62 protein-coding genes, 1 pseudogene and 1 riboswitch (2 of these 64 running past the window's edge) are annotated in these 57,333 nt (G+C 60.7%); of the genes and pseudogenes, 21 read left to right on the top strand and 42 right to left on the bottom strand.

The window, feature by feature from the left end:
- Positions 1–439, top strand: the 3' end of a protein-coding gene (gene disA, locus MTX36_RS14285) for a DNA integrity scanning diadenylate cyclase DisA (RefSeq protein ID WP_243620448.1). The gene continues 647 nt to the left of window position 1, outside the view; the window shows 439 of its 1,086 coding nt (coding positions 648–1,086); its start codon lies off the left edge, out of view; its stop codon occupies positions 437–439.
- 24 nt (positions 440–463) lie between these two features.
- On the opposite strand, the gene MTX36_RS14280 is transcribed toward disA, so the two are convergent.
- Both MTX36_RS14280 and MTX36_RS14275 read right to left on the bottom strand, forming a co-directional pair.
- Positions 464–1,201 carry a hypothetical protein gene (locus tag MTX36_RS14280; RefSeq protein WP_243620403.1) on the bottom strand — a complete coding sequence of 246 codons (738 nt, stop codon included), beginning with the start codon at positions 1,199–1,201 and terminating at the stop codon, positions 464–466.
- Positions 1,202–1,284: 83 nt separating this feature from the next.
- On the bottom strand, positions 1,285–1,911 hold the full coding sequence (locus tag MTX36_RS14275) for a carbonic anhydrase (protein ID WP_243620402.1): 627 nt from the start codon (positions 1,909–1,911) through the stop codon (positions 1,285–1,287).
- A gap of 207 nt (positions 1,912–2,118) precedes the next feature.
- Between MTX36_RS14275 and MTX36_RS30265 the strand changes: the two genes are divergently transcribed.
- The 7 genes from MTX36_RS30265 (at position 2,119) to MTX36_RS14240 (ending at position 9,651) form a co-directional block, all read left to right on the top strand.
- Entirely contained in the window at positions 2,119–2,622 is a 504-nt protein-coding gene (locus tag MTX36_RS30265) for an ABC transporter permease (protein WP_243620401.1), read from the top strand.
- Positions 2,623–2,652: 30 nt separating this feature from the next.
- A complete protein-coding gene (locus tag MTX36_RS14265) occupies positions 2,653–3,720 on the top strand; it encodes an MCE family protein (RefSeq protein WP_243620400.1) in 1,068 nt (355 codons plus the stop codon).
- Complete coding sequence (locus MTX36_RS14260) at positions 3,717–4,955, top strand: MlaD family protein (protein ID WP_243620399.1); 1,239 nt, start codon at positions 3,717–3,719, stop codon at positions 4,953–4,955. The genes MTX36_RS14265 and MTX36_RS14260 overlap by 4 nt, the downstream gene beginning before the upstream one ends.
- Entirely contained in the window at positions 4,952–5,440 is a 489-nt protein-coding gene (locus MTX36_RS14255) for a hypothetical protein (protein WP_243620398.1), read from the top strand. The genes MTX36_RS14260 and MTX36_RS14255 overlap by 4 nt, the downstream gene beginning before the upstream one ends.
- A gap of 89 nt (positions 5,441–5,529) precedes the next feature.
- Positions 5,530–6,411 (top strand): A/G-specific adenine glycosylase, encoded by an 882-nt coding sequence (locus MTX36_RS14250; RefSeq protein ID WP_243620447.1) that lies wholly within the window; start codon positions 5,530–5,532, stop codon positions 6,409–6,411.
- 366 nt (positions 6,412–6,777) lie between these two features.
- Positions 6,778–9,198: a LuxR C-terminal-related transcriptional regulator gene (locus MTX36_RS14245; RefSeq protein WP_243620397.1), complete on the top strand. Its 2,421-nt coding sequence runs from the start codon at positions 6,778–6,780 to the stop codon at positions 9,196–9,198.
- Positions 9,199–9,225: 27 nt separating this feature from the next.
- Positions 9,226–9,651, top strand: a complete 426-nt coding sequence (locus MTX36_RS14240) for an HIT family protein (protein WP_243620396.1) — start codon at positions 9,226–9,228, stop codon at positions 9,649–9,651.
- Here MTX36_RS14240 and MTX36_RS14235 read toward each other — a convergent pair.
- Positions 9,636–10,379 (bottom strand): alpha/beta fold hydrolase, encoded by a 744-nt coding sequence (locus MTX36_RS14235; protein WP_243620395.1) that lies wholly within the window; start codon positions 10,377–10,379, stop codon positions 9,636–9,638. The two genes, MTX36_RS14240 and MTX36_RS14235, sit on opposite strands and share 16 nt — an antisense overlap.
- Positions 10,380–10,423: 44 nt before the next feature.
- Between MTX36_RS14235 and MTX36_RS14230 the strand changes: the two genes are divergently transcribed.
- The 3 genes from MTX36_RS14230 to MTX36_RS14220 all read left to right on the top strand — a co-directional run bounded on the left by MTX36_RS14230 (position 10,424) and on the right by MTX36_RS14220 (position 11,888).
- Positions 10,424–10,732, top strand: a complete 309-nt coding sequence (locus tag MTX36_RS14230; RefSeq protein WP_094271024.1) for an antibiotic biosynthesis monooxygenase — start codon at positions 10,424–10,426, stop codon at positions 10,730–10,732.
- Between the two features lie 53 nt (positions 10,733–10,785).
- A riboswitch (cobalamin riboswitch) is annotated at positions 10,786–10,927 on the top strand.
- A 23-nt stretch (positions 10,928–10,950) separates the two neighbouring features.
- Complete coding sequence (locus tag MTX36_RS14225; RefSeq protein ID WP_243620394.1) at positions 10,951–11,145, top strand: CbtB domain-containing protein; 195 nt, start codon at positions 10,951–10,953, stop codon at positions 11,143–11,145.
- A complete protein-coding gene (locus tag MTX36_RS14220; protein ID WP_243620393.1) occupies positions 11,136–11,888 on the top strand; it encodes a CbtA family protein in 753 nt (250 codons plus the stop codon). The genes MTX36_RS14225 and MTX36_RS14220 overlap by 10 nt, the downstream gene beginning before the upstream one ends.
- Positions 11,889–11,949: 61 nt before the next feature.
- On the opposite strand, the gene MTX36_RS14215 is transcribed toward MTX36_RS14220, so the two are convergent.
- Entirely contained in the window at positions 11,950–13,791 is a 1,842-nt protein-coding gene (locus tag MTX36_RS14215) for an NAD(P)/FAD-dependent oxidoreductase (RefSeq protein ID WP_243620392.1), read from the bottom strand.
- Between the two features lie 98 nt (positions 13,792–13,889).
- Positions 13,890–14,345: a MarR family winged helix-turn-helix transcriptional regulator gene (locus MTX36_RS14210; protein ID WP_243620391.1), complete on the bottom strand. Its 456-nt coding sequence runs from the start codon at positions 14,343–14,345 to the stop codon at positions 13,890–13,892.
- 172 nt (positions 14,346–14,517) lie between these two features.
- Between MTX36_RS14210 and MTX36_RS14205 the strand changes: the two genes are divergently transcribed.
- A complete protein-coding gene (locus tag MTX36_RS14205) occupies positions 14,518–15,960 on the top strand; it encodes an MFS transporter (RefSeq protein ID WP_308198226.1) in 1,443 nt (480 codons plus the stop codon).
- Between the two features lie 39 nt (positions 15,961–15,999).
- Here MTX36_RS14205 and MTX36_RS14200 read toward each other — a convergent pair whose 3' ends face one another.
- Positions 16,000–17,145, bottom strand: a complete 1,146-nt coding sequence (locus MTX36_RS14200) for a hypothetical protein (RefSeq protein WP_243620390.1) — start codon at positions 17,143–17,145, stop codon at positions 16,000–16,002.
- Between the two features lie 205 nt (positions 17,146–17,350).
- On the opposite strand from MTX36_RS14200, the gene MTX36_RS14195 reads away from it, so the two are divergent.
- Both MTX36_RS14195 and MTX36_RS14190 read left to right on the top strand, forming a co-directional pair.
- Positions 17,351–18,130 carry an acetoin reductase gene (locus MTX36_RS14195; RefSeq protein ID WP_243620389.1) on the top strand — a complete coding sequence of 260 codons (780 nt, stop codon included), beginning with the start codon at positions 17,351–17,353 and terminating at the stop codon, positions 18,128–18,130.
- A gap of 37 nt (positions 18,131–18,167) precedes the next feature.
- On the top strand, positions 18,168–19,436 hold the full coding sequence (locus MTX36_RS14190; RefSeq protein ID WP_243620445.1) for a GAF domain-containing protein: 1,269 nt from the start codon (positions 18,168–18,170) through the stop codon (positions 19,434–19,436).
- Here the strand turns inward: MTX36_RS14190 and MTX36_RS14185 are convergent.
- From MTX36_RS14185 to MTX36_RS14170, 4 genes are all read right to left on the bottom strand, one after another.
- Complete coding sequence (locus tag MTX36_RS14185) at positions 19,415–20,059, bottom strand: DsbA family protein (protein WP_243620388.1); 645 nt, start codon at positions 20,057–20,059, stop codon at positions 19,415–19,417. The genes MTX36_RS14190 and MTX36_RS14185 overlap by 22 nt on opposite strands.
- Positions 20,060–20,157: 98 nt before the next feature.
- The gene (locus tag MTX36_RS14180) at positions 20,158–20,817 is read right to left on the bottom strand and encodes a DsbA family protein (RefSeq protein ID WP_243620387.1); all 660 of its coding nucleotides are present in this window, start codon (positions 20,815–20,817) and stop codon (positions 20,158–20,160) included.
- A gap of 56 nt (positions 20,818–20,873) precedes the next feature.
- On the bottom strand, positions 20,874–21,527 hold the full coding sequence (locus MTX36_RS14175; RefSeq protein ID WP_243620386.1) for a response regulator transcription factor: 654 nt from the start codon (positions 21,525–21,527) through the stop codon (positions 20,874–20,876).
- Between the two features lie 50 nt (positions 21,528–21,577).
- Positions 21,578–22,711: a sensor histidine kinase gene (locus MTX36_RS14170; RefSeq protein WP_243620385.1), complete on the bottom strand. Its 1,134-nt coding sequence runs from the start codon at positions 22,709–22,711 to the stop codon at positions 21,578–21,580.
- Between the two features lie 247 nt (positions 22,712–22,958).
- Between MTX36_RS14170 and MTX36_RS14165 the strand changes: the two genes are divergently transcribed.
- Together MTX36_RS14165 and MTX36_RS14160 are read left to right on the top strand one after the other, a co-directional pair.
- Positions 22,959–23,474, top strand: coding sequence for a DUF4352 domain-containing protein (locus MTX36_RS14165; protein ID WP_243620384.1), 516 nt, complete (start codon positions 22,959–22,961; stop codon positions 23,472–23,474).
- The gene (locus MTX36_RS14160) at positions 23,471–23,953 is read left to right on the top strand and encodes a hypothetical protein (RefSeq protein WP_243620383.1); all 483 of its coding nucleotides are present in this window, start codon (positions 23,471–23,473) and stop codon (positions 23,951–23,953) included. The genes MTX36_RS14165 and MTX36_RS14160 overlap by 4 nt, the downstream gene beginning before the upstream one ends.
- On the opposite strand, the gene MTX36_RS14155 is transcribed toward MTX36_RS14160, so the two are convergent.
- Both MTX36_RS14155 and MTX36_RS14150 read right to left on the bottom strand, forming a co-directional pair.
- On the bottom strand, positions 23,928–24,362 hold the full coding sequence (locus tag MTX36_RS14155; protein ID WP_094271014.1) for an OsmC family peroxiredoxin: 435 nt from the start codon (positions 24,360–24,362) through the stop codon (positions 23,928–23,930). The two genes, MTX36_RS14160 and MTX36_RS14155, sit on opposite strands and share 26 nt — an antisense overlap.
- A 64-nt stretch (positions 24,363–24,426) precedes the next feature.
- Positions 24,427–25,677 (bottom strand): TetR/AcrR family transcriptional regulator, encoded by a 1,251-nt coding sequence (locus tag MTX36_RS14150; protein WP_243620382.1) that lies wholly within the window; start codon positions 25,675–25,677, stop codon positions 24,427–24,429.
- Between the two features lie 207 nt (positions 25,678–25,884).
- Here MTX36_RS14150 and MTX36_RS14145 point away from each other — a divergent pair, with 207 nt between their 5' ends.
- Positions 25,885–26,661 (top strand): enoyl-CoA hydratase, encoded by a 777-nt coding sequence (locus tag MTX36_RS14145; RefSeq protein WP_243620381.1) that lies wholly within the window; start codon positions 25,885–25,887, stop codon positions 26,659–26,661.
- 20 nt (positions 26,662–26,681) lie between these two features.
- Positions 26,682–28,271 carry a fatty-acid--CoA ligase FadD5 gene (gene fadD5 / locus MTX36_RS14140; protein WP_243620380.1) on the top strand — a complete coding sequence of 530 codons (1,590 nt, stop codon included), beginning with the start codon at positions 26,682–26,684 and terminating at the stop codon, positions 28,269–28,271.
- 60 nt (positions 28,272–28,331) lie between these two features.
- Here fadD5 and MTX36_RS29875 read toward each other — a convergent pair whose 3' ends face one another.
- From MTX36_RS29875 to MTX36_RS14095, 10 genes are all read right to left on the bottom strand, one after another.
- Positions 28,332–28,457 (bottom strand): hypothetical protein, encoded by a 126-nt coding sequence (locus MTX36_RS29875; RefSeq protein WP_279394604.1) that lies wholly within the window; start codon positions 28,455–28,457, stop codon positions 28,332–28,334.
- Positions 28,458–28,483: 26 nt separating this feature from the next.
- Positions 28,484–28,894, bottom strand: coding sequence for a hypothetical protein (locus MTX36_RS14135; RefSeq protein WP_243620379.1), 411 nt, complete (start codon positions 28,892–28,894; stop codon positions 28,484–28,486).
- A gap of 325 nt (positions 28,895–29,219) precedes the next feature.
- Positions 29,220–29,696, bottom strand: coding sequence for a nucleoside deaminase (locus MTX36_RS14130; RefSeq protein ID WP_243620378.1), 477 nt, complete (start codon positions 29,694–29,696; stop codon positions 29,220–29,222).
- An 80-nt stretch (positions 29,697–29,776) separates the two neighbouring features.
- Entirely contained in the window at positions 29,777–32,320 is a 2,544-nt protein-coding gene (locus MTX36_RS14125; protein ID WP_243620377.1) for an ATP-dependent Clp protease ATP-binding subunit, read from the bottom strand.
- A 307-nt stretch (positions 32,321–32,627) separates the two neighbouring features.
- Positions 32,628–33,503 (bottom strand): triacylglycerol lipase, encoded by an 876-nt coding sequence (locus MTX36_RS14120; protein ID WP_243620376.1) that lies wholly within the window; start codon positions 33,501–33,503, stop codon positions 32,628–32,630.
- A 19-nt stretch (positions 33,504–33,522) separates the two neighbouring features.
- On the bottom strand, positions 33,523–34,425 hold the full coding sequence (locus tag MTX36_RS14115) for a triacylglycerol lipase (protein WP_243620444.1): 903 nt from the start codon (positions 34,423–34,425) through the stop codon (positions 33,523–33,525).
- Positions 34,426–34,586: 161 nt separating this feature from the next.
- Entirely contained in the window at positions 34,587–34,925 is a 339-nt protein-coding gene (locus tag MTX36_RS14110) for an Lsr2 family protein (RefSeq protein ID WP_243620375.1), read from the bottom strand.
- Between the two features lie 372 nt (positions 34,926–35,297).
- Positions 35,298–36,809, bottom strand: a complete 1,512-nt coding sequence (gene lysS / locus MTX36_RS14105; protein ID WP_243620374.1) for a lysine--tRNA ligase — start codon at positions 36,807–36,809, stop codon at positions 35,298–35,300.
- 11 nt (positions 36,810–36,820) lie between these two features.
- Positions 36,821–37,324 (bottom strand): anthrone oxygenase family protein, encoded by a 504-nt coding sequence (locus MTX36_RS14100; RefSeq protein ID WP_243620373.1) that lies wholly within the window; start codon positions 37,322–37,324, stop codon positions 36,821–36,823.
- Positions 37,321–38,154: an NAD(P)H-binding protein gene (locus tag MTX36_RS14095; protein WP_243620372.1), complete on the bottom strand. Its 834-nt coding sequence runs from the start codon at positions 38,152–38,154 to the stop codon at positions 37,321–37,323. Before MTX36_RS14095 ends, MTX36_RS14100 begins: the two co-directional genes overlap by 4 nt.
- An 80-nt stretch (positions 38,155–38,234) precedes the next feature.
- Between MTX36_RS14095 and MTX36_RS14090 the strand changes: the two genes are divergently transcribed.
- Entirely contained in the window at positions 38,235–39,179 is a 945-nt protein-coding gene (locus tag MTX36_RS14090) for an AraC family transcriptional regulator (protein ID WP_243620371.1), read from the top strand.
- On the opposite strand, the gene MTX36_RS14085 is transcribed toward MTX36_RS14090, so the two are convergent.
- From MTX36_RS14085 to dacB, 18 genes are all read right to left on the bottom strand, one after another.
- Positions 39,176–39,598 carry a rhodanese-like domain-containing protein gene (locus MTX36_RS14085; RefSeq protein ID WP_243620370.1) on the bottom strand — a complete coding sequence of 141 codons (423 nt, stop codon included), beginning with the start codon at positions 39,596–39,598 and terminating at the stop codon, positions 39,176–39,178. The two genes, MTX36_RS14090 and MTX36_RS14085, sit on opposite strands and share 4 nt — an antisense overlap.
- Before the next feature lie 2 nt (positions 39,599–39,600).
- Positions 39,601–40,113, bottom strand: coding sequence for a cysteine dioxygenase family protein (locus MTX36_RS14080; RefSeq protein WP_243620369.1), 513 nt, complete (start codon positions 40,111–40,113; stop codon positions 39,601–39,603).
- 263 nt (positions 40,114–40,376) lie between these two features.
- Entirely contained in the window at positions 40,377–41,192 is an 816-nt protein-coding gene (locus tag MTX36_RS14075) for a type III pantothenate kinase (protein WP_243620368.1), read from the bottom strand.
- Between the two features lie 2 nt (positions 41,193–41,194).
- Positions 41,195–41,641: an aspartate 1-decarboxylase gene (panD, locus tag MTX36_RS14070; protein ID WP_243620367.1), complete on the bottom strand. Its 447-nt coding sequence runs from the start codon at positions 41,639–41,641 to the stop codon at positions 41,195–41,197.
- 27 nt (positions 41,642–41,668) lie between these two features.
- A complete protein-coding gene (gene panC / locus MTX36_RS14065) occupies positions 41,669–42,601 on the bottom strand; it encodes a pantoate--beta-alanine ligase (protein ID WP_243620366.1) in 933 nt (310 codons plus the stop codon).
- Positions 42,594–43,535 (bottom strand): Rossmann-like and DUF2520 domain-containing protein, encoded by a 942-nt coding sequence (locus tag MTX36_RS14060; RefSeq protein ID WP_243620365.1) that lies wholly within the window; start codon positions 43,533–43,535, stop codon positions 42,594–42,596. The genes panC and MTX36_RS14060 overlap by 8 nt, the downstream gene beginning before the upstream one ends.
- 132 nt (positions 43,536–43,667) lie before the next feature.
- Complete coding sequence (locus tag MTX36_RS14055; RefSeq protein WP_243620364.1) at positions 43,668–44,768, bottom strand: DUF6779 domain-containing protein; 1,101 nt, start codon at positions 44,766–44,768, stop codon at positions 43,668–43,670.
- Between the two features lie 69 nt (positions 44,769–44,837).
- Positions 44,838–45,305, bottom strand: coding sequence for a DUF3180 domain-containing protein (locus MTX36_RS14050; protein ID WP_243620363.1), 468 nt, complete (start codon positions 45,303–45,305; stop codon positions 44,838–44,840).
- Positions 45,306–45,322: 17 nt separating this feature from the next.
- Entirely contained in the window at positions 45,323–45,826 is a 504-nt protein-coding gene (gene folK, locus MTX36_RS14045) for a 2-amino-4-hydroxy-6-hydroxymethyldihydropteridine diphosphokinase (RefSeq protein ID WP_243620362.1), read from the bottom strand.
- The gene (folB, locus tag MTX36_RS14040) at positions 45,823–46,188 is read right to left on the bottom strand and encodes a dihydroneopterin aldolase (RefSeq protein ID WP_094270990.1); all 366 of its coding nucleotides are present in this window, start codon (positions 46,186–46,188) and stop codon (positions 45,823–45,825) included. The genes folK and folB overlap by 4 nt, the downstream gene beginning before the upstream one ends.
- A gap of 1 nt (position 46,189) precedes the next feature.
- Positions 46,190–47,002: a dihydropteroate synthase gene (folP, locus tag MTX36_RS14035; protein WP_243620443.1), complete on the bottom strand. Its 813-nt coding sequence runs from the start codon at positions 47,000–47,002 to the stop codon at positions 46,190–46,192.
- 44 nt (positions 47,003–47,046) lie between these two features.
- Positions 47,047–47,664: a GTP cyclohydrolase I FolE gene (folE, locus tag MTX36_RS14030; protein WP_094270989.1), complete on the bottom strand. Its 618-nt coding sequence runs from the start codon at positions 47,662–47,664 to the stop codon at positions 47,047–47,049.
- Between the two features lie 59 nt (positions 47,665–47,723).
- On the bottom strand, positions 47,724–50,318 hold the full coding sequence (gene ftsH, locus MTX36_RS14025) for an ATP-dependent zinc metalloprotease FtsH (RefSeq protein WP_243620361.1): 2,595 nt from the start codon (positions 50,316–50,318) through the stop codon (positions 47,724–47,726).
- Positions 50,319–50,587: 269 nt separating this feature from the next.
- Positions 50,588–50,965, bottom strand: coding sequence for a PH domain-containing protein (locus tag MTX36_RS14020; RefSeq protein WP_094274731.1), 378 nt, complete (start codon positions 50,963–50,965; stop codon positions 50,588–50,590).
- 101 nt (positions 50,966–51,066) lie between these two features.
- Positions 51,067–51,621, bottom strand: coding sequence for a hypoxanthine phosphoribosyltransferase (hpt, locus tag MTX36_RS14015; protein ID WP_094270987.1), 555 nt, complete (start codon positions 51,619–51,621; stop codon positions 51,067–51,069).
- Positions 51,622–51,624: 3 nt separating this feature from the next.
- Positions 51,625–52,602: a tRNA lysidine(34) synthetase TilS gene (tilS, locus tag MTX36_RS14010; RefSeq protein ID WP_243620360.1), complete on the bottom strand. Its 978-nt coding sequence runs from the start codon at positions 52,600–52,602 to the stop codon at positions 51,625–51,627.
- Positions 52,603–53,670: a zinc-dependent metalloprotease gene (locus tag MTX36_RS14005; protein ID WP_243620442.1), complete on the bottom strand. Its 1,068-nt coding sequence runs from the start codon at positions 53,668–53,670 to the stop codon at positions 52,603–52,605.
- Entirely contained in the window at positions 53,670–55,079 is a 1,410-nt protein-coding gene (gene dacB / locus MTX36_RS14000; protein WP_243620359.1) for a D-alanyl-D-alanine carboxypeptidase/D-alanyl-D-alanine-endopeptidase, read from the bottom strand. Before dacB ends, MTX36_RS14005 begins: the two co-directional genes overlap by 1 nt.
- A 103-nt stretch (positions 55,080–55,182) precedes the next feature.
- Between dacB and MTX36_RS13995 the strand changes: the two genes are divergently transcribed.
- Positions 55,183–55,674, top strand: coding sequence for an inorganic diphosphatase (locus tag MTX36_RS13995; RefSeq protein WP_094270983.1), 492 nt, complete (start codon positions 55,183–55,185; stop codon positions 55,672–55,674).
- An 85-nt stretch (positions 55,675–55,759) separates the two neighbouring features.
- Here MTX36_RS13995 and MTX36_RS13990 read toward each other — a convergent pair whose 3' ends face one another.
- Positions 55,760–56,590, bottom strand: a complete 831-nt coding sequence (locus MTX36_RS13990; RefSeq protein ID WP_094270982.1) for a crotonase/enoyl-CoA hydratase family protein — start codon at positions 56,588–56,590, stop codon at positions 55,760–55,762.
- A 26-nt stretch (positions 56,591–56,616) separates the two neighbouring features.
- Positions 56,617–56,823, bottom strand: a complete 207-nt coding sequence (locus MTX36_RS13985) for a hypothetical protein (RefSeq protein ID WP_169633779.1) — start codon at positions 56,821–56,823, stop codon at positions 56,617–56,619.
- Positions 56,824–57,042: 219 nt separating this feature from the next.
- Between MTX36_RS13985 and MTX36_RS13980 the strand changes: the two are divergent.
- Positions 57,043–57,333, top strand: a pseudogene (locus tag MTX36_RS13980) (amino acid permease) (it continues 1,682 nt past the right edge of the window).

The raw sequence follows: 57,333 nt of genomic DNA, 5'->3' as shown, positions 1-57,333 counted from the left end.
CCAGCTTGCGCTGCAGCTCGAAGAGTTGGTCGGCGACAACGACATTGCACGTCAACTGATCGTGCGGGACTACCTCGCCGGGCCCGAACCCATCGAAACCGCAGCAATGGACAACGTGCTCGCTGCACTCGACCGCGTCACCGACGCCGATCTCCTGGACTTGACCACCCTCGCGCGGGTGCTCGGTTACCCGGGCACGATCGAAGCTCTGGACACCCCGATGACGCCGCGCGGATACCGAGTCCTCATGCGCGTACCGCGACTTCAGTTCCATCAGATCAACCGACTCGTCGGATCGTTCGGCACATTGCAGGCTCTGCTGGCCGCGACGGCAGCCGACCTCCAGTCCGTCGAAGGCATCGGCGGACTGTGGGCTCGTCACATCCGCGAAGGATTGTCGCGGCTGGCCGAGACGTCGATCACCGGCTCGTATAACTGATCGAGCCGCTGGTTACGCGATCCCTCAAGCGATATTGAACGGCTCCGCGCCACTCCGCAATGCTCCGAGTTGCCCGACAACGGTGTACGCGCCGGCTCCCACGGGGTTGCGCTGCGGGTTCGCCGAGGTGGCACAATCCGGATTCGACGTTGTGGCGGACCAAGCGACCTTGAATGCAGCCTGCTCGCCCGGTTCGAGGTTGCGGATATCCGGAGCCGGCTGCGGGTAGCAGTCGACGTTGGACCACAGCCGGGTCTTGCCGTCGATGCTGTAGACGAGCACCTGTTGAAGACCACCGGCCAAATCGCGATTGCAGCCGGCCGAGCCGATATTGGTGATGACGATCGTGAAGGTCGGTTCCTCGCCACCGGCAAACGTGGGCTTGTCGGCAGTCGCCTTGACCGCGAGGGACGAGTCCGCGCACTGGCCCGCCGGCACCGGGACGGCACTGGTCGGAGATGTGGTCGAGCTGCCCGACGTGGACGCCGAAGAACCACCCGAGCCGGAATCGGCCGAGCCGCCGTTGCCGCCGCCACTACCGCCGGAGCCGTTGCTCCCGGACGGATTGGGAGTGAAAGACACTTCCGGGGTCAGCGAAGAACTCGCAGCCGCAGCGTCCGCCTCGGGGGAATCGCTACCCCCGCCGACGACGGCAGAAATCAACCAGACGATCAAGGCCAAGGCAACGACTGCAGCACCGATGGCCAGCGCCCGTCGACGCCAGTAAATCTGAGGGGGCAGTGGCCCATTCGGTTCCAACACGGTCTCAACGGTAGTTGGCGAAGGCCCGACTAACGGTCAGCTGAGACGGCGTGTCGGCGCCTACCTGAGCGTGGTTCTTTCGATTATTCGATTGACTCGCCGATTTCACCGACAGCGCCCTGCAAACGCATGTGTCCCTCGGACAGCGCGTAGGTGACGCCGACGATTGCGCACGTGCCCTTATCCACTTTGTCGGCAATGATTCGGGAGCGCTGCATGATGAGCGATCCGGTTTCGACGACGTGCCGACCTTCGAGTTCGTCGACGGTGGACAGACCTTCCTGCCGACCCATGAGGATGGACGGCGCAACACGCTCGACCACACTGCGGATGAAGCCGTCGGGAATCTTGCCCTTGTCGAGCGCGTCGAGTGTGGCCTTGACCGCGCCACAACCATCGTGCCCGAGCACGACGATGAGCGGCACGTTCAGAATATGTACGGCGTACTCGATGGAACCCAACACCGAATCGTCGAGAACGTGACCGGCGGTGCGAACGACGAACATGTCGCCGAGCCCCTGGTCGAAGATGATCTCAGCTGCGACACGTGAATCTCCACAGCCGAACAGAACTGCAGTGGGATGCTGTTCATTGACCAGTTTCGCCCGATCGGCGATCCCTTGGCTGGGATGTATCGACGTGCCGTTCACAAATCGCTCATTTCCCTCGCGGAGGGACTTCCAAGCGTTCAGCGGACTTGTATGTGGCATTCCAATATTGTGCACCCGCCGAGATTGTCCGGCTCATCGGGAAAGGTTTCTTGGACGGAAATCCCGAACTTACTTCAGAGTCAGTTTCCTGATACCGCCACCCTTTGTGATCTGAAGCACTAAAACTTCGTCCACAAATGTACGGGGGGTACATCTGGGCGAGCCCTGCCGGCACTTCCTGCAGGAAAAGGCGGGAGGACGATCTGCGTGACCACACCAGCTGAAAACGACAGTCGCCCGGAAGAAGCGAGTCGACTGGAAGACATGCCGGAGCTCCCGGCACAAGCCAAGTCGAATCTCTTCGCGAACCTGCTCTGCGAGATCGGACTCCTGTTCACCTTCACCGTCCATGTGTGCCTCGCCGCAATCACGGCAGTACGACGCCGGCGACTCGCCTGGCGCGAAGCCGTCGAGCAAATGTGGTTTCTCGCGCATGTCACAGCGGTAGCGTCCGCTCTGGTGATGATCCCACTCGGTGTTGGTGTTGCACTCCAGATCGGATCACTCGCCGACCAAATCGGCGCCGGCGCCTACAGCGGCGCCGTAGTCGCCTTTCTCATCATCGGGCAAGCTGGACCATTGGTCTGTGCACTCATCGCCGGTGTCGGCGGCTCCGCGATTTGCGCCGACCTCGGCGCCCGAACCATTCGCGAGGAGTGGTCCGGGACTCATCAACCCCATCGAATTCCCCTCGACGGCAGCGGGTCCTGATCTTGCCTGGATTTTGGGCGGGGGTCGTTGATGGCCGCATCAAGATCAACAGTGGGAGCAACTGCTGCACTTGCACTCACATCGATGCTGACTGGATGCAGCCTCAATTTCCAGCACCTTCCCCTCTGGCAAGGGATGCCGGGTGAGTCGTATCCGTTGACCATGGAATTTGTCGATGCATCGCTACTTCCGATCGGTGGCGAGGTCCGAATCGGGCAGGCCGTGGTCGGCCGCATCACGTCGATGAGCGCCGATCACTTTGCGGCAGTTGTTCAGACCGAGATCGATTCGACCATCCCGCTACCCGCGGAAACTCGGGCGAGAATCGAATTGTCCACACCCATCGGCGACGCCTTCGTCAATCTCGAGATCCCGGCAGACGCGAACGGGGCAAGGCTGGAACCCGGAGCAAGAATCTTGCGCTCACAGACAGTGCGCGGGCCCGACGTCGCGCAATTGCTCGGCGCCGTCGGAACTCTGCTGAACGGAAGCGGTTTGGCGCAGGTGAAGAATATCGTGCATGAAGCCAATCAAATTCTGGACGGCCGCGCCGGCACCGTCCCGGACCTCCTGGCCCGCCTCGATTCACTTCTGGGCACCCTCGACGAGCGGAAGGACTCCGTCAATTCCGCATTGGACTCACTGAACCGTCTCAGCGCGGTCATCAGCGACGAAAGCGCCACTATCGACGAGGGGTTGCGAACTCTCACACCCGCATTGAGCGTCGTCGCCGACCAACGGCAACCCTTGCTCGATCTACTGGACGAGACGGACAGGCTCGCCACCGCAACAAATTCCGTTCTCGACCAGTCTTCCGATCAGATAGCCGATGTGACGGAGCGGTTGTCGCCCATCCTCGATCAGTTTTCGGCGATGGGCCCGACATTGGGCGACACGATGACAAACCTCGACAACGCCCGGGTTCTCCTCGAGCGCGCCAGTCCGAGCGATTACGTCAATATCGATCTCAATGTCGATATCGAGGGAACTGTCACCGGAGTACTGAACGAGATAATCCCGGGTGCGGCGCCGCCGTTGCCACCGCTTCCTACAGCACCGGGAACGCCGGCAACACCGCTGCTCGGGGGTACACGATGAAGAACAGGACCGTCTACTTCGAGATCGTTGCATTTCTTCTGATCGCCGTGATCAGCACGACTTACGTTGTGCGCCAAGTAGGTGCGGGTGATCCGTTCACCGGGAGCTTCGCGGTAACAGTCGAATTGGAGAATGCAGCCGGCATTGCGCAAGGGTCGGAAGTGGCCTATCGCGGGGTCACCGTCGGTGATGTCGAATCCGTGCGCCTGTCAGCCCAACGAGACCTGGTCGTTCTCACCCTGAACATCTCGGCCGATCGAGAGATCCCACTCGATTCAGTTGCAGCCATCAGCCGGGACACCGCTGTTCCGGTACTGAAAGTACAGCTGTCTTCTGAATCCGACAGCGGCCCTTACCTTGTCGACGGCTCCGTCGTACCCCGTGAACAAACGTCGATACCGGTGCCGCTGGGTACGGTCATCGCAAACTTCAATACCACTGCGGACACCGTCGATCCCGCCGACCTTCGCACGCTCTCCCGTGAACTCGGCACCGGACTGGGTGGACTAGGTCCGGATCTGCAAGCCCTGGTTGACAATTGCGATGTTATCGTCCGGGCCATCGCGTTCAACCAACCCCACCTCAACACCCTGGTCGAGAATTCACGCACTCTCTACGCGGCCAACGAGGACAACGTGGCAGCACTGCCGGATGCTGCTCTGACACTTCGACAATTGAGCGATCAGGTCAGGTCTTCGGATCCACAGCTGCGCACTCTGCTTGATCGAAGTCCCACCGTCCTCGACAATCAGATACTGCCTCTCATCGAGCAAAGCCGTGAACCATTCAGCCTCCTGCTGGCGAATTCTCTTGTTTCCAGTCAGATCGTCACGGCGCGGATGCCGGCCGTCGATACGCTACTCGTGTTGGTACCCAAGGGGTTCGAGAAGCTCGGTAGCATCGTCAGGAATGGTCGGGCGCAGCTGGATTTCATCACCGCGGTCGGTCCGGTCTGCATCTACGACACCCCGCGCCGCACCGTACAGGATGTCTCGCCGACCACACTCGACAAAGACCAGCATTGCACTGACCAATCGGGCAAAATCCAGAACCGAGGTTCGCAGAATATTCCAGCCGGAACTGGAACAATCGGAGGTGTTGTCGAATACGACCCCGCAGTGGGCACCGTCGCGGCCGGTGGCGGCACATCGATTCGTCTGGGTTTGACCGGCGGTCAGAAAACAGTGCTCGGAGACAACTCATTTGCCGCACTACTAGTACAGGGAACACATTGAGCGATCTCACGAAGTCCGATGACGACGAATCCCCGATCGAAAGCCCTTCCCCCACCGTGTTCTCGGCCCTCGGCTGGGGCGGATACACCACCTGGCAACACTCACTCGACAACGAAGCCCGCACCACCGCGCTGGAAAGCGGGCGACAATTCGCGACAGATCTCGCGACGTACAACTTCGCGAACCTCGATCAGAATCTGTCCGTCGTACGGGAAAACTCGGTTGGCGAGTTCGCCGGCCAGTACACCCAGGTCGCGGCCAACCTCCAAGACATGATCGTTCAGTATCAGGCCACGTCGTCGGCGCAGATCATTTCAGCGGGACTGGCTGGCAGCGATCGTGACAGTGCCGAGGTCTTGGTCTTCCTTGATCAGACCATCACCAACACCAACTCCCTGGACCCCCGTATCGATCGCAACCGTATGCAGCTCTCGCTCGTTCGCGAAGACGGGAAATGGAAGCTCAGCAACGTCCAGCTGCTCTGATACGCGTCGGCACCTGCCGGTAAGGTGACGCCGAACGTCGATGCCAGGTCGATGCGAAGGTCGAATTCCCGGGGAGTGTGTCAGTCAAGGTGGCAGTCGAGTCTTCTGTGCTGCTGAAATGGTATGCGGCGACGGCAAGAGACCTTCCGTGGCGACGCGAAGGCGTCAGCGCCTGGCAGATTCTGATGAGCGAGATCATGCTCCAGCAGACGCCGGTGGTCCGAGTCGCCCCTATCTGGGAAGAGTGGGTGCAGCGGTGGCCTGTCCCCTCGGCGATGGCTGCGTCGAGCCAAGCGGAGGTACTACGTGCCTGGGGAAAGCTCGGGTATCCGCGGCGCGCGCTGCGGCTACACGAATGCGCGGGCGTCCTCGCGACCCAACATGGCGATGCGGTTCCAGCGGATGTCGATATCTTGCTGACGCTGCCGGGAATCGGCTCGTACACTGCCCGCGCGGTGGCATGCTTTGCCTACGGGCAGCGAGTTCCGGTCGTGGACACCAATGTTCGACGCGTAGTTGCCCGCGCCGTTCACGGTATCGCCGAGCCTGGAAATCCGTCGAACACAAGAGATCTGGCCGACGTTGCCGATTTGCTACCGCGGACGCGGGAGCGAGCTGCCACATACTCTGCCGCGCTGATGGAACTCGGCGCATTGATCTGCACGGCTCGGACACCCAACTGTGACGATTGCCCGCTGCCGAACTGTGCCTGGGTGGCTGCCGGAAAACCCGCCCACACCGGCCCGCCGAAGAAGGTACAGAAATTTGCCGGAACCGATCGTCAGGTTCGTGGCAAGTTGATGGCAGTACTGCGTGAGTGTCACCGTCCGGTCGAGCGTGCGCAGTTGGACATAGTGTGGCCTACCGACCCTGGACAGCGCGACCGCGCATTGCATTCCCTGCTCGTCGACGGATTGGTCGAACAGACCGACGACGGCTTGTTCGCATTGGCCGGCGAGGGCAACGCCTGAGATTGCAATGTCGGTCAACGAATCCAATGTGGGCGGATATTCCCCCAGTAAATGCCATAAATCAGACATATTTTGCGCATACCAACTACGCTTCCCCCAAGCAAACGGATCGTTCTGATATTCCCGATATGACCTGTCGGACTGGGCAGGGCCTTCCGAAACACAAGAAACAAAGGGAATACACGGATGCTGGGGCGGGACGGTGAGTTGAGGGCGAAGGTACCCGAACGTCGTACCCACTCCGCGTTGCTTCCCCGCCAAATCCTCTTTGCGAAATTGGACCGTCGAGCCCCATTGACGATCGTGCGAGCTCCGAGTGGATACGGCAAATCTGCGCTCCTGTCATCCTGGCTCCAAACACGTAGCATGTCCGGACGCACAGTTGTCTGGGTTGGCGCCCCACATCCCAGTTCAAGCACCGAGGCCTACTGGTCGATGGTCCTCCGTCAATGCAATCAGTCCGGTATTGCCATTTCGGCCACACTCACCGATTCTTATACCGATCTCGTCGCTGCACTCGCCGAGGCAGAGAGATCCGTACAACTGGTGTTGATACGTCCGGATCGGATTCCGAACGACGAGTTGGAAAACCAACTGATCGAACTGGTATCTCGATGCCACCACCTGGATCTCGTCGTAACACTTTCGGGCCTGACACTTTTCCCCGAGCCCTATCTCCTCGAAATCGATCACGCACTGATCGGTGCTGACGACCTGCTGTTCAGCATCGAAGACACCCGAGCGCTCTTCGACCTCTCCGACGCAACTCTGCTTCCCGGCGAGGCCGAGACGATCATCGCGGCGACGAGCGGGTTGCCGGCCTTGGTGCGATCAGCTATTTCCGTCGTCAAAGACCTTCCGCCACAAGACCGTCGAGAGGATCTTCTCGAGCTGAACTTGCAGCGCGCCATCAACAAATACATACACGAAAAAATCCTCGCCGACCCCGACCTCGCCGACCACCGCGAGTTCATCGTGACCTGCGCGACGGCACGAACTCTTGACGTGGATACCGCAGGCCATCTGTTCAAGTCGGGCGAATCCCGTGAGCAAGTTCGCAATCGTCTCCTTCTGCTGGAGACCATCGGTGCTCTCTCCCGAATCGAAACCGAGGCCGCAGAAACGTGGGAACTTGCTCCGGCAGTTCGACGTTCGATTCTTGCACTGCAGGCGCAGTCCGGAATTGATCCGACACAACAGATGTCGTCACTCTCGCAATACAGACTCGATTCCGGGCGCCACGCTTCGGCACTGAACTACGCAGTCGAAGCACACGATTGGCAACTCGTCGTCCACATTATCGAACATCATTGGGTCACGATGATCTCCGATAATCTGGAAGCCATTCGATCTGCGCTGCAAAGGCTTCCGCAACAAGCTGTCGGAAAGAACGTTGCCGTCAAAGCTGGGCGCAACCTCTACACCATGCACTTGACCGAAAAATTCAGCCTCCTCGATACGCTCCCCACCTCTCCGGAAGAACTTCGGGCACTCGGATCCGGAGATGGCGCAAAAGATGCACTCAGTGTCGGCTGCGTGCAATCGATCATGTTGCGGATGGCCGGAGAATACAAGCAGGCAGCCGAAATAACCCGTCGCCTATCATATTTGAGCCGTAGAGCTCTCGAGACCAACCCTGACGACGTGACCCGTCAACTCCCGATCATGCACTTGCAATGGGGAATCACATTTCAATTGAACGGAAGGTTCGCAGAGTCGACTATCGAGATGCGAACGGCCTACCGGGGAGGCCAGTCACAGGGCGCCGACTACATTGCGATCAACGCTGCCGGTAGTGCCGCAATGAACTGGGCCATCGTCGGCGAACCCCTGCAATCGCAACGATGGACACAATTCGAGTACAAGCATCCGGATACCCACGACAGACTCCGATCGATGGTCAAGGTATCCGGACTGGTCGCTCGCACGCTGGCGTCGCTCGACACTCTCGACTTTGTCTCGGCAGACGAAGCCCTCACCGCTTTGGGTCAACCGGCACAGAGGGAGGAACTGTGGGCCTTTGCCATCTATGCCCACTGCCAGTGCGCGCTGGCTCGTCGGGACACATTCTCAGCGCTATCCTTGTTACACAGGGCAGTTGACGCACATCAGAAGCACCTGAAACCTGGGTCGTTTGCCGGACCGCTGATGCGTTCGACCGAGATCGATCTCACCCTTGCCCTCGGGGACGGAAACAAAGCGTCGGCGCTGGCCTCCGAGATCGACGACCCGGCAGACAATCCGTGGACCCTGGCCTCTGTTGCCCGGCTCCGCCAGAAGACGGGGCAAAACGAAGCCGCGGTGGCATTGTGCCACCAATTCGATTGGGCTGGTGAATCATATCCGCGCGCACAGATGGAAACGCTTCTCGTTCAGGCCGTCGCGCATTGCCAGTTGGGCGAACACCGGCGAGCCGCAGAGGCCTGGTCCAAAGCGTGCAGCATCGCGGATCAGACCGGCAACCTGCGGTCGTTCTCGACTATTGCCCTGCCCGACATCGATCAGCTTGAATCGATGGCGAAAACCAATTCCAGTGCGCTCGCACAGTTCTTGAAAGTGATTCCAGCCGAAGCTTTTCCGCAATCGTTGCAGATCGTCACATTGACCGAACGTGAACGCACCGTCCTTTCACTGATCGACGCCGGGTTGAGTTCGGCGGCAATGGCCGACAAACTCTTCGTATCCGTCAATACGATCAAGACCCAGTTGCGCACGATGTATCGCAAACTCGGTGCACACAATCGAAACGAAGCCCTCACGCGGGCACGGGAACTTCGACTGCTCTGATTGGTCGACCGGATACATTCTGTAGGTATGAACACCGATACCTGCGCCTTCTGCAATATCGTCGGAGCCGACCAACCGGCGATCCGGATCCTCGAAACCGAGACCGTGCTGGCCTTCCTCGACGCACGACCGGTCAGTCGCGGGCACACACTCATAGTCCCCAAGCGTCATGCGACCAACCTGGACGAACTCGAAAACCACGAGGGCGCTGAGATGTTCCGCGTCGGGACGCTCGTAGCGGGGGCACTGCGTCGATGCGATATCGCCGCGGACGGCGTCAATTTTCTGGTCAACGACGGGCGGGCTGCAGGGCAGACGGTCTTCCATTCCCACCTACACGTCGTCCCACGCCACCTCGGAGACAAAGCGAAGTTCGCCGCGGGACTGCTGGCCCGGCGAGCTGTCGAACTCGAGCAGACAGGAGCGTCGATCCGCAGTCAGCTCGCGCTCTGAGCTACCAAGAACTCAGTCACGACGTCCCGATAACTCTGCGGTTGATCGTCATGAACCAAGTGCCCGGCGTCGGCAATGCGTACGTACTGCGTTCCGGGACGCTGCGCCATCTCACGCATCTGACCGTCCGGCGTGATCGTGTACTCGCCCTCGATAAGCAAGGTCTGCGCAGTCACCGCAACCCACTGGTCCCAGAAATGGCGCGTTCCCCATTCCTCGGAGATATCCCGAAACGTTGAGACGTCACCGTGGAGGTACCAACCGTCGTCGCGACGGGTGAATGAATCCAGAAAGTATTGTCCGGCAACCGGGCCGAAGAACTCCTTTGCCGCATCTTCGGTAGCAAAGGGTTGGGGCCACGCCGATACCATCTGCGCCCAGTTCTCCGCGGTGCGTCCGCGGAAGTCGGGTGCCATGTCTTCGAGGACCAAGGCCTGTACTTTTTCCGGATGGGCCGCTGCAAAACACCAGGCATGCAAAGCGCCCATCGAGTGCCCGATCACGATCATCGGCTCGTCGATTCCCGCAACTGCCGCCGCCACGTCCTCGACAAACGCCTCCGTCGTCAGCTCCTTCGGCGCGGGTCGACCGTGCCCGGCCGCGTCAAACGTGTAGACGTGTCCGAACTCGCGAATCCACGGCACGTGCCGGCGCCACGTTCGCGCACTACCCATGAGGCCGTGCAACAAAAGAATCGGCCGACCCGTCCCACCTTCGTCATGCAACACGAGTGTCACCGTACGCGGTGAGCGCGCGCGGTAATGTCGGATACATGGCAGTCGTGAAGATCAATGCAATCGAAATTCCTGAGGGCGCCGGCCCCGAACTGGAGAAGCGCTTCGCAGCACGCGCTTCCGCAGTGGAGAACTCTCCCGGTTTCCTCGGATTCCAACTCCTCCGTCCCACTGCGGGCGAGAGTCGCTACTTCGTGGTGACGCAGTGGGAGACCGAGCAGGCGTTCGCCGACTGGCGCGACGGTCCGGCCCGCGCAGCACACTCCGGTGAGCGTGCGAAGCCTGTCGCTTCGGGTGCGTCGCTGCTCGAATTCGAGGTAGTTCTGGACGTCCCAGCCAAGAGTTGAGTGACGATCGTGAAGGATTTCGTTCGCCTGGCGAGCGAAATCCTTCACGATCAGACGCCATTCGCTGCTATGGTTCGCTTGTAAACGCGATGGTCCGACAGGAATCCGGTGTAAGCCCGGAGCGGTCGCGCCACTGTAATTCGAGGTGAACCACCTCGACAGCCAGACACTTCGGCCATCGCATGGACCTAGGGGACGCGAAATCCCAGGAGGCTTCGATGGCACTCGCCTATTCTCCCGACACGTCGATCGATTCGACTCGTCTCGCTTTCATCGCCGCAGCCATAGTTGTGCTCGCGATGCTGGCTCTCTACGTGGTCGGATTCGACCAGGGCGCAATCTCGCGCACCGGCATGTACATGCATGAACTGATGCACGACGGACGCCACTTGATGGGCTTGCCGTGCCACTAGCCGACAATTTCACGAAGCTTCTGATTCGTGGCTTGTTGGCCGGTTTGATCGCGGGCATTCTTGCCGGCGGTGTTGCATACGTGCTGGGTGAACCGCACGTCAATGCCGCCATCGCGATCGAGGAAGCCAGCAGTGCCGGCGGGCATACACACGGCAGCGAAGAAGCACCCCTCGTCACCCGTGACGGCCAGCGCGCCGGACTCTTTCTCGCTACGTCATTGGCTGGACTGGCATTGGGTGCGATCTTCGCCGTAGTTGCCAACTACGCCCGACGGATCACCTCCATGGCCGGGCCGTTGTTGGCGATAACCATCGCTACCGGCGGGTGGCTCGCTATCGAAGCCGTGCCCTTCTTCAAGTACCCGGCCAACCCACCCGCTGTCGGCGATCCCGACACCATCAACCAGCGGACGCTACTGTGGCTTGCCACCGTCATTCTGGGCTTGCTGGCCGTCACCGCTGCGGCAGCCGCCGCGAAAGCTGTTTCAGCCCATGAGTTCATCAGTGTCCGGATCGCTGCTCCGGTTGCTGCGTTCTTGGTGATCGTCGCGATCGGTTACGTATCACTGCCCACGATCAACGAGGTCGGTGACGATTTTCCGGCAACTCTGTTGTGGGAGTTCCGATTGTCGTCGCTCGCTACGCAGGCGACGTTGTGGCTCGTTCTCGGATTGGCTTTTGCCTTCCTCACCGAGCGTGCCTCGAAGGATGCCGAAATCGCGAAGAAGTTCGCTATTCGCTGAAACTGCTGTGCGCCTTTATTAACCGCGGGCGGTTAATAAAGGCGCACAGCACAAGCGGGCGTCACTTCAGATGATGCACTTCCTGCAAGCCGTACACCGGCGTCGGGATGCCCTCGTAGCGCGCCTTGAGTTGAAGCGCGAGATACAGCGAATAGTGCCGCGACTGATGCAGATTGCCGCCGTGGAACCAGAGAGCTTCCTGCTGCGTCGGCTTCCACATGTTGCGCTGCTCGCCTTCCCACGGGCCCGGATCCTTGGTTGTGTCCGAGCCGAGGCCCCAAACTTTGCCGACCTTGTCTGCAACATCCTGACCGATCAGATCGGCAACCCACCCGTTCATCGAGCCGTAACCGGTTGCGTACACCACGACATCGGCCGGCAGTTCCGTACCGTCTTCGAGAACGACACTGTCAGCGGTCAATTCACGAGCATTCCCGTGGGCGAGCTTGATATCTCCGTTGGCAACCAATTCGGCTGCACCGACGTCGATGTAGTAGCCCGAGCCGCGTCGTAGGTACTTCATGAACAGGCCCGAACCGTCGTCGCCCCAGTCGTGCTCGAAGCCGGCCTGCTCGAGCCTGTCGTAGAAGTCCTTGTCCCGCTCACGGATTGCGTCGTACACGGGAATCTGGAATTCGTGCATGATCCGGTACGGCAGCGATCCGAATGTCAGATCGGCTTTATGAGTGGTCATTCCGGCGGCCAGTGCACGCTCCGAGTACAGATCACCCAAGCCCAAGTCCATCAACGAATCCGACTTCACGATGTGCGTCGAACTGCGCTGCACCATCGTGACGTCGACGCCGTTCTCCCACAGTGCGCCACAGATGTCATGTGCGGAGTTGTTAGCCCCGATGACCACGACCTTTTTGCCTACGTACTGATCCGGGCCGGGATGCTTGCTCGAGTGGTGCTGATCGCCCAGGAACTTGTCCTGACCCGGGAACGTCGGAACGTTTGCCTTGCCGGACATTCCGGTAGCCATCACCAACTGCTTGGGGCGCAACGTCAACTGCTCACCACCACGGTTGACGTTCACGGTCCATTCCTGAGCTTTCTCGTCGTACGACGCCGAGGTGCAGGTGGTGGAACTCCAGTACGGAACCTCCATGACCTTGGTGTACATCTCGAGCCAGTCGCCGATCTTGTCCTTGGGGGCGAACACCGGCCAGTTGTCGGGGAACGGCATGTAGGGCAGGTGGTCGTACCAGACCGGATCATGCAGGCACAGGGACTTGTAGCGTCCGCGCCACTGATCCCCGGGGCGTTCGTGACTGTCGATCACGATGGCCGGGACACCGAGTTGACGCATACGGGCGCCGAGCGCGATACCGCCCTGCCCGCCGCCGACGATCACGACGTAAGGCTGTGCGGTGTAACCGAGTTCGCGGTCTTCGTTTTCCTTCTGCTCTGCCCAAGTCACCCGGTTGGGGTCGGCACCGTGCTTCGCCCCGCGGGGTCGACGGGCTCCCTTACCTTCTTCGTGGCCTTTGAGTTCCTGGAGAGACGTCAGCAACGTCCAGGCCTCATCACCCTTCAATCGAAGGTGTCCGTGGGCCCGGCCGGTTGCCGTCTCGAATTCGATCCAGGCAGAAGTGACTCCGTCAGCTTCGTCCGGCGTCTCGGCGGTGCGAAATCCAGACGGATCAGTGTCGTCGAGACGCTCGGTGAGCATGTCGACAATCTGCTCACGTCCTTCGACGGTTTTGATGTTCCAGGTGAATGTGACCAGGTCACGCCAGAAACTGTCGAGAGCGAATTTTGCCGCGACGCGTGCGATGTCACGATCTGCAAGAGCGGCTTCGAACTCTGTCAGCCAGGCGTCGACGCGTTCCTGAGGCGTCTGCTCCTGAGGTGTCACAGCCACTGTGAGTGAAACCGTGGAATCGATGGTTTGCGTCATCACTTCTCCTTCTCGGAATGTGATACACAGCACATCGCATCGCAGGCTCGGGCCACAAGCGTTGCAATCCGTTGCAATGCCAGGAGTACGAACTCCGCCTATGTACGCGGCCAGGGTCGCCCGGCCAGTCTTTCGATGTCGGTATTGAAACGCTGCAGCCACGACGCAAAGGTGGCGACGTCCTCGGGATCCCAATCTTCCATCACCAGACCCAATCCGGCGATGTTGTCGGCACGCGCGACTTCAAGCCTGCGCGCCCCCTCGTCGGTGATCCGAAACTTGCGCGCCATTCCCCCAGCCGGGTCCGAAATACGTTCCACAAGTCCGGAATTCAATATCGATGAGGTTTGACGACTCAACGTCGACGTATCCAACCCGAAGGCGTCGGTGAGTTCACCGATGGACATCGGGCCGTCAATACTGATGCGACTCAACAACGTGTAGGCACTGCGGTCGAGATTGCTGACGTCACGCTTGGATCGAGGGACCGGCAGGGTCAGGTATCGCCCCAGGAGCATGGTCTCGAATTCGATCAAATGCGTGGGCTTGTCCATGCCAGTCCTTCTGTCGATCCACTCTTGGCTCCGTGCATCCGGAATCCGGCCCGACGGTACCCCACCGGAATGTGCACACTACAAACAATATGTATGCTGCACACCTCTTGCATGATGCAAGTCATTCGCATCGTAAACGATTCTTTACTTTATACAAATTAAGGAGAAGCGCGTGGAAAGTTCGACGCAACCCGACGTCCGCCCCGGCGGCCTCGTCGGAGTGCTCGCATTTGCGGGCATCGTCGCTGCGCTCATGCAGACGATCGTCGTGCCGCTGATCGGGGATCTCCCCAAACTGCTCAACACATCGGCATCCAACGCGTCGTGGGTCATCACGGCCACATTGCTCGCCGGCGCAGTGGCAACACCGATCACCGGCCGACTCGGCGATCTGTACGGCAAACGAAAGATGATCCTGATCTGCTCGATTCCGCTGATTGCCGGATCAGTTGTCGCCGCTATGGCGTCGTCATTGATGCCGATGGTCATCGGCCGCGGACTCCAGGGAATCGGCGTCGGCATGATCCCGTTGGGTATCAGCGCCCTACGTGACCTGCTCCCCCCGGAGAAGCTTCATTCCGCCATCGCCCTGATGAGCTCTTCCATGGGCATCGGCGGCGCCCTCGGACTCCCCATGGCCGCTGCCGTGGCAGAGCACACCAGTTGGCGCGTTCTCTTCTGGGGATCTGCCGTCCTCAGTGTTGCAATCGCAGTGCTGATCTGGTTCTTCGTTCCCGCCACCCCCGTGCATAATCCCGGTGGCCGCTTCGATCTGATCGGCGCCCTCGGTCTGGGAGTCGGCTTGATATCACTCCTCCTGGGCGTCTCGAAGGGCGGCGACTGGGGCTGGACCAGCGGATCGATCCTCGGCCTGTTCGCGACCACCATCATCGTCCTGGCGGCGTGGGGTTGGTGGGAACTGAGCACCGACGATCCGTTGGTCGATCTCCGCATCGCCGCGCGGCCTCAGGTGTTGTTCACCAATGGGGCTTCCATCGCTGTCGGCTTCGCAATGTACGCCCAGGCACTGATCCTTCCTCAGCTACTCCAGCTGCCTGCAGCCACCGGATACGGCATGGGACAGTCGATGCTGGCAATGGGACTGTGGATGCTGCCCGGCGGGTTTGTCATGATGGCTGTCTCCGTCGCCGGCGCAAAACTCTCCGCTAGCCGGGGGCCAAAAATGACGCTGCTGCTCGGAACTCTGGTCATCGCCGCGGGTTACGGATCCTCGATGTTCTTCATGGGATCGACCTGGGGACTGTTGATCGTCACGTGCATCTGCAACGCGGGAATCGGCCTTGCCTACGGCTCGATGCCGGCACTGATCATGGGCGCGGTCCCGCCGTCCGCTACCGGATCGGCAAACAGCTTCAACACACTGATGCGCTCGGTCGGCACCTCGATCTCCGCTGCCGTCGTCGGCGTTGTTCTCGCGCAGATGAGCATGGACTTCGGCGGACACACCTTGCCGACGGAAGCCGGATTCCGCACCGGACTTCTCATCGCTTGCGGCGCCGCACTGTTCGCGGCCGCCATCACGACGCTGATTCCGGCACGAAAGATTGCCTCGTCAGCCGAAACCACTCCACCGAAGTCTGTCGCGAAGGTCTGACCCGGAAACGGGTACCCGCACATGTGCGGGTACCCGTATTCACTGGGACTCGGGTTTCAACTTACCGAGCCCCAGAGATTGAAACCCGACAACGTAGAACAACGTCCACAGCACCGCCCAGTCCACGAAACCCAATGCATTGCCATGTAATCCGTCTGCAACTGCAGGTTCATGGAGAATGTGTTCGGCCGCAAAACGGTAGTAGAACAGAAATGTCCCTACCGCCAAGGCAAACGTGAACACACCACGGACCACAAGGTTGACGCCGCCCCCGAACCCTGTGGGCTTATTACCGAATGCGTTGGCCCACAAGATCATCCAGAAGGCCCAGCACACACCGAGTTGCGCCGGAAACTGATGTACGACGGTACCCAACTCCGCAACTGCGGCACTTCCCAAAAGTGCTTTCACGACTGGGACAGCCACAAAATAGAGTCCCGTTCCCAGAGCGAAATTTCCGACAGTAGCCGCGAGCGCCGTCCGGCCTCCGCCACCGAATACCCTCCATGGCCAATTGTCCAACGTCTGCCCGGTCAGAATCACCACGACCACAATGCAATAGAACCAGCCCAGCACTGCGTCGACGGTCATTACAGGATTTGTCGCAGACAGCGAAACGGACGGCAATCCGAACACGAAATACAACGCCAAGGTCGGTACGGCGACAAACGCAATCTCGCACAGACCCACAAGCGGTTGCTTCATTCCCAGCGCGATCCACGGCCAGTGCTTCCAATTGAGCACCACCATCACCCACGTGCCGAAGCCGAACAGCACGAATAAAGCACCAGCGAAGTAGCCAATTCCTCCTTCCCGATCTGCTGTGAAGTCCGGATAGAGGCTTCCGAGTCCGTTGGCGAGCAACCATGTCACCGCTACGGAGAACACCGTTGTCGCGGCCATGATTGCCAGCCCTCTCACCGGCTGCAGTAGCCGATCGAAACCTGCAAATTCGCAGTTGAAGCCGATGAATACCACAAAGAGGATCGCCCAGAACAACGCAGCGTTGAAGGGAAGCGGATAGAAGCTCCACGGACTGGTGGTGGGATCTGCGAGGAGAAACCAGCTCCCCAGAGCCAAGATCAGGACGATCACAAGATTCGCGACACCGAACAGAATCCAACGGCGGGAAGGTTGAATACTCGGTGTACCCGAACTCGTCGGAGCATCGACTGTAGCTGTCATATTTCCTTCTCCCAGTTGTGTCGCAAGACAATTCACGAAGTCGTCGCGCAACTATGAAGGCACCGAAGCAGATACGGGGAGGGTTGCTGCAGGTTGCAATTGCCATCCAGCTTCCGGGTTTGCAACGCGATGCAACCCTTCTATATTGTGGTCGTCATCACATATAACTCACTCATCGGCTTACCCCGCCAACGAGGAGAACTGAATGAGCATCACCGACAAGGTTGCATTGGTCACCGGCGCAGGCCAAGGAATCGGTCGCGGAATCGCACTCCGACTCGCCCACGACGGCGCAGATATCGCTCTGGTCGATCTCGACCACACCAAGCTGGATGCCGTTGCACGTGAGATTCACGAAATAGGCCGTCGGACAACCACCTTCATAGCCGACGTCAGCGACCGCAAACAGGTACACAACGCAGTCGAACATGCCCATTCGGAGCTAGGCGGTTTCGATATCATCGTCAACAACGCAGGAATCGCACTGGTAGGCCCGCTGTCCGACGCCGCTCCCGAAGAGGTTGCCACGATCTGGAGGGTCAATGTCGACGGAGTTCTGTGGGGGATCCAGGCCGCGGCTACCAAGTTCAAGGCGCTCGGACACGGCGGAAAGATCATCAACGCATCGTCGATTGCCGGCCACGACGGCTTTGCCATGCTGGGCGTGTACAGCGCAACAAAATTCGCGGTCAGAGCGCTCACACAGGCAGCCGCCAAGGAATACGCGTCCGATGGCATCACCGTCAACGCATACTGCCCTGGTGTAGTCGGAACGGATATGTGGGTAACGATCGACAAACGGTTCTCCGAATTGACCGGAGCACCGGAAGGCGAAACATACGACAAGTTCGTCGGCGGCATTGCGCTGGGCAGAGCGGAAACTCCCGACGACGTGGCGGGGTTCGTCTCCTACCTGGCAGGACCGGATTCCGATTACATGACTGGCCAATCCGGCCTCATCGACGGCGGGTTGGTATATCGCTGACATGTCGACACCCACGACGCGGTTGCCTGAACCCGCGATGCCCCCTGGTGAGGATCCTCGCAACTACGCGAGGACCCTAGCCGCGGTGTACGACGCGACGATGGCCGGCGACAAAGCGCCGGCGCGTCCCCGCGATGTGGTGCGTCAGTCCTGGCAGCGCTTGAAAGACCTCGGAGTCGATCCCGAGCAGAATCACACCGAACCGTCGATGGACATGGCCGAACTTGACCTGCGACGCCGCGAATCCGGCCTCTACGACGTTCTCGACGATGTGACTCGCGGGCTCGAATCAGTCACCGCGAGCGGCGAAAACATCATGGTGGTCGCAGATATCCACGGAACAGTGCTGTGGCGCAGCGGCTCTCATCGGGTAATGGATCAGGCCGCACGGCTCGGGTTCATCGAAGGCGCGAACTGGGCAGAGAATTCAGTCGGCACCAACGCTATCGGAACTGCGCTGGTATCGAGACAGGCCGTCCAGATATTTTCGGCCGAACACTATGCGCGTAGCCATCATTCGTGGACCTGTGCCGGTGCACCGATCCGAGATCCGCGCGACGATCGTGTCATCGGTGTCGTAGATATCAGCGGCCCAGCCAAAACCGTCCATCCCACCACACTCGCACTCGTTGACGCCGTCGCACGCCTCGCCCAATCGCACCTGCGCGACAAACATCGCGACAACCTCGACCAATTACGTTCTGTCGCAGCACCGATGCTTGCGCGTGGCAGTTCTCCGGCACTGGTTACCGATTCTCACGGCTGGGTTGCAGCAGTCGATTCGCTCCCACATCGCACGCGAATCCTGCTTCCCGCTGCAATGACTCCCGGTACGACCTGGTTTCCCTCGCTCGGTCTGTGCGAATTGAATCCGCTCCCCGGCGGTTGGCTGATTCGCCCGACAACGTCCGGTACCGAGATCGCGGCCCCCGCGGTACACATCGACCTCCGAGACTCCGAGAACATGTCCGTGACCGTGACATCAGGATCTGGGGAATGGACGTACTCACCCACACAGAGGCACGCGGAAATTCTGTTTCTCCTGGGCTCCGAGCGGAGCGGACGAACAGCATCGCAATTGGCCCAGGATCTGTTCGGAGACTCGGCCCGCACGGTAACCGTACGGGCCGAGATGTCTCGTCTGCGTAAAAATCTTGCGGGAATTGTTGCGGCACAGCCTTACCGGTTTGTCGACGCCGCAGAAGTCACCCTCTCACTCCCCGATGTCGGCGCACACCTACTGCCGTTCTCGAATGCTCCGGCTGTGTGTGCCGGCCGATTGCGTCAGGCCGATTCGGATGCCTGAGTGAGCAACTGCAAGAACACCTCTTCGGGCTGAGCACCCGAGACCGCTATTGCACGGTTGGCAACAAAGAACGGAACACCGCTCACCTGAAATTGACGCGCCATCGACAGATCCTCGCGAACAGCGTCGGCTGCTGCGTCGGAAGCAAGTTGCGCGCGGACCGTTTCTTCGTCCAGGCCCACGCTTACAGCGATGCGGACCAACTCTTCGCGGTCGTCGATCACCTTGCCGTCGCTGAAGTGCGCTTTGAACAGGGCCTCCAGAAGGTCAGCCTGCTTGTCGCCGGCCAAGTGAAGTAACCGGTGAGCGTCGAAGGTGTTGGCGGCGATCGCGGTATCGAAATCGAGATCCAGGCCAACCTCGGCTGCCGTATTCGCAACCGAAGAGAACATCTGCCGCACCTGATCCGGAGCCATGCCCTTCATCTCGACAAGAGCCTCGAGTTCGGTGCGGCCCTCGCCCACCGGAGTCTCGGGAGCCAGCTGGTACGAACGCCAGATGACCTTGACGCGGTCCTTGTTATCGAACCTGTCGAGCGCCGCTTGGAATCGGGTCTTGCCGATGTAGCACCACGGGCAGGCAACATCCGACCACACCTCAACGGTGAGGTCCTGGTCGGTCACGTCTTGGTCAATCACAATTTGATCACTCACCGAAGGTGCAACAACAAACCCTGCTCCGATTAATCCCGACGTCATCCGGCCCGGCCACGTCGGGTAGCTCAAGCAGGTTGGGAAGCCGCAGTGAGCAACTGCAAGAACACGTCCTCCGTTTGCGCGCCGGAGACCGCTATTGCACGGTTGGCAACAAAGAACGGAACACCGCTCACCTGGAATTGACGCGCCATCGCCAGATCCTCTCGAACCGCGGCGGCTGCTGCGTCGGAAGCGAGTTGATCCCGAACCGTATCCGCATCCAATCCCACGCTGACGGCGATGCGGACCAGTTCTTCACGGTCGTCGATCATCTTGCCGTCCCTGAAGAATGCCTTGAACAGTGCATCCAGAAGGTCCGACTGCTTGTCCCCGGCCAAGTGAAGCAACCGGTGAGCGTCAAAGGTGTTGGACGCGAGGGCAGCGTCGTAATTCAATTCCAGACCGAGCTCGGCTGCCGTGGTCGTGACGTGATCGAGGACTTCTCCCAGCTGATCCACAGTGGTGCCTCGCCGTGCGGCCATGGCATCAACCACTGCGCGGCCCTCACCCACCGGAGTCTCGGGAGCTAGCTGATACGAACGCCAGATGACCTTGACACGGTCCTTGTTCTCGAACCTGTCGAGCGCAGCTTGAAACCGGGTCTTGCCGATGTAGCACCATGGGCAAAGAACATCCGACCACACCTCGACAACGATGTCCTGGCCGGTCACATCTTGGTCAATCACAATTTGATCAGTCACCGAAGGTGCAACAACACAAACGGGTGCGGTTAATCCCGACGTCAGGTGACCAGGCCAGACCGGTATGCGACCAACGACGCACTCACCCGGTTGTTCACTCCGAGTTTCGAGAACAACGACGAGATGTGTGACTTGATCGTGGTCTCACCGAGGTACATCCGCGCCGCAATATCGCTGTTCCCCAGACCTGTGGCCAACTCCGCCAGAACCTCGCGCTCACGGTCGGTGAGGACCGCCAAGGCCGTCTGATCCGGAACCTGCTGACGTGGAGCAGACGCCACGATCGCACGCAGCGAATCCCGACTGAACAAGGCATGATCCGACGCAACGACGCGTACCGCCTGCTGAAAGTCTTCTGGTGCACCGTCTTTCCGCAGAAAACTGTGCGCTCCGGCCTCGACCGCCTCGATGACGACACCATCGACGTCGAATGCCGTCATCGCAATGACCTTGGGTGGATTAGGCATGGACATCAGCTCACGCGTCGCCTCCAAACCACCGACACGTGCCATCTTGAGGTCCATCAGCACGACGTGAGGGCGAAATCGAGTGACCTTGGCAGCAACCTGGTCTCCGTCCTCGGCCTCGGCAACCACCACGATGTCCGGGGCGGCCTCGAGGATGTCTTTCATCCCGCGCCGAACCCAGGCGTCGTTGTCGACAATCAGCACCGTAATGCGCGAGTCTGTGTTCATGGTGCGCTCAGATTACCGAGCGGCACCGACAGGTCCACACGAACAAGAGACTAAGCGAACCAGGGCACCCAGCAACTGACCACAAAATCGGGACCGACAACGCCGGCCTCGACCTTTCCGCCGATCTCTCGTGCCTGCTCGGCCAAACCTCGCAGTCCCGACCGCGAACCGACCGACGTCATCGCCGGCAGATCACTAAGTCTGTTCCGTGCCATGATCCGAATGCCGTCGTGCGGCGATCCCGTGACAGAGATGACCAGAGCCTGGTCACTGGCGTACTTCTGCGCATTCGTGAGCGCTTCCTGCACGACGCGATAGCAGACGTGCCCAGCCAACATGCCCACGTCACCGGGAAGCAATTCGGTTTCGAGGCGGCAATGGATTCCGGCGGCCCGCGCTCCGTTGACCAGGTCCCCGACTGCGTCGATGCCCTGATGGCCGCCATGAGCACCTCGATCGCCTGTTCCGCGAAGCACTCCCACGATGCTCTTGAGTTCGTCCAACGCTTCGTGCGCGGTGGTCCGAATCATTGCCGCCGTGTTGACCACCTTCTCAGGGTTGTCCGCGGCACTGACTTGAAGTCCACCCGCGAACAACGAGATTCGACTCAAACTGGCCGCAATGGTGTCGTGCATGTCGCGGGCAATGCGTGTTCTTTCCTCCGTGCGAATGATCTCGTCGCGCATGACATCGGTTTCTTCGGTAGCCAGATCACGGACATGCTCTGCCTCGACAAGCGCCGATTTGGTTCGGACCAGTAGTGACAGCGCGAGAACGATGCCAACCATGACGGCTGCAACAAGCCATGGGATCCAGATTGCCAAGTCGTACTGCTCGAGCTCTGTGCCGTCTTTCGGCATGGCAGTTCCCAGAGTGAGTGCCGAGTACTCACGATCTCGAAAAGCGTCGTAAGTCAACGAGATTCCACACACCACATAGACCGCCACGCCGGCAGCAATCAGCCGCGGCCCGCGGGCGAAGCGAGCAACTGTGAACAATGCAATCAGTGCGGCAGTTGCATCGGTTACGAAGAACAGAGGCCCCACCAACGTGATTGCGAGAACTTCCCAGGGACGCTGATGCCGCCAGATGAGAGCGATCGCGCCGGTCACGCTCAAGACAAATCCGATACCGATATTCCACGGCGGCATATTTCCCGACGACCCGGCAATGCTCACTGTCATGAGCGAACAGAAAATGCTCAAGGAGACGGCGGCACTCGTCCACACGCGTCGCCGCACAGTACTTCCTCGGGTAGTGATCACCGAGTAAGCGTATCTACTGCCACCGACGACTCGAATCAACCGAAAGGACCCCAGACGCGCAGGAACACCGACCGAAAGGAGGAGTCGACCCGATCATTCGGCCGACGCGCCAGGCACCCCTATCGCCGTTGACTAGGGCCATACCCACTCTCGAAAGGCGCACATCATGCGATCCCTCCGCACTCCCCTCGTTATCCTGGCCGTCGGCGCAGCACTGTTCGCAACCATCGCTTCGGGCGAATCCAACGAAGCAAAGAAGGCCGAAGGCGGCGGATCATCATCGGCGCCCGCTTCGACATTCGGAGTCGGCGACGTCGTCGACCTCGGAGACTGGCGCGTCCAGGTACACGGCGTTGTCGACCCGTACGTCTCGACAAACCAGTTCATGGCCCCGGATCCCGGAAATCGCTACGTCGTGATCGACACAGAGGTGACCAATAACAACGACAAGCCCGAGACTGTGTCCTCGGTGATGTGCTTCGAACTACAGGACAGCACGAACAAGTCCTACAACATGACCATCACCGACAGCAGTACGTCCACCGTCGACGGCGAACTCGCCCCCGGAGCAGCCAAGCGCGGCGAACTGTCGTACGAGGTCCCCGAGGCAGCTACGGGCCTGCGCCTGCAATTCAAGTGCGACTTGTTGTCGTCCGGTTCGGCAACCATCAACCTCTCGTGAACCAGCCAGGCGATCTGCTGCTGCGACCGTTGGCGCTCATCTCCGTCGCCGTAGTTCTGATCAACGATCACGTACTCAAAGATGCGTTCGGGAATGTGTTGACCGGAAAGCTCTCCGATATCGCCGGAGTATTCCTGTTCCCGATCCTGCTACTTTCCGTACTCGAAGTTGCTCGCCGAACTTTAGTAGGCACCGGAGCGATCGCCTGGTCTGTCGCCGTCACCGGAATCGGCTTCGCTGCAGTGAAACTGATTCCGGTGGTGGGCGACGCGTATGAATACACGATCGGATTTCTCCGTTGGGCGGCAAGGGGATTCAGCGGCGAATTCGCACCGATCCTCGTCTACCGGGACCCCTCGGATCTCTGGGTACTCCCGATCCTGATCGCGAGCTACTTCGTGATCACGCGAAACCGTACTCGAGCGCCGGAGGGGGCGGTCGAGCACGGAACCGTTAATCCAGTGCCGCGTCCAGCGTGATCTCGACGCCTGTCAGGGCCTTACTGACCGGGCACGTTTCCTTCGCTGCCTGCGCAACTTTCGCGAATGCATCCGCGTCGAGACCGTCGACCTCGGCGCGGACGGTGAGCGTGATGCCGGTGAGCTTGAAGCCGACGGTGTCGGGGCCCAACGAAACGTCGGCAGTGATGTCGAGGCTCTGCGGAGTTCCGCCGGCCTCGGCGATCAGCGCCGATAACTGCATTGCGTAGCAGGAGGAATGCGCTGCCGCGATCAGTTCCTCAGGACTTGTAGTGCCGCCGGCTTCGTCGGCAGCACGTTTGGGAAATGACACGTTGAAGGTCGCGGCACCGGAACTGGTGAGTTCGACCTGCCCGGACCCGGCTTCGAGTGTGCCGTTCCAGGCGGTGCGTGCGGTACGAGTTGGCATTGAGTGTCCCTGCTTCCGTCGACGAATGAATCGGTGAACGCCTTGCCGTTCAAACCTACCCACTTCAGCCGAGCAACGTCGCGCACAACAATGCCGAGACTCGTTCCGCTTCCGAGAAACCAACGACGCGACCTACGTCGAATACCAGTCCCAATGCCGCGTGAACAAGGAATCTCGCTTGCACCACGGTCAATTCGGGCCTCGCTTCGACGCACAGGTGCGCCCACTCTTCGATGTTGAGTCGCTGAATCTTGCGCAATTCCGCGCGGGCATCGTCGGGCAAGTTTCCGATTTCCGCGAAATACACGGCCAGTAGCTCACTCTGAGCGAAGAAGACAGCGACGTACATCTCGGCAAGGGTGCGGACTGCCTGCAGCGGAGTCTCCGATTCTGCCAATGCCGAACCCAAAGTGACGTTCAGTCGATCGGACGCACGGTGGAAAGCCGCAGCAAGTAGATCTGCCTTGCTCGGAAAGTACCGGTACACACTCGAAGCCGTGATCCCGGCAGCAGCCCCGATTTCCTCGATACTGACTTCGTGATATCCCCGTTCGTAGAAGAGCAGCACGGCTTCATGAAGCAGTACCTCACGTTTCGACGTTCGGACGAGTCCCGGAATCTGCTTCGTGACTTTCACGCCTTTCGTGGCTGTCGAAGACCCGATCTGAGGTAGTTCGATATCGATCACCGACCAGCAAATTGAGAGCAGGAATGCTTCGATCTGCTTGGGCGGCAACGCCGATCGATGTGCCGTGACACTTCCGATCACACTCAGGACAGCTGATGTGACGAGGCCCAGGTGTGCACGATCGAGTTCCGGACGAACCGTCGACAATGGATCCGCTATCCGCTGGCGTAACGCAAGCACCTCGAGGCGCAGATTCTCGCGATCCGTCTTTTCCAGATAGCGGCCTTCCCATCGATAGAGTCCGCCCCGACGCCGATTCTCGAGGGTGACGCCGATGACTGCAACCATCACGGCTTGTAGCTGTTGCCGTGGATCGTCACGCTCGCACCGTGCCGCATCAGTCGCGTCGAGCAACGCCTGGGACAGGCTCTCCACCGCATGGACGAACAACGCGTATTTGTTGGGGAAATGGCGATACAGCGCCGGACCGGACACTCCGACCGCCGACGCAATATCGTCGATACCGACCGCATGGTAGCCGCGTTCGCTGAAAGCCTCGGCTGCAACGGCCGCAATCTGCGCCTTGCGGTTCTTCGGCCTCGTGCGTGGGGCGGATTCATCACCACCTACAGCGACGCGCGTCCGTGTGGGCATGTATCCCTCCATCCATTCAGCAACCGTACTCATTTTCTCCGAACACCCTTGACAGGCTCACTCAGGGTGTTATGTTAACCGACATTCGCACAAGTCTTGCAGAAAAGTCCACCACCGAAGTCAACACCACCGGCACGAGTTTCGGCTTGCACCAACGGAACACCTTCGATCAGACCGACCGTAAGAAAGTAGCTGTGAGCTGATGATTCGCATGTTTTGCAAGACCCGTTCCGGTTCCGCATGACGACCGCCACGGCCGGCCTGCTGTCGGAACTCGACAACAGCGTCCTGCGATTGACGTTCAACCGCCCCGAGCGCATGAACGCGATCGACCTGGAAACGATGAACGCGCTTGCCGACGCCATTGTCGGTGCCGACAACAACCCTGACGTTCGCACCATCGTCATCACCGGAACCGGACGTGCCTTCTGCACCGGAGCCGACCTCGCGGCTGCCGCGATGAATCCGACCGATCCCCATGTCGTCATGGACTCTGCAAACGCCGTGATCCGCGCTATCACGAGCACCGCCGTACCCGTGATAGCCGCAGTCAACGGCCCGGCCGCCGGCGTCGGCGTCTCCATCGCCCTTGCCGCAGACCTGACGTACGCCGCCGAAAGTGCGTACTTCCTCCTGTCGTTCGTCAACATCGGACTGATGCCCGACGGCGGCGCCAGCGCACTGGTGCCTGCTGCCATCGGCCGAGCCCGGGCTGCGGAGATGTTCCTACTCGGCGAAAAAGTGTCGGCGGAGAATGCAGAAAATTTCGGTCTGGTCTCCCGAACGCTTCCCGCCGATCAATTCGCGGCCCATATCGAGGCCGTCGCGACGCGTACCTCGAAAGCACCTCGACGCGCTCTCGAACTCACCAAAGCTGCCCTCAATGCCGCGACACTCGACCGCATCGATGCAGCCTTGGAACTCGAGAAGACTGGTCAAGTAGAACTTCTTGTCAGCGCCGACTTTGCCGAGGGCGCAACAGCAATGCTCCAGAAACGCGCACCGAACTTCAAGTGATTCAAGAGAGGAAACCGTACATGGCCTCCATCGATACAGCGTCCGAGGTACAACGCTTGCGACGCACCAACTGGAACAACCAAGTCGCTCATCATGCTCAGATGATCCCTGATCACACCGCACTGCGATTCCTCGGCGATTCCATCTCCTGGAGCACACTGAGCGAACGCGTCGACAAACTTGCCGACGCCCTCTCCCGTCGCGGCGTCAGCTTCGGCGACCGCGTCTTGATCCTGATGCTCAACCGCCCCGAGTACCTCGAGGTAGTGCTTGCCACCACTGCGTTGGGCGCGATCGCAGTACCGGTGAACTTCCGTCTCACTCCGCCCGAGGTCACCTATCTGGTCAACGACTCGGGATCCAAAGTCATTGTCGCCGAAGGACCGCTCGCTCCACTAGCTGCCGCAGCGCGAGCCGCCTCCGACGGTATCGACATCTCCATCACCGTCGGAGCACCGGCCGAAGGTGACAGCCTCACATACGAGGACTTGATCGCCGAGACCGGAGACAGCCACATCCCTCGCGACATCCCCGATGACACACCGGCACTCATCATGTACACCTCGGGAACCACTGGGCGCCCGAAGGGTTCGGTGCTCTCGCACTCCAATCTCGCGTCTCAGTCTTTGACCTGCATCCGCGCATTCCATCTCTTCAAAGAGGATTCCATCGGATTCTGCGCGACGCCGATGTTCCATATCGCGGCCCTCGGATCCATTGCTCCGAGCCTGCAATTGGGCACCGCCACAGTCATCCATCCACTCGGGGCTTTCGACCCGGGTGCACTTCTCGACGTCCTCGAAGCCGAGAAGGTCACCAGCCTGTTCCTCGTTCCGGTTCAGTGGCAGGCCGTGTGTGCCGTCCAGAAAGCGCAACCCCGCGCATTGTCACTGAAGAATATTTCCTGGGGCGCGGCGCCGTCGTCGGACACGATCTTGCGTGCAATGGCGGAATCATTCCCCGACGCATTCAACGTCGCGGTCTTCGGCCAAACCGAAATGTCGCCTATCACTTGCGTTCTCGACGGTGAAGACGCAATTCGCAAACTCGGATCGGTGGGCCGCGTCATCCCGACCATCTCGGCGCGCGTTGTCGACGAGAACATGGACGACGTCTCACCCGGAGAGATCGGCGAGATCGTCTACCGCGGGCCGACAATGATGAGCGAGTACTGGAACAACCCGCAAGCCACCGCCGACGCTTTCACTGGCGGCTGGTTCCACTCCGGCGATCTGGTGCGTGTCGACGACGAAGGCTTTGTCTACGTCGTGGACCGTAAGAAGGACATGATCATCTCGGGCGGTGAGAACATCTACTGCGCCGAAGTCGAAAATGCTCTCTACGAACACGAATTGATTGTCGAAGCCGCAGTAGTCGGGCGTTCCGACGCCAAGTGGGGCGAGGTGCCCGTGGCAATTATCGCCATGGCACCCGGCGCCGGCGCTGATCTGACAATCGAAGAACTCGGCACATTCCTCGCTGATCGCCTGGCCCGTTACAAGCATCCCAAGGACATCGTTGTGGTGGAAGCCCTGCCGCGCAATGCCAGTGGCAAGGTGGTCAAGGGTGAACTGCGCGAGAAGGTTCGATCAGTCGACGCGGTTTCCTGATTCTCACTGAACAAGCCTGACGGGCGGCGCTTCATCGAGGTGCCGCCCGTTCTGCGTGAGCTACGAGGCACCGATCGTCAACGCCAGGTTCATGACGGTCACATCGATTTCCAGATCTTCGTATTGACTCGACAAGATCGTCACCCTCAACTGCGTGAGGTATTGACCAGAATCCGTTTCGGTCACGACGTAACGGGTTGTGGCCTCGAGAGTCAACGCACATGCGAGCAGTTTCTCGACATCGATGTGTCCTGCTTCGCCAAGATCGCCGACGCGTCCACAACCCCGTCGGCACCGACTGTGTAGCCGCTCATGGTGGCTGCATTCACCACTTGCACCAAGTCCGATCGCACACCATCAAGCATTCCCGATGACGTCCGATACTCTCGAGCAATCACGCTGAGCGCACCCGCTACCTTGCCTGCGGTGCTGCTCTCCCCCACCACACGTTCTGCTGCGGCTTTTGCGGCTTCACCGTGCCAACTCTCGGCCAGGACATCCTGGTCCAAGCAGAGGCTGTGCATGCTCTCGTCGATCTTTCGAGACATTGCATCGATTCCATCAGCGCTGCCGATCAGGTCTTTCGGTCGCCACGCCACAACGTTCGGCACTGTCAGCGTCACGACGGAACGCTCATTGTCCGCAACACCATTCGTTATGTTGCCGACTTCCACTAAACGAAGGCAAATATTCGAAATCCCGAGGGCTGCTGCACCACAAGCTAATTCAGCTACCTGCTGAAATTCTGTTCCACTAGCGCATCCTGCGAATCAGCAAACGGTGTACTTACATCCGTTTCTGCCAAAAGCTGACTGGTTTCAACAATTTCGGCCGAGAACCGCCTTAACATCCCCGGATCAACTTGCAACGTCAAAATCCCCCCCTCAGAACCGCCCAACCCCTTGTCGGAGAGTAGCAGCCTGAGTGGTACGTGCCCGGCCTCCGAAGCTAGGCGCCTACGTGCAACTTTCGGTGCAGTTCGCGAACCTCCGGAGAAAGTTCCGAAATCGGGCCTTCCACTAAGACATTCGGTGCAACCTCGTTGATCGACAGAGACTTCACCGGTGCCGGCGGCACTCCCCACTCCGCCAACCATTCACCGAGTTGCGCGGCCGAACAGATATATACGATCCTGCCCAGTCCCACCCAGGCATGAGCGGCCGCACACATCGGGCAGTGCTCACCGGAGGTGAATACCGTTGCGGTGGAACGCTCTTCCGGCGTCAAGTACTGAGCAGCCCATCTGGCCAATTCGAATTCCGGATGGCGGGTACTGTCTCCACCGGCAATCCGGTTTCGATCCTCAGCGAGAAAAGTTCCGTCGGCAGCGGCGAGGACGGACCCGAACGGCTCGTCGCCGGCATCCAAGGCCTCCGTCGCCAATTCGACGCAACGACGAAGATGCCCCATATCGATTTCATTCATTTCCTTCTGCCCCTCCGCTTTTCGAATACACGAACGGGCGGCACCCGATGGGTACCGCCCGTTCTCGTTACTGCTCTGTACTACTCTGCAGCGCTTTCGCTCTCGCCGGCCTTGGACAGCTCGATCGGCGGCGCGTCCGGCACGTCGATCGGCTTCTTGGTAGGCGTGAACGTGAACTTCGCGTCCTCGCCCGAGCCTTCGCCGTCCCAGCCTTCGACGTCGACGAGCACGATGTGGCCCGGTCCGATCTCTCCGAAGAGGATCTTCTCCGACATCTGGTCCTCGATCTCGCGCTGGATGGTGCGACGCAGCGGCCGCGCACCCAGTACCGGATCGAATCCGCGCTTGGCCAAAAGCGACTTGGCCTTGTCGGTGACCTCCATGGCCATGTCCTTGTTCTTGAGTGCCTTCTCGACGCGAGCCAGCATCAGGTCCACCATCTGAACGATCTGCTCGTTCGTGAGCTGATGGAACACGACGATGTCGTCGATACGGTTCAAGAATTCCGGACGGAAATGCTTCTTCAGCTCGTCGTGCACCTTGAGCTTCATGCGCTCGTAGTTCGATCCGCTGCCCGAGCCCGAACTGAAGCCCAGGCCGACAGCCTTGGAGATGTCGGACGTACCGAGGTTGGACGTGAAGATCAGCACCGTGTTCTTGAAGTCGACGGTACGACCCTGACCGTCGGTGAGACGGCCGTCCTCGAGCACCTGCAGGAGCGTGTTGTAGATCTCCTGGTGTGCCTTCTCGATCTCGTCGAACAGCACCACGGAGAACGGCTTACGACGGACCTTCTCGGTGAGCTGGCCGCCCTCCTCATATCCGACGTACCCGGGAGGGGCACCGAACAGACGCGAAGCGGTGAAGCGGTCGTGGAACTCGCCCATGTCGATCTGGATCAGAGCGTCGTCGTCACCGAACAAGAAGTTGGCGAGCGACTTCGCAAGCTCCGTCTTACCGACACCCGACGGGCCGGCGAAGATGAACGAGCCCGAGGGACGCTTGGGATCCTTCAGACCTGCACGGGTACGACGGATCGCCTTGGAGACAGACCTGACGGCCTCTTCCTGTCCGATGATCCGCTTGTGCAGTTCGTCTTCCATGCGGAGCAGACGCGTGGTCTCCTCCTCGGTGAGCTTGAAGACGGGGATGCCGGTCCAGTTGCCCAGAACCTCGGCGATCTGCTCGTCGTCGACCTCTGCGATGACGTCCAGGTCGCCCGCACGCCACTGCTTCTCACGCTCTGCGCGCTGAGCGACGAGGGTCTTCTCCTTGTCGCGCAGGTTCGCGGCCTTCTCGAAGTCCTGCGCGTCGATCGCAGATTCCTTCTCGCGACGCGCGTCGGCGATACGATCGTCGAATTCGCGCAGGTCCGGCGGTGCAGTCATCCGACGGATGCGCATTCGCGCGCCCGCCTCGTCGATGAGGTCGATCGCCTTGTCCGGCAAGAAGCGGTCGTTGATGTAGCGGTCGGCCAGTGTCGCAGCTGCAACGAGTGCACCGTCAGTGATGGAGACGCGGTGGTGAGCCTCGTAGCGATCACGAAGTCCCTTGAGGATCTCGATGGTGTGCTCGACGGTGGGCTCGCCCACCTGCACGGGCTGGAAACGACGCTCGAGAGCAGCATCCTTCTCGATGTACTTGCGGTACTCGTCGAGAGTGGTGGCACCGATGGTCTGCAGCTCACCGCGAGCCAGCTTGGGCTTGAGGATGGAGGCCGCGTCGATAGCGCCCTCGGCCGCACCTGCACCCACGAGGGTGTGCAGCTCGTCGATGAACAGAATGATGTCGCCGCGAGTGTTGATTTCCTTGAGAACCTTCTTGAGGCGCTCTTCGAAGTCACCGCGGTAACGGCTGCCGGCCACGAGCGACCCGAGGTCGAGCGTGTACAGCTGCTTGTCCTTGAGGGTCTCGGGGACCTCGCCGTTGACGATTGCCTGAGCCAGGCCCTCGACCACAGCGGTCTTACCGACACCGGGTTCACCGATGAGTACGGGGTTGTTCTTGGTACGACGCGAGAGAACCTGCATCACGCGCTCGATTTCCTTCGAGCGGCCGATGACCGGATCCAGCTTGCCTTCGAGGGCAGCTTGCGTCAGGTTGCGACCGAACTGGTCGAGCACCAGCGAGGTGGACGGCGTGCCGGCCTCTCCGCGAGTACCACCGGTTTCGGTGGGCTCCTTGCCCTGGTAGCCCGACAGCAGCTGAATGACCTGCTGGCGGACGCGGTTGAGATCGGCACCGAGCTTGACCAGAACCTGAGCTGCGACGCCCTCACCCTCGCGGATGAGACCGAGCAGGATGTGCTCCGTGCCGATGTAGTTGTGTCCGAGCTGCAGCGCCTCGCGCAGACTCAGCTCCAGGACCTTCTTGGCACGCGGAGTAAAGGGGATGTGACCGGACGGAGCCTGCTGGCCCTGGCCGATAATCTCCTCGACCTGGCTGCGGACTCCCTCGAGGGAGATACCCAACGACTCCAACGACTTGGCGGCAACACCTTCGCCCTCGTGAATGAGGCCGAGGAGGATGTGCTCCGTACCGATGTAGTTGTGGTTGAGCATCCTGGCTTCTTCTTGAGCCAGGACAACAACGCGCCGCGCGCGATCGGTGAACCTCTCGAACATCGCTCTCCCTCACACTCTCCGGCGGGCAGGTTCGAGACCGGATGTCTCGTCCCTGGTCGCCGCGTTTCGCTCCGGCACTACAGACTGATCGCCTCGCCGGTCAGCGGACATGACGTCCACGAATCGACTTAGGTTGCACGACCCCACTTATTACTCTAGTGGGCGCGAAGTCCACCTGCTGCTCCTCCACCCGATTGGCAGGGGATACCGGCTTGCTTACATTCCATAACGTCGCAGCTCCGGCAATCGTTTCCCGGTTCCTGTACGCCTGAAGCGAACAGGTGCGCAAGGCGAGTTCTGTGCCTGATCAGCCGACTATCGGGAGCACTCGATCGCAAGGAATCTGTCGCGGACCGGAGGGATCGAGGGCCGCAAGAGTGAACGCTGCCGTCCGCTGCGACGCCACGAGAGCGATGTGGTCGGACTGATCCTGCTCGCAACCATCCTGCACAACGATGTTCGACGCATTGGACGCTGCCAGTATTCCGCTGCTGTACGGAACGACAACTTGGTCGTACCGCGTCACGATGTTGGTGTATTCGACGGAAGCCGCATAGACACCCGCGTCGTGCAGTTCACTCACGTAGCTGGCGTTATCGAAATCTGGGCCGCCGACGCCTTTCGGTGGGCCGACGTCGGAGCCCTCCCACAGAGGGGCGATCGAGACGATCTTCGAGACCTTGGCGTCGCCGCCCAGGAACTTCGCGTAGTACCCACTGACAGTTGTGCCCTGCGAGTGACCAACCAGATCAACCTGGGAGGCGCCCGTCGTAGCCAGAACGCTGTCGACGAAGGCGGACAACTGCTGCGCACTGTCGGGCAACGGTGACATCCCACCCGCCGCAGAAATCGGCCACGGCAGATCCGTACGGTTCCCGAAAGTGAGAGCGAAAACGCAGTAGCCCTCATTCGCGAGCACCGGCGCAAGGACGGCCCAGTTGGTCTGTCGGTTCGCCGCGGTTCCGTGCACGAGTACCACTGGATCGGGATGCGCTGACGACGGTTGGCACGTGAAGTCATTGGTGCCCGGAGCCGATCCCCCTGGATTGGCCGCTTCGAGGACGATGCCGCTCACGAAGCCGAACGGAACGGGGAGCCCTTCGCTCGCTGCTGCTGTAGGTGCGGCGACCACTCCCGCGGCAACTGCCGTGAGCGTTGCACAGACAACCAACCGAAAACCCATCGCAAGCTCCATTCCCCACTCAGCCCACGATGGGCCAGACCGGATTGCACGGTACCGGTCGCAGGTGCGCAGGGTCGAGCGCGTTGAGAGCAAACGTTGCAGCTCGCAGCGACGCGGCAATCGCAAGGTGATCGGATATGTCCTGCTCGCAACCGTCCTGCACAACGATGTTTGTTGCATTCGGGCCCGGTTCCAGACCGTTGGTGTACGGAAGGACCAGTTCGTCGTATCGCGTCGTGATGTTGGTGTAGCGAACACTGGGCACATAAACGCCGCCGGCGCGAAGATCCTCGATGAAGTCCGAACCCGCCCCCATGTTCAGGCAGGCCTTGCAGATCGGAAACCCGGCCTGCGCCGCCTCGGATACTCCGAGATCACGCAGAGTGCGGCCGATGCTTACCTGCTCGTTCCCGAGCGTTCCTTTCCACAGCGGCGCCACCGAGACGACGTTGTCCACCTTGCCTGCACCGCCGAGAGACTTGGCGTAATAGCCACTGATGATCGTGCCCTGAGAATGGCCGATCAGGTCAACTTTTTCGGCACCGGTCGCCGCTAGAACTTTATCGACAAAACTCGACAATTGTTCTGCACTGGAGGGAATTTCCTGCATCGCACCGATAGCCGATAGCGGCCAGGGCTGATCGGGAAAATTGCCGTAGGTCAATGCGAAAACGCAGTAGCCCTCATTGGCAAGCAACGGCGCGTAGGTAGCCCAGTTGGTCTGACGATTGCCACCCGTACCATGCACGAGCACAACAGGATTGGGATGCGCTGCAGTCGGCTTGCATGAAAAATCATTCGATCCCGGAGCAGATCCGCCCGGATTGCCCAGCTCCAGCGGAACGCCGGCAAGAAATGCATTGGGGACAGGCAAGGGGGTCTGCGCCGACGCCACCGACGCCGACAGTGTCCCGACGAGCATTACCGCGGCAAGAACCGCTCCCCCGAAAATACCGATTCTGCGCACGATCGACTCCTCTGATGACAGATGCGAACGGACGCGACGCTAACAAACCGACACCTGCCTGCACAGCGTTTCGAGGAAGTGAGTCCGAAATCTGCCCAGTCGACGCTTGTATCTACTCAGATTGCGTTCTCGTAGGCCTTGCGCACTTCGATCGCGATGCGACCGCGCGGAGCCATCACATAGCCGGCGGCCTTTGCCCACTCACGAATGTTCGCGCTCTCATCACGTTCGGAAATCGGACGATACTTCGACGTCGCACCATTGACCCCCTTGCGTGCATCAGATTTTCGCGCGTGAGAAATCCACGCGCTCAACATATCTCGAAGTTCCGCAGCATGCGCTGACGTCAGATCGATTTCGTATCCGACCCCGTCGATCGAGAATTCGACAGTCTCGTCAGCCTGCGAACCCTTGTCGAGATCGTCAACCAATGTGACGACAACTTTCTTCGCCATGACCCCGTCCCCACTCGTTGTAAAAATGCTTGACAAGCTGCGACGTTAACACTTGGACGAACGTCCTGTCTGCTTTATGCAGGATCCTGTTCCGCCCCAATTGTCCGCGTTTCACTGAGAAACAGAGCTTCGTCGCCGCTCATCGAGGTAGTTATGGATACCTCGCCGAGCCCGCTCGGGCGAGAATTCAGCGGCTAGGAGAAGATGGCGCGCCACCTGAAGTTCGCCAGTATGCCCAGAGTGCAACTGCCGGCAAATGCCCTTGGGATCAAATCGAATTGAAGGACGAACCGTACCGAATTCCGTGGGAGCGACCAAACTGAAAAGGGTTCGGCCGCAGCATATGCGGCCGAACCCTCATCGTGTAAAAATCTAGCGAGCTGACGGCCGCACGATCGGGAACAGAATCGTCTCACGAATACCGAGGCCGGTGAGGGCCATCAGCAGACGATCGATACCCATGCCGGTTCCCGTGGTCGGCGGCATGCCCTGCTCCATGGCTGCGAGGAATTCCTCGTCCAGGACCATGGCTTCGTCGTCACCGGCCGACGCGAGTCTCGCCTGATCGACAAAACGTTCACGCTGGATGACCGGGTCAACCAACTCCGAGTAGCCGGTGGCCAACTCGAAACCGCGAATATAGAGGTCCCACTTCTCCGTGACACCCTTCTTGCTGCGGTGATCACGCGTCAACGGTGACGTTTCCACGGGGAAGTCGCGCACGAACGTCGGCATGTACAGCTGATCGCCGCACTGGTGCTCCCACAGTTCTTCAACGAGCTTTCCGTGGCCGTAGCCCTTGTCCTTGGGAACCTCGAGGCCGACCTTCTCCGCCAAGGCAAGAAGTTCGTCGACCGTCGTATCCGGGGTGACCTCGGTACCGATGGCCGCCGACAGCGACGGGTACATCTCGAGAACCTGCCACTCGCCACTGACGTCGTATTCGGAACCGTCGGCAAGTGTGAGGACCTGGGTACCGAATGCCGCCTGCGCGACTTCCTGAACGAGTTCGCGGATCATCTTCGCGGAATCGTCGTAAGTCCCGTAAGCCTCGTACGTCTCGAGCATCGCGAACTCGGGCGAGTGAGTGGAGTCGACGCCCTCGTTGCGGAAGTTGCGGTTGATCTCGAAGACCTTCTCGATGCCGCCGACAACACAACGCTTAAGGAACAGTTCCGGCGCGATACGCAGGTACAGATCGATGTCGAGTGCATTGGAATGTGTGACGAACGGACGCGCCGCAGCGCCGCCGTGCAGCGTCTGCAGCATCGGTGTCTCGACCTCGAGGAATCCGCGATCTTCGAGCGAATTGCGCAGTGCGCGAACCACCGCGACGCGCTTGCGTGCGTTGTCGCGAGCTTCCGGGCGAATGATCAGGTCTGCGTAGCGCTGACGCACGCGGGACTCTTCGCTCATCTCCTTGTGCGCGACCGGCAGCGGACGCAGCGCCTTGGAGGCGATCTGCCACGCGTCGGCCATCACACTGAGCTCACCGCGGCGGGAGCTGATGACCTCGCCGTGAATGAAGACGAAGTCGCCGAGGTCGATGTCGGACTTCCAGGCCGCCAATGCGTCTTCGCCAACGCCGGCGAGGCTGATCATGGCCTGCAGTTGGGTACCGTCGCCCTCTTGCAGGGTGGCGAAGCACAGCTTGCCGGTATTGCGCATGAAGATGACGCGGCCGACGACGCCGACAATCACGCCGGTAGCGGTGTCAGGCTCGAGTTCCGGATACTCGGCGCGGATCTGCGCCAAGGTGTGGGTGCGATCCACGGAGACCGGGTACGCCTCCTGCCCTTGCGCCAGGATTCGCTCACGCTTTTCGCGTCGGATCCGGAGCTGCTCGGGGGTGTCGTCGACTGGCTGCGCTTCTACATCACTCACGGGGTACAAGACTACTGGGCCACGTCCACCGTGCGTATCGCTGGTAGTACTGCTGAGACGGCGAGCACGATTCCCGACGCCAGGTAGAGGCCGACGCGAACGTGATTCCACATCGTCCAGCCGGCCGCGTAAGCAGTCCAGGATGCTTCGTCGGCAGTCCCGACCGATGCAAAGGCGTCGTTGCGGGGTACGTGGTAGATCACGGTCACGGCAAACGCAGCGAGAACGCCGACGCATCCGACGAGGGCGAGAACCCAGCCTTCCGGTCTCGATATCGATGCCCAGACTGCTGCAGCGATCGCTGTGACTGCCGATCCCACCAGAGGCAGCATCAACGCGCTACGCGGCGCTTCGACATTCATCGCCTGCATCGACGTGATTGCGGAGTGCGCATCCACCGATCTCAGAGCCGTCATCACGAAAGACGAAAATGCGAACAATGCGCCACCGGCAAGTAGCGCACCGACAGCGGTCAACCCGATCAGGAGTTCCAACACGACTTCCTCTTTCTTCACGACCAGACCCCCGCTCGCGCGGCCTCAGCAGCAAAGACGCTGAAATCCCTAGCCGGCCTTCTCAACACCTCCTCGACAACGCCGGTCGCATAGTCGTTGCGTCCGTCGAGAACGTCGGAGAACAGGTACGCCAGGAGGCCGACAACGTCATCGGGAACACCCGACTCCTTCATTCCTTCGGAAAACTGTTGCAGTTCAATTGTTTCGAATGACACCGGGCGTCCCGACGCCACCGAAATCGCATCCACCGCCTCTCCGAATGTCAGTGTTCGCGGACCTGTCACCTTGAGAACTCGGCCGACAAGTTCCGCACGCGTCAATGCAGCTACCGCAACATCCGCGAGATCGTCGACGTCGATGAACGGCTCCCCCACCCCGCCGACCGGAAGTGCCAGGTGCCCGGCCTGAATCGGTTCGAGAAGATATCCCTCACTGAAGTTCTGGGCGAACCAACTTGCCTGCACCACGGCCCATTCCAAGCCACTCGCAGAAAGAGTCTGCTCCGCTTTCTGTGCGGCCGGTTCACCGCGGCCCGACAGGAGAACGATCCGGCGAACACCACTACGTTGTGCAACGTCCGCGAATTCTTGAACATCAGCACTCGATTCGGGCACCGCCAGATCGGGTGCGTACGTCACATACGCACCGTCGACGCCAGTCACCGCCGCGCGCCAAGTATCGCGGTCATTCCAGTCGAAAACCGTCCCGGATGTTCTGGACGTGATTCGGGTTTCCACTCCCGCCGCCGCCAACCTCTGTGCGACGCGCTTACCGGTTTTTCCGGTACCGCCGATCACTACCGCCGATTGAATGTCAGATGTTGAAGTCATGTACTCATTCGACCGCGCCGATTCAATACGATCCATAGCTGAAAGTCGCAGAAACATACGTCTGCGTCTACCGTTCAATCATGGATGCACTGTCGATGATGCTGTCGGGATCGCGGGCAGAGGGAGCATTTCTGCTGCGTTCACTTCTTGATCCGCCCTGGTCACTTCGCATCGAAGACCACGCGCCAGTCACGGTGCTGGCTGTCCTCCGCGGCAGTGCCGTCGTCATCTCGGATACCGGACAGACAGAGAACCTTGCAACCGGAGACGTCGCGCTTCTGCGTGGACCCGACTCCTACAGAGTTGCCGACCATCCCGACACCCCGATTCACGTCATCATCGACGAAATGCAGAACTGCACCGCGGTCGACGGTTCGCCACTCGAGGACATGTCGGTTCTCGGCATTCGCACCTGGGGTAACTCGACGAACGGCCAGACCGTCATGCTCACGGGCACATACCGTTTGGACAGCTACGTCAGTCGGCAGATTCTCGACAGTCTTTCACCTGTCGCGGTCGTACCAGGAAGCACCGAAACCGATTCGATGACAAAGCTTCTGGGGCAACAGATATCCGCCGACGGACCGGGACAGGAAGTCTTGCTTGATCGTCTCCTCGACTTGGTACTGATTTCAACGGTCCGAACGTGGTTCACCGAGCATCCGGATTGCGCACCACAGTGGATCACAGCGTACGAAGATCCCGTCATCGGTCATGCCTTGCGGCTCATGCACAACCGACCGGAACACCGGTGGACCGTCGAAAGCTTGGCCCATGAAACCGGCTGTTCCCGTGCCGCTTTCGCGCGCCGATTCACCGCACAATTAGGCATCGGACCAGTTGGGTATCTGACGCAGTGGCGACTCTCCGTTGCCGCGAATCTACTGGCCGACCCGAGCCGAACGGTGTCGTCCATCGCACGAGAAGTGGGCTACTCCAGTCCCTTTGCGCTGACGACGGCATTCACCCGCCATCACGGCATGAGTCCGAGATCGTTCCGCCAGTCTCCTGCACAGCAGGGCTAGTGAGCCGCGACCGCCGCCAACTCACGGGTGCAATGACGCACACCGCTGAGCGCACCGAGTAGCCCGGCAGCCTTGATGGCCTTGTAACCACCCACAAGATCGGTAGCGTTTCGCAGGCCGAGCTGCTGCAACGACGCAGCTGCCAGGCTCGAGGTGTAGCCCTCGGAGCAGACGATGACCCACTCGACGTCGCGGTCGGTGGCCAGGGCGAGGTGCGCGCTGCTGGTCGGATCCAGACGCCATTCGAGGACGTTGCGCTCGATCGCGAGGGCGCCGGGAAGGGTTCCTTCAATGGCGCGCTGAGCCTGCGGGCGAATATCGACAAAGATCGCCCCGCGGTGGAATGCCTCGGTGAGCTGGAAAATGTACATGCGATCGATCTGAGCGCGGGCGTCGTCAAGCATTTGGTCGATAGTCATTTTCAGGCTCCTTCGGGCTGGTCGGTCAGCTCGGTACGGGTGCGGCGAAGTGTGCGGTGATCCGTCACTTCGTAGAAGGACATAGCCGTCAATGGCGGCGAGTAAGCATGAACACTCAAAGTTGGTGAATCAGCACTGATTTCGATTGGCTCACTGGATGCCTCCGGCGTCCGTACGACGTCGTGCACCCAGCCGAGTTGAAAGGCCGCTTGATCGCCGGCGTCGAGTTGACGCTCCAGCAGTTCTTCACCAGCCCAACGATATTCGGTGAGCGAACCACTGAGCACCGTGAGCGCACCGAAAGATCCTGCATGGTCATGTAATTCGGTGTTGCGTTCCGGCACCCAACTGATAAGCCAGACATCGACGTCATCGTCGGCATGCAGGCGAGTTGCCCACCGCTCCGTGGTGGAAAACGCTTCGGGGATGAGGTGGTCGAAACGTCCGTCGAGAACACCGTTGGCACCCTCGTCAGTGAGGCGAAGGAGGTCAGCGGTACGCAACCGCGTGGGCAACGAAGCCCCGGTGCGGCGCCGTCCAGACGAACCGCGATTAGCGCTGCGACCTGCGGAAACGTCGCCGTCAGATGCAAGAGTAGGGACTAAAACAGAGAGATCTGCAGAATATGTGGATAGCACGAGCTAGCTCCAAGGAGATGTGAATTGGTCAAGGCAGCGGTCAGCCTCGACAACACTCCTGAGCACTCATGCAACGATTCACGTTGACCATTGTGGCATAACTTCTGCAATCGCGAAACAGGTGAACCGAATCTTCTTCGTCACTCGACCGGCCGACGACCCGATCCACGACGCGCCTGATTGCGTTCGAACACCAACCTCAGCCCTTCCAGAGTGAGATCGCGTTCGAGGTGTTCGATGGTGGAGGATTCCGGAATGATCAGTGGCGCACTGTCTCCGGTAGCTATGACGGCCACGTCGGGGCCACTGAACTCCGGCAACTCCTCACGGACACGGCGCACCAAACCGTCGACCAGTCCGGCAAACCCGAACACGGCCCCGGACTGCATGCACTCCACCGTGTTCTTTCCGACCACCGAACGTGGACGGACCAACTCGACCTTGCGCAGCGCGGCAGACTGCGACGCCAAGGCATCGGTCGAGATCTCGAGTCCCGGTGCGATACAACCGCCGAGGAACTCCCCCTTGGCCGAAATGACGTCGATACACGTCGAGGTACCGAAATCGACGACGATGCACGCACTCTCGTAAAGATAATGCGCGGCAAGGCTGTTCACGATCCGGTCGGCACCGACCTCTTTGGGGTTGTCCACCAGGAGCGGCACCCCGGTACGAACCCCGGGCTCGACCACCACGTGCGGAACATGCCCCCAGTACCGTTCGAGCATCACCCGAATCTCGCGCAGCACCGACGGAACAGTCGACAGCGCAGCAACTCCGGTGATTTCATCGACGTGGCGACCCAGCAGCCCACGGAACGTCAACGCCAACTCGTCAGCCGTCATCCGCGGGTCGGTACGCATTCGCCAGTCCTGCACCAGCTTCGAATACTCACCGACCCCGGAAAACAGGCCCAGAACGATGTTGGTGTTCCGCACATCGACCGTGAGCAGCACCGCTACACCAGGCTGGATTCGCGCGAAGCATCCAAAGTCGACAGCATGCGCGGCGTGATCAAACCGGAACCTTCCGGCGCATGTGCCGGATCGCTGCCGAGTTCGATCTGCTTGTTGTCAGCGTCGACGAACACCACGCACGGCTGGTACTCCTTGACTTCCTGCTCATTCATCACGCCATACGCAATGAGGATGACCAGATCGCCAGGCTTGACCAAATGCGCTGCCGCACCGTTAATTCCGATGACACCGGTGCCACGTTCACCTGCAATGACATAGGTCTCGAGCCGGGCGCCGTTGTCGATGTCGACGATGCACACCTGCTCACCTTCGAGCAGATCAGCAGCATCCATCAGATCCTGATCGACGGTGACCGAGCCGACGTAGTGCAGGTCGGCATGCGTCACCGTGGCGCGGTGGATCTTCGACTTCATCATTGTGCGAAACATTTCCGGGCCTCTTCTCGTAAAAAGCGATCAGTGAGCGAGCAGGTCGTCTACAGCGTCAGCGGAAGGATCGGTGTCGCGCTCGAGGAATCCTGTTCCCACAGCAACGCCCACGTTGTCGATCAGACGCGTCGTACCGAGCTTGGCGGCCACCAACAAACGGCCGTCGCCGCGCTCCGGGGCGGGTCCGAGATCAACGCCGCGAACCTCGAGATAATCCACCTCGATCTCGGGAACCGCAGCCAGCACGGCGCGTGCGGTCTCGAGAATTCCTTCGGCTCCGCCCGCTGCGGCATGTGCGCCGGCAATCAAGGCCGCCGACAATGCAACAGCAGCCGTGCGCTGACCCTCGTCGAGGTAGCGGTTACGCGAGGACAAAGCCAAACCGTCGAACTCACGGACCGTCGGAACCCCGATGATCTGCACGTCGAAGTTGAGATCCCACACCATCTGACGGATCAGCGTCAGCTGCTGGTAATCCTTCTCGCCGAAGTACGCGTGATTGGGAGCAGCGATCTGCAGCAGCTTCGCCACCACCGTCAACATGCCCGCAAAGTGCGTCGGACGTGCGCCGCCTTCGAGTTCGCTACCCAACGGTCCCGGCAGGATCGTGGTGCGCTGGCCACGCGGGTACATCGTCTTGACTGTCGGTGCAAACACCAACTCGACGCCCTCGCGGCGAAGCAGTTCCAGATCGGCGTCGAGAGTGCGCGGGTACGCGTCCAGATCCTCGCCGGTGCCGAACTGCAACGGATTGACGAAGATGGACACGATCACAACGGCGCCCGTGAGCTTTGCCTGACGAACCAGCTCGATGTGGCCGGCATGAAGCGCACCCATCGTCGGCACCAATGCCACCTGGCGTCCGACGCCACGCAATGCCCGCGAGACTCGCCGAAGCTTGTCCGCATCGTGGTGCACTGTCAGTTCGCCGCGCTTGTATCCGCCCTGCAAATCACTCACGACGGTCACCTCCTGTTTCAGTCAAGATGTCGAACAATGTGGTGGGGGCGCCCACCCGCTGGGCCGAACGCAAAGACATCGCCCGATATCCGGCTGCAAGCTCCGGGTCGAGATCCGTCAGTACTCGTAAATGTGTCGCAACGGCCTCCGCATCACCGCGAGCCACCGGCCCGGTCAGAGCCGAAGGGCCGCGTCGCAAAGCGTTGTCCAAAGCCGCGGAAAGCAGGGGTTGCAAAACCCGTTCGGCGACGCCACCCGGATCGCCGTCGATCAGTTGCTGACCGAGCAGCTCATCACCCTCCAACGATGCGCGCAGAGCCTCGACGGCATCCACCACCAGCGTGACCAGGTGATTACTGCCGTGCGCCAGCGCAGCGTGATAGAGCGCGCGATTCTCTTCGCGAACCCGCACCGGCTCGCCACCGATTTCCAGGACGAGCGACTGCGCGATCGCATATCCGATGTCGTCTGCGGCCGTGATTCCGAAACATGCCGACGACAACCGTGCGGTGTCCTCGTCGTGGCCGGTGAACGTCATCGCCGGATGAATAGCCAGCGGAAGGGCGCCCAGTTCCGTCAGCGGCGCCAAGATGGCGATGCCGTTGGCCCCGGACGTATGAGCGACAAGGGTGCCGGGCTTTACCGATTGCGTCGCTGCCAGGCCCTTGACCAAGTCCGCCAACTGATCGTCCGGAACAGCAAGGATCAGCAGTTCGGAGCGCGCAGCAACATCGGCGGCCGGAAGGATTTCGGACTCGGGAAGACGCTTGACGGCCCGTGCAACTGAAGCTGCGGACACAGCGGAACAAGCGCCGACAATATGTCCGGCACGCTCCAGCGCAGCACCTACAGCAGTTCCTACCCGACCTGCCGAGACAATTCCAACCGTCAATCGCGCAGGCACAGGTCCATTAGTGATCCCGAAGGAAGTCACCGGATTCCTCTCGTTCGTTCCAGTCCCGCTCGGCGGGTACCAGACGTTCTATCCGAGAGAATATCCTCCGCGAGACATACGACGCTATGGACGGGCGGGTGATCTAGGACTCAGTCCTCACGACTGTCATCCTCAGTCCTCACGACGCCGGCGGCGCCCCGAGCCTTCTCCTGAATTTGCGGAACTGAGATTCGCCATGATCTCGGCAACCGTCAGCCCATTGGAATGCGCGCCGCTGTCCGCGTCTTCCGGAACAGCACGACGTCGACGACGCGGCTCATCCGAGGCCTCGGATTCCGCCTCTGCAACCGGGGCATCGGGCGCATCCACGGCAGATTCTCGGACAACAGCGGCCTCTTCGACCACCACTTCTTCAACAACAACTTCTTCGACAACAGGTGCGACAGGTGCGACAGGTTTTGCTGCCGACGGGGCGGGCTCTTCGAATACCTCGGCATCGTGAACCCGCTGAACCTTCTGCGAATTACCTTTCACCGGAACGGTTTTCGATCCCGGGTTTTTTGCAAAGGACTCACGCCACGAAGTTTCGGCGAACACAACTGTGGTCTCGGCAGTGACCGGCCCGTCATTGGGCGAAGCGAGACCACCCACCTGCGGACTCGGCGAAGCGAGGCTCCCCCCCTGTGGGCTCGGCGCGGCGAGGCTCCCCCCCTGTGGGCTCGGCGATCCGGTGGCGTTTTGCCCGGCTCCGGGTACATACAGACCCGATGCGGCCGGCTGATAAGCCCGGTACGGGCCTCCGCCAAGCTCTCCGACGCGGGTCGAATCAGCTTTCAGAGCGGGCCGCTCGGGAAGCAGACCACCGTCGAAGAGGGCTTCGAGATTGCGTCGCAGCGCCACCAGTTCCGCTCGCAGAGCTGACAGTTCTTCGGCGTCGGCACTGACTTCGCGGCGGACGCGGCCCTCGACACTCAATTCGTATTCTCGACGCGCAGAGATCTCACGCTCGAGTTGCAGCTCGTAGACGGTCTGCAGATCTGCAACCTTGGCTTTGTCGAGCGCTGATTCGCGACGGTATTTGGTCATCGCGATCGCGCCCAGGGTAGCTGCCCAGAGCGCCACCACCAGTCCCACGCGAAGGAGCTGAACACTGTTACTGAAGATCAGGAACAGTGATGCGATGACGGCGAGAGCAAGAAGACCGGCAACGATCATCTGGCTCGCGCTGCGCTTGCTACGGCGCGCAGACTTCGATCGACCAGAATTCGTCATGATTGCCAGGGTACTGGTCAAGCACGCGCGAGCCACGGACCTTGTCTACGCGATTCGCCCACCACGCCTTCAGTGAGCTGGCTCGTCAGGTGTATCTTCCGGCGTCCGGCAACAGTGTTCGAGCCACAAAGAGGCTGCTACCAGCGCAATTGCGGCACCCAATCCGACCCAAGCCCCCGGCGTGTCAGCGGCGGCGGCCCTCAGAACCGATCGTTGTGGGATGAGATACACCAACGCCCCAATCCACACACCAGCGGTAGCTGAACCGACCAAAACGGACGCTTTGGCTAGTGCAAGTATCCGAGCAGCGGTGATCGGATGCAGTTGTCTGTACCCGTCACCGACCTGTCGCTCTTTGATCCTGGACCGAACGACAAACGCGATCACAACTTCGGCGGCGGCAACCACATACAGCGAAGCACCGGCATACACGGGAATCGGCGGCATCGAACCGTAGAACACACGAATCAGAATCCACGTGGCGACCGCCGCCACCACTGCCAAAACCAGTAGTTCACTGATCTTTGTCGGCTTCATCCCCTGATCCTCGTCAGTCACCGAAGGAGAACCGAGTCCGTTGCGAGTACTCCGTCTCGCTCCGATTGATCAAGACCCTGAAGTATCTGCGCTGCCGACACCACGGCACCATCGATCACCAACGTCGCGCCTGGCTCGACGTCGAGCCAGGGAATGAGAACAAATGCCCGCTGATGTGCGCGCGGGTGCGGCAAGGTCAACTCTGGATCGGCGCTGACAATCCCTTCACAGTCCACGACGTCGACGTCCAGACTGCGCGGCCCCCACCGCTGATCCCGAACCCGATCCGCATCTTCTTCGAGTTTCCGAGCCCGCAGAAGCCAGTCGTAGCTTCCGGCATTCGGATCGTCGACCAGGATCACGGCATTGAGAAAATCCTGCTGCTCGACGCCACCCCACGGGGCCGTCGAATACACCGGTGACACTGCGACGACGGCGTCGCCGAGTCCGTCCACCGCAGACTGCAGGTGAGCCAGGCTGTCTCCGATGTTGGAACCGATCGACAGAACGGCCCGAGTCATTTCTGCCTCGTCCGATACGCGACGACAGCGACGTCGGCAAAAACCAACGGAATGGGCGCCGACGGCTTGTGAACGACAACCTCGACGCTCTCCACCCGCGCATCGGTCATCACGTTGTCGGCGATCTCAGCGGCAACAGTCTCGATGAGATCCCGCGACGGACCGCCGACGATCGCTGCGGCAGCCTCGGCCAACTCCCCGTAGTGCAGGGTGTGCTCGAGATTGTCCGACGCGGCTGCCGGAGCCAAATCCATCCACACGGTGATGTCGATGAAAAAGTCTTGGCCATCACGCTTTTCGTGGTCGAAGACGCCGTGGTTGCCTCGAACCTTCAGCCCTCGCAACTCGATCCGATCACCCATGTCAGGCCCTTTCTCGTCCGCGCGACCAAGCTGCGACAACCGCAACGGCGTCGAGTGACGCCTGCGCGTCGTGCACACGAACGCCCCACGCGCCGTCACGCGCAGCAAGTGCTGAAACAACAGCGGTCGCGGTTTCGCGACCTGCCGGTGGTCTCGGGGTTCCATCGGAATCGCTGAGCAGGGACCCGAGGAAACGTTTACGTGACGCTCCCACCAGTACGGGAAAACCCAAGGCATTGAACTCGGGCAGTGCATGCAGCAACGCCCAGTTATGGTCGGCATTCTTCGCGAAACCCAGACCCGGATCAAGAATGATCGCGGAAGGATCGACGCCGGCTTTCAACGCGCAGTCAACCTGCGTCATCAGTTCTTCGCGCACATCCCGAACGACGTCGTCGTAATGATCCGCGCCACCGCCGTGTACGTAATCACTCGCCGAACGCCAATGCATCAGAATCCACGGGACACCGGCGTCAGCGACCACTGCTGCCATATCGGAATCGGCGCGACCACCGGATACGTCGTTGACAATCGCTGCACCGGCTTCGATTGCGGCAGCGGCAACCGACGCCCGCATCGTATCGACGCTGCAACGGATCCCCGCCGCTACAAGTTCTTCGATGACCGGCACGACGCGAGCCACTTCGAGTTCCGAATCGACTCGAATCGCTCCCGGCCTGGTCGATTCGCCGCCGACATCGACAATGTCGACACCGATAGCTTGAAGTTCGAGTCCACGTGCAACAGCAGCATCGCGATCGAGGAAACGACCGCCATCCGAAAACGAATCCGCGGTGACGTTGAGAACTCCCATCACCAGCGTCCGGGCCGGCGTTACTCCCGCTGAGTTCACGTCAATCACTTACGAAGTATGAGGTCCAGAGCCTCGGAACGCGAAGCAGCACTCGACTGCAGAAGCCCACGAACAGCCGACGTCGTTGTGCTCGCTCCGGGCTTGCGGATGCCACGCATTGCCATGCACAAGTGCTCGGCCTCGATAACCACGATGGCACCGCGCGGATCGAGCTTGCGCATCAGAGCATCGGCGATCTGGCTGGTCAGACGTTCCTGCACCTGCGGCCGCTTGGCATACAGATCGACCACGCGAGCAAGCTTGGACAGACCGGTGACCTTTCCGGACTTGCCCGGAATGTAGCCGACGTGGGCGACCCCGTGGAAGGACACCAGGTGGTGCTCGCAGGTGGAAAACATCGGAATGTCGCGCACCAACACCAATTCCTGGTGGCCTTCGTCGAACGTCGTGTTGAGCGCCTCGTCCGGTTCGGTGTACAGCCCGGCGAAGATCTCCCGGTACGACCGTGCAACACGGGCCGGGGTATCGATCAACCCCTGACGGTCGGGATCTTCGCCCACCGCGATCAGCAATTCACGAACTGCTGCTTCTGCCCGGGCCTGATCGAACTGGCGCCCCGTTCCGAGCGACACCAAATCACTGGCCACATCATTCACCGACAACCGAACGCTCCTCGAAAAGTTATTTCATTGCCCCGCCGTACGAGCCTAACGGCGAGTGATCAACGAGATCCGTCCGGTCCGTCCCAGCGCATCGTGCTCGGACCTTCGTCTCCCGAAGTGCCGTTCTGCTCAGGTTCCGGTGTCTGCCACTGCCCCTGGCTTTCGATACCGGAATTACCGCGGTTCGGATCCGCGAACGGGCCACCGTTCGGATACTGCACCGGGTAGTTCGGCTGGGCCGGCGGCTGTCCCTGATACTGCTGTCCCGCGTGTTGCTGGGGGCCAGGGTACTGCTGCTGGTTGGGGTACTGCTGCTGGTTGGGCTGCTGCTGCTGGTTGGGCTGCTGCTGGTTGGGATATTGCTGTTGCTCGGGATATGCCTGCTCACCCGGGTGACTCTGCGGCTGGCCGTACTGACCGGGCGCGGGCTGCGCACCGGGGTTCTGTCCTGGGTTGGGAGCACCCTGGTATCCGCCGGACTGCTGGCCGGGGTAAGCCTGCGTCGGGTTTTCTCGCGGCGGCCAGCCCGGAGCAGACCAACCGGCAGGCGCACCGTAGTCGGGCGTACCCGGCTGCGGTGTGGGCTGCTGGGGCACGGACTGCTGAGGCGCCGGCTGCTGGGGAGCGTTGGGCTGCACGTAACCGTTGGAAGGTCCACCGTTCACAACAGCAGACGCACCGGCCTTCACCAGTACGGGTGCCGGGACGGGCTCCGGCCACGTTTCTCCGCGCTCGATTGCCAATTCACGAGGCGTCTTGACCGGCGGACGATCCGAAGGCGTGCGGCCACCGAAATCATTGAAAGCTGTGATGCGCGGACGCTTTTCGACGCCGACAAGAATCTTCTCGAGGTCCTTGCGCGTCAACGTTTCACGTTCGAGCAGTTCAGTGGCAATGAGGTCGAGTGCGTCCCGGTACTCGCTCAGGATTGCCCAGGCTTCGGTGTGCGCGGCCTCGATGAGGTTGCGCACCTCCTCGTCGATTTCGCGAGCGATCTCGTGCGAGTAGTCCGACTGCACGCCCATCGAACGGCCGAGGAACGGATCGCCGCCCTCCTGGCCGTAGCGGACGGCACCGAGCTTGGCGCTCATGCCGTATTCGGTGACCATCGCGCGAGCGATCTTGGTTGCCATGTCGATGTCCGAAGAAGCGCCGGTGGTGGGCTCGTGGAACACCAGTTCCTCGGCAGCGCGTCCACCCATTGCCATGACCAGACGAGCGATCATCTCGGATCGCGTCATCAAGCCCTTGTCGTCCTCGGGCACCGTCATTGCGTGACCGCCGGTGCGGCCGCGAGCGAGGATGGTGACCTTGTAGATGGGCTCGATATCGGGCATCGCCCAAGCCGCGAGCGTGTGTCCACCCTCGTGGTACGCGGTGATCTTTCGTTCGTGCTCACTGATGATGCGGCTCTTGCGGCGCGGTCCACCGACAACGCGGTCAACTGATTCCTCGAGTGCGGCTTCGGTGATGACCGTGCCGTTCTCGCGGGCCGTGAGCAGTGCAGCTTCGTTGATGACGTTGGCGAGGTCGGCACCGGACATGCCGACGGTGCGCTTCGCGAGACCTTCGAGGTCTGCGTTGGGGTCGATCGGCTTGCCCTGCGAATGGACTCGCAAGATTGCGCGACGGCCGGCGAGGTCCGGAGCACCGACGGGGATCTGACGGTCGAAACGGCCCGGACGCAACAGAGCCGGATCGAGGATGTCGGGACGGTTGGTTGCAGCGATCAGGATGACGCCGGTGCGGTCACCGAAGCCGTCCATCTCGACGAGCAACTGGTTGAGCGTCTGCTCGCGCTCGTCGTGTCCGCCGCCGAGGCCTGCGCCACGCTGACGGCCGACTGCGTCGATCTCGTCGACGAAGATGATGCAGGGACTGTTCTGCTTGGCCTGCTCGAACATGTCACGAACACGCGAAGCACCGACGCCGACAAACATCTCGACGAAATCGGAACCGGAGATGGTGAAGAACGGAACGCCGGCTTCGCCTGCGACAGCGCGAGCGAGCAGCGTCTTACCGGTACCGGGAGGTCCGTACAGCAGGACACCACGCGGGATTTTTGCGCCCAAGGCCTGGTAGCGGGCCGGGTTTTGCAAGAAGTCCTTGATCTCGTACAGCTCTTCGACAGCTTCGTCCGCACCGGCGACGTCGGCGAACGTGGTCTTGGGCATGTCCTTGTTCAGCTGCTTGGCCTTCGATTTACCGAAGCCCATCACACCGCCGCGGCCACCGCCGCCCTGCATGCGGTTCATGACGAAGAAGAAGATGCCGAACAGGATGACCATCGGCAGCACGAACAGGAGAATCGACGTCACCCAACTTTGGGTGGTGACGGTGGTGTTGAACTTCTCGAGCTGTGCGTTCTGGATGTCGGTGAAGATCTCCTGCGACGCACTCTCGGGGAACTTCGCGAGAATCTGCGTCTGGCCATCGGTAGCGTCGTTGCCGTCCTTGAGCCACAGGCGAACAACCTGCTCACGGTCGTCGATCTGCGCAGACTTGACGTTTTTGGCGTCGAGTTGGGAGATCGCGACCGACGTATCGACGGTCTTGAAGCCACGGGTGTCGTTGCCGAAGTAGCTGAAGGCGTAAATCACCAAGAGCACTACGGCTACGAGTAGCACGTTACGGAACACAGTCTTACGGTTCATACAGGTCGGCCGATGTGGCCGGTCCTTTCGGGAGTGCGGGTCTGCCGGTCGCCGCCGGCTGTCAACCGACACCTGCAGGTTACCGTGGTCGGTCCCGTCTGTGCCCGTCAGCAGCCAAGCAGCTCGCTCAAATGCTCGTCACTTATCCCAACGACGACCGTGCCCGTCAGGTTCCCGAGCTATGGCGCAGCACCGTTTTGTGTGAGCAAACACGTTTGCTGGGGTTGTGCCTGCAGGGTGGCTAACTGTCCCGCGATCTCGGCCGAGAGTCAGGACACGACGAAATGCGACAGAATCGCCTGGACTTCGTAGATGTCGACCTGCTTGGTGAACTGCTTCTGGATGGGCGTCGCACTTCCCGAGATCCAGATCTTGAGCTCCGCATCAAGATCGAAGGTTCCTGCCGTCTCGACGGCAAACTGCGTAATCGAGCGGTACGGCACGCTGCGATATTCGATTTTCCTGCCCGTCAACCCTTGTTTGTCGACGAACAGCAGACGCCGATTGGTGAACAGGAATGCGTCGCGGACCAGCTGATACGCCGCGTGAATCTGCTCACCGTTTCCGAGCAGACGCGCGTACTCCTGATGCGCCGCCGCTGGATCGATCTTTCCAGCGTTGCCGATCAAACCATCCATGAGACCCATCAGGTCTACTACCTCCACATTTGTTCGCGGTGCCTGCCCAATTGAGCGCAGGCACCGAGAAAGTCGCCCCCAGAGGCGAAGGTGTTACCGAGTGAGCAGCCTCAGCCGCCGTAAACCTCGGGATCGAGCAGACCGATGTACGGCAGATCGCGGTAACGCTCGGCGTAATCGAGGCCGTATCCGACAACAAATTCGTTGGGGATGTCGAACCCGACGTCGCGCACGTCGACGTCGATCTTCACGGCGTCAGGCTTGCGGAGCAGCGTGACAACCTCGAGCGAAGCGGGGTTGCGGGTCTTGAGGTTGCGCATCAACCACGAGAGTGTGAGACCGGAGTCGATGATGTCCTCGACGATCAGCACGTGACGGCCGGCGATGTCCTTGTCGAGGTCCTTGAGGATGCGCACAACACCCGAAGAGGAGGTCGAGGAACCGTAGGAGCTGACGGCCATGAACTCCATCTGGGACGGAATCGGCAGGGCCCTCGCGAAGTCCGTCATGAAGAAAACAGCGCCCTTGAGGACACCGATCAACAGCAGGTCACCCTCGGGTGCACCGACCGGGTAGCGCTTGGCAATCTCCTCAGCCAGTTCTGCCGTTCGCTGGCGAATCTGGTCTTCCGAGATCAATACCGATGCGATGTCACCCTCGTACACGCGTCAAACCCTTCGTCGGTCTTCTAATCCGACGATCAGCCTGCCACGTCGACGGACCACCACCAACCTCGCCTCCGGGGTTCCGCCGCCGATCGCGACACCACCTTGCCCACGCCAATCGGTAACCAGTGCGTCGACGGCACGTAACTGCTTGTCCGTCAATGCTTTTGCGCCACGATCGCGAAGCCAACTCCGAAGGGCGCGTCGCCGGATCGCACTCGCCGAATCCGCGAGTGTGGCGACTTCCACTCCCCCGTCGACGACAACGTGTCCAAGAACCGTCGCGGCATGTTCGTCGAGGACCTCTCCGTCGTCACGCAACTGCGCTGCGGTGCGAGCCAGTGCCTCGGCAACGCCGCCGCCGAGGATCTCTTCGAGAAGCGGCAGGGCCTCGTGCCGCAACCGGACTCGAGTGAACTCGTCGTTGGTGTTGTGTGGGTCTTCCCAGGGAGTGATCGACAGGTCGACGCACGCTGCTCGGGTCACCGACCGTCGCACACCGAGCAGTGGGCGTCCCCACGGATCGTCGAATGCCTGCATTCCCTGAATAGAACGTCCACCGGATCCCCGGGCAAGCCCAAGGAGCACCGTTTCTGCCTGATCGTCGAGAGTGTGCCCGAGAAGGACCGGCAAGTCTCCCCTGGCGCTGTCCAGGGCCCGGTAGCGCGCATCACGTGCTGCCGCCTCGAGGCTTCCACGGCCATCCACGTCGACTGCCAGCACCTGGACCGATCTAACTCCCAATGCCCGGGCCTGATCTGCGGCAGCGCGAGCGACATCGCCCGAACCCTCCTGCAGGCGATGGTCGATGATCACCGCGTCAACCGACTCCGCCTCGGCCACGGCAGCCGCCGTCAGAGCAAGCGAATCTGCACCACCCGACAACCCCACACATACCGAACCCTGCGGTCGATACAGCCGCAGCCACGCCCGCACCGCCAGCCTCAATTCCAGCAGCGCCGCAGTTTCAGGCAACAACATCTAGCCGAGCACTCGCTTCACCCAGGCTTCGGGGTTGTCGATCTCGTCAAGCAACGGCAAGGTGTCCGGCCCCGTCCAGATGGTGTTGAACTGCTCCATCCCGACTTTGAGGACGACGGCGTCGACAAAAGCCTTACCGCGGACGTACTGCGCCATCTTGGCGTCCATGCCGAGAAGCATCTTGATGATGCGCTGCACCGGGTTGGACTTGCGCTGCCGACGCTTGTCGAAGGCTGCGCGAATCGTGGTCACCGAGGGCACCACAGCGGGTCCGACGGCATCCATCACGTGATCGGCGTGGCCTTCGAGGAGCGTTCCGAGAATCAGCATGCGGTCGAGAGCGTCGCGTTGCGGCTCTGCTTGCGACGCTCGCAGCAGCCCGATGATTCCGCCGGGGGTGGAGTCGTCTGCAGCGGCCGGGTCTTTCCGGGACCGTAGTTCCGCAGCGAGACGCCCGACGACGTCCGTCATCGACTCGTCGACCGTTGCACTCAAGGTTTCGACGGATTCCTTCATGTAATCCGCCAACCACGGTGACGACGAGAACTGCACGCGGTGAGTAACTTCATGCAGGCAGACCCAGAGCCGGAAGTCACTCGGGTTCAGTCGCAGCGAGCGTTCGACGGACACGATGTTGGGAGTGACGAGCAGCAGCGTTCCGTGCTCGCCGGTGAACGGGTCGTACTGCCCGAGAATTGCCGACGACAGGTACGCGAGCATCGCGCCGGCCTGCAGACCTGCAGGCTTGCCCACCAGAAAGTTTCCGGTGCCGTCCGGATCTGCTCCGGTGAGGTTCGCCATCGACCGCGATGCTGCGGTAATCCAGCCGGCGCGATCGAGGACATCAGCAGCTGGGACGGGAAGGCCGTCGGCGAGGCCGGTGACTTCACGCACCGGCAACTCAGCGCGTTCCGACGCGTCGGCCAGTTCCGCTGTGGCCGTTTCGAATGTGTACCTCGACATCGCGGGACCGCTAGGAGCAAATTTGATGCCGGCCTTCGCAGCGAGACTCCAATCGACTGCCCCACCCAGGGTTGTCGATTCTTCGTCAGGAGTCTTGTCGGCCACTATTGGCACCCGCAATTCCTCAATGCTCCGGCGATGGCGTCCAGGGCTGGACGACTCACTTCAGGTGGTCGATCGTTCGACATGAGCGCGAAGGTGAGCACTCGGCCGTTTTGATCGACTACAAAACCTGACAACGCACTCGCTGTCGACAGAGTTCCCGTCTTGGCGCGCACCCAACCTGCGCCCGTTCTGTTGCCCGACGCGTATCGATCGGACAAACTGCCCGTTCCGCCGGCAACGGGCAGGTAGTCGAGCAGCGGGCGAAGTCTCGGATCCCCGTCACCCGCGGCAGCCGTCATCACACGATCGAGAACTTCGGCAGGAATCAGATCGTCGACAGACAACCCGCTCGAGTCGAAGAGTGAAACACCGGTGTAGCCGAAACCTGCTGCCTGCAGAGTCTTGCCGGTCGCGTCGACGGCACCGGAGAACGAGGCTTCGATGCCTGATGCAATCGCCACCTCACGTCCGATGGTCTCGGCGAGCACGTTGTCGGAATGGTCCATCATCTGCATCAACCGGTCACTCAGCGGCGCGGATTGCACGGTCGCGATCCGCTTGGCGCCGGCCGGTGCAACTCCTGCGCTGACCTTGGATTCGTCGACGCCGAGCTCCTTGGCCAAAACCTTGCCCACATCCAATGCGGGAGTTTCCGAGCGCGGCGACTCGTCCTTGGTTCCGTCGAAGCGACCGCCCTCGATCATCACAGACTCGATGGGCGTGATGTATCCGGCAGCGACGTCGGCGTCGAACCATCCCTTGGCCATTGTCTCGCCCTTGAACAGGCTGCTGTCCACGACGACGCTGTCCACGGCTGTTCCCGACGCCTTGATCTGATCGACCAGGTCGGCAATGTGCGCCGCATTGGCGTAGTACCCGCTCTGGCCTTTGGGTGTGGCGGTCAGTGTCGGGTCACCGCCACCGACCAACACCACCTGTCCCGGTACCGAACCCGCAACAACCGTTGTCGACACCCGGTGATCGAGCGGCAACTTGAGCAGCGCCGCACCCGCGGTGAGAATTTTGGTGGTGGACGCCGGTGTCATGGGCGTCGACGGGTCGACGCTCCACAACACTTTCCCGGTCAATGCGTCAGCGACAACACCGGAGAACTTCCCAAGATCGGGGTTCGCGACAGCCGGACCGATAGCCGCGGCTATTCCTGCTTCCGACGGCATCGGCGCATCCGCCGGAACGGGCACCACCTGCGGCGACGGAGTTACCGGCGTCGGCTGCGGCGACGTCGTCACTATCGCGTTCTGAGTGGGTTCCTCGGCGGATCCGAGAGCCACCGCCAGCACCGCTGCGATAGCCACCACGGCAACGACGCACACCGCAAGAAGTACGCGAACTGTGCGTCGTCGATGCTCTTCCAACGAGCCGATCTTTTTCTTTCCCTGGCCCGACAACGCCCCTCCGTCTGTACTCGCCTTGCTGGGTGGTCAGCCAACCTTATCCTTGACCCGATATCCTTCCGACGAATCATTACCGACACGACAGCGAGGAATCGGCGTGGAGTTCGACGTCACCATCGAGATCCCCAAGGGTCAGCGCAACAAGTACGAGGTCGACCACGAGACTGGCCGCGTAAAGCTGGACCGTTACCTCTACACCGCTTTCGGCTACCCGGCTGACTACGGATACATCGAGAACACCCTCGGCGAGGACGGCGATCCTCTGGACGCCATGGTTCTTCTGCCCGAGTCCGTCTACCCCGGCGTAATCGTCGAGGCTCGCCCCGTCGCCATGTTCAAGATGGTCGACGAGGCCGGCGGAGACGACAAGGTCCTGTGCGTTCCGGCAGGCGACCCCCGTTGGGATCACATTCAGGATCTCAGCGACATTTCGCAGTTCGAGTTGGACGCGATCAAGCATTTCTTCGTCCACTACAAGGACTTGGAGCCGAACAAGCACGTCACCGGCGCTGACTGGGTTGGCGCAGCCGAGGCAAAGGCCGAGGTCGAGGCTTCGATCAAGCGTCTCGCCGACAACGGTGGACACTGACGCATCTGCGTAAGAAAATCCCCGCACATCTTTTTGATGTGCGGGGATTTTTGTTTTGACCGCTATCTACTCACCCTTGCAGTATCTACTCGCCCTTGAACGCAGCGGGACGCTTCTGGAAGACGGAAGTGATGGCTTCGGTCAGATCCTGCGACGGCAGGAACGCCGCGTTCCAGGCTGCGACGTAGCGCAGGCTGTCGTTCACGCTCGCGCTCCGCGTGTGATCAAGGACGTCTTTGATGCCGTGGACGACGAGCGGCGGGTTGAGAGCGATCTCCTTGGCCGTTGCGCGAGCGGCCGCGAGCACGGCGTCGGCGTCGGCGAACACGTCGTTGACGAGACCAATTTTCTCGGCGCGCGCCGCATCGATGTCTTTGCCGGTCAGTGCCAGTTCACGCAGGTGGCCGTCGCCGATGATCGCGGGCAGACGAGCGAGACTGCCCATGTCTGCGACGATGGCAACCTTCACCTCACGGATACTGAACTTTGCGTCGGCGCTCGCGTAGCGGATGTCGGCGGCGGTGATGAGGTCGACGCCACCACCGATGCACCAGCCCTGGACTGCAGCGATCACGGGCTTGCGGCAATCCGCAACAGCGTTGATGCCCAACTGCATGCGCTTGATCATGTCGTGGAATTTGGTTCGAGGGCCGGCCTGGGCCTTGTCTGCCATGACGGCGCCGAACTCTCCGCTCATGGCAGCCAGGTCCAGTCCGAACGAGAAGTGCTTACCCGAACCGGCGACGACGACGGCCCGCACTTCCGGATCTGCGTCGAGGTCGGCGAAGATCGCTGGGAGTTCACTCCAGAAATCCGGGCCCATCGCATTGCCCTTGCCGGGGCCGATCAACGTCACCTGGGCAATGTTGTCTTCGCGCTCGACTGTGAACGCATTCCAGCTCTTCTGTTCGCTCATTACTCAAGAGTAACCTCGAGTGACGGTCAGCCGAAGAGGCCGGCCTCGTCCAGCACCAAGACCAGCAACGACACTGCGATCAGAGCGAACATCGTCAGCATTGCGATCCTGGTGGCACGTTCACTCGTCGGCGGAAAAACTCGGACCGCCGGATGCTCCGCAACGTACTGAGACAACGGAATTGTCCGCTTGCTCGACGTTGCCGAGCTCCTTACCGCGACACTTGTAGCCATTGCATTGTCCTTTCACCTTCGCAGCCCTCTTCGAATACCCGAAAAGTCAAGCATCCAACGAGGTTCGACGTCTCCAATCTAGCCCCGCAGCACAAAGAAATCAGCTCGAGGATCCTGCGAATCTGCTGAGAACCGGAAACTCTTCGTCCCGCCCTGAAGCGGGTACCCCTGTCACTTCACCGAGGTATGGATTCGCACAGGTCAGGAGGAGCGATCGCCATGACGACAACGGCCGAAAACAGCACTCCTGACGACGGAGCGTCACCGAAGCATCGACTGAGTTCGTGGTTGCTGGCAGATATCACCGAGGAACCCGGCGGACACCTTGGCCCGCACCGCATCACACCAAAAAAGAACATCGCCACCCGTGGTGGAAAGTCATGTGTCTGACGGGTGTCGACTACTTCTCGACACTCGGCTATCAACCCGGAATTGCCGCCCTCGCGGCCGGCACCTTGGCACCTCTCGCAACAATCGTTCTGATCCTGCTCACCATCTTCGGCGCCCTGC

The sequence above is a fragment of the Rhodococcus sp. ARC_M6 genome (assembly GCF_022810305.1).
Classification (GTDB): Bacteria; Actinomycetota; Actinomycetes; order Mycobacteriales; family Mycobacteriaceae; genus Rhodococcus_F.
This window is presented reverse-complemented; position numbering and strand designations above follow the sequence as displayed.

Excerpts from the sequence above, each read along its gene's own strand:
- MTX36_RS14225 (WP_243620394.1), top strand. The coding sequence starts at position 10,951 with ATGGCACTCGCCTATTCTCCCGACACGTCGATCGATTCGACTCGTCTC.
- MTX36_RS14165 (WP_243620384.1), top strand. The coding sequence starts at position 22,959 with ATGCGATCCCTCCGCACTCCCCTCGTTATCCTGGCCGTCGGCGCAGCA.
- MTX36_RS14260 (WP_243620399.1), top strand. The coding sequence starts at position 3,717 with ATGAAGAACAGGACCGTCTACTTCGAGATCGTTGCATTTCTTCTGATC.
- folP (WP_243620443.1), bottom strand. The coding sequence starts at position 47,002 with ATGGGAGTTCTCAACGTCACCGCGGATTCGTTTTCGGATGGCGGTCGT.
- MTX36_RS14170 (WP_243620385.1), bottom strand. The coding sequence starts at position 22,711 with ATGACAGTGAGCATTGCCGGGTCGTCGGGAAATATGCCGCCGTGGAAT.
- MTX36_RS14190 (WP_243620445.1), top strand. The coding sequence starts at position 18,168 with ATGCCCCCTGGTGAGGATCCTCGCAACTACGCGAGGACCCTAGCCGCG.
- folB (WP_094270990.1), bottom strand. The coding sequence starts at position 46,188 with ATGGGTGATCGGATCGAGTTGCGAGGGCTGAAGGTTCGAGGCAACCAC.
- panD (WP_243620367.1), bottom strand. The coding sequence starts at position 41,641 with ATGTTTCGCACAATGATGAAGTCGAAGATCCACCGCGCCACGGTGACG.
- MTX36_RS14120 (WP_243620376.1), bottom strand. The coding sequence starts at position 33,503 with ATGGGTTTTCGGTTGGTTGTCTGTGCAACGCTCACGGCAGTTGCCGCG.
- MTX36_RS14175 (WP_243620386.1), bottom strand. The coding sequence starts at position 21,527 with ATGAACACAGACTCGCGCATTACGGTGCTGATTGTCGACAACGACGCC.
- MTX36_RS14240 (WP_243620396.1), top strand. The coding sequence starts at position 9,226 with ATGAACACCGATACCTGCGCCTTCTGCAATATCGTCGGAGCCGACCAA.
- MTX36_RS14215 (WP_243620392.1), bottom strand. The coding sequence starts at position 13,791 with ATGACGCAAACCATCGATTCCACGGTTTCACTCACAGTGGCTGTGACA.
- MTX36_RS14145 (WP_243620381.1), top strand. The coding sequence starts at position 25,885 with ATGACGACCGCCACGGCCGGCCTGCTGTCGGAACTCGACAACAGCGTC.
- tilS (WP_243620360.1), bottom strand. The coding sequence starts at position 52,602 with ATGTTGTTGCCTGAAACTGCGGCGCTGCTGGAATTGAGGCTGGCGGTG.
- MTX36_RS14095 (WP_243620372.1), bottom strand. The coding sequence starts at position 38,154 with ATGACTTCAACATCTGACATTCAATCGGCGGTAGTGATCGGCGGTACC.
- MTX36_RS14115 (WP_243620444.1), bottom strand. The coding sequence starts at position 34,425 with ATGCTCGTCGGGACACTGTCGGCGTCGGTGGCGTCGGCGCAGACCCCC.
- MTX36_RS13985 (WP_169633779.1), bottom strand. The coding sequence starts at position 56,823 with ATGGCTACAAGTGTCGCGGTAAGGAGCTCGGCAACGTCGAGCAAGCGG.
- MTX36_RS14110 (WP_243620375.1), bottom strand. The coding sequence starts at position 34,925 with ATGGCGAAGAAAGTTGTCGTCACATTGGTTGACGATCTCGACAAGGGT.
- MTX36_RS14195 (WP_243620389.1), top strand. The coding sequence starts at position 17,351 with ATGAGCATCACCGACAAGGTTGCATTGGTCACCGGCGCAGGCCAAGGA.
- MTX36_RS13990 (WP_094270982.1), bottom strand. The coding sequence starts at position 56,590 with ATGAGCGAACAGAAGAGCTGGAATGCGTTCACAGTCGAGCGCGAAGAC.
- fadD5 (WP_243620380.1), top strand. The coding sequence starts at position 26,682 with ATGGCCTCCATCGATACAGCGTCCGAGGTACAACGCTTGCGACGCACC.
- MTX36_RS14150 (WP_243620382.1), bottom strand. The coding sequence starts at position 25,677 with ATGAGTACGGTTGCTGAATGGATGGAGGGATACATGCCCACACGGACG.
- MTX36_RS14155 (WP_094271014.1), bottom strand. The coding sequence starts at position 24,362 with ATGCCAACTCGTACCGCACGCACCGCCTGGAACGGCACACTCGAAGCC.
- MTX36_RS14200 (WP_243620390.1), bottom strand. The coding sequence starts at position 17,145 with ATGACAGCTACAGTCGATGCTCCGACGAGTTCGGGTACACCGAGTATT.
- ftsH (WP_243620361.1), bottom strand. The coding sequence starts at position 50,318 with ATGAACCGTAAGACTGTGTTCCGTAACGTGCTACTCGTAGCCGTAGTG.
- MTX36_RS14050 (WP_243620363.1), bottom strand. The coding sequence starts at position 45,305 with ATGAAGCCGACAAAGATCAGTGAACTACTGGTTTTGGCAGTGGTGGCG.
- MTX36_RS14210 (WP_243620391.1), bottom strand. The coding sequence starts at position 14,345 with ATGGACAAGCCCACGCATTTGATCGAATTCGAGACCATGCTCCTGGGG.
- MTX36_RS14125 (WP_243620377.1), bottom strand. The coding sequence starts at position 32,320 with ATGTTCGAGAGGTTCACCGATCGCGCGCGGCGCGTTGTTGTCCTGGCT.
- MTX36_RS14245 (WP_243620397.1), top strand. The coding sequence starts at position 6,778 with ATGTCCGGACGCACAGTTGTCTGGGTTGGCGCCCCACATCCCAGTTCA.
- MTX36_RS14055 (WP_243620364.1), bottom strand. The coding sequence starts at position 44,768 with ATGACGAATTCTGGTCGATCGAAGTCTGCGCGCCGTAGCAAGCGCAGC.
- MTX36_RS14275 (WP_243620402.1), bottom strand. The coding sequence starts at position 1,911 with ATGCCACATACAAGTCCGCTGAACGCTTGGAAGTCCCTCCGCGAGGGA.
- MTX36_RS14130 (WP_243620378.1), bottom strand. The coding sequence starts at position 29,696 with ATGAATGAAATCGATATGGGGCATCTTCGTCGTTGCGTCGAATTGGCG.
- MTX36_RS14020 (WP_094274731.1), bottom strand. The coding sequence starts at position 50,965 with ATGGGTCTCATGGATGGTTTGATCGGCAACGCTGGAAAGATCGATCCA.
- folK (WP_243620362.1), bottom strand. The coding sequence starts at position 45,826 with ATGACTCGGGCCGTTCTGTCGATCGGTTCCAACATCGGAGACAGCCTG.
- MTX36_RS14085 (WP_243620370.1), bottom strand. The coding sequence starts at position 39,598 with ATGACTATCGACCAAATGCTTGACGACGCCCGCGCTCAGATCGATCGC.
- MTX36_RS14090 (WP_243620371.1), top strand. The coding sequence starts at position 38,235 with ATGGATGCACTGTCGATGATGCTGTCGGGATCGCGGGCAGAGGGAGCA.
- MTX36_RS14230 (WP_094271024.1), top strand. The coding sequence starts at position 10,424 with ATGGCAGTCGTGAAGATCAATGCAATCGAAATTCCTGAGGGCGCCGGC.
- MTX36_RS14265 (WP_243620400.1), top strand. The coding sequence starts at position 2,653 with ATGGCCGCATCAAGATCAACAGTGGGAGCAACTGCTGCACTTGCACTC.